Genomic DNA, 57671 nt, shown 5'->3' with positions numbered 1-57671 from the left:
TTTAATAATATCCTTAGAGGTTGTTGATTTTGTCATAATTGTTTTAGCTGTTGAATTAAATGTTTTTGTAAAAACATCTACTGTAGAAAGTGAATCATCTGTCCAGTAACGATCTACATAGTTCCAAAAAATATCAACAGCTTCACTATCCATAACTGATGTCACTTGTTTTCCATTGACATATGACATATAACCTACTTCATTAGAATTTTGTTCTCCAAAATAAATAAATAAGAAGGTATCTTCATTATCAATATTTTGATCATACCAATTTTGTGCATAATCATTTTTTTGGCTGTCACTTGTAAGTGTTTCATCATAGCTCTTTAAATAAATGTAAGGTTGGATGCCTGTCTTGTTATAAAAATTTTTAAGATTCTTTGAAAGCTTTGCTTGGTTTTCAATATATCCTAACTCATCTTTAATGCAGTTATTGTCATAAGCTACGGGATTTTCAATTTTTTCTCTATTAATAGTTGAAGTTGGCTTATCTTCACTACTCATCATAAAGAATCCAAAAATAATAACTACAAAAATAACTAAACAAGCAATTAAAGTTCCTAAACCACTTGATGAGCTTGAATAGACATTACGATGATAACCATGATATCCCCATCTAGGTGGTTCGTGATAGTATCCACCACCAAATCCGTGTGAAGAACTGTGATTTCCTGTAGGTCTGCTAGATGAACTACCTACATGATGACCGCCCCCAACACGGCTGCTTGAATGTCCACCAGATGAACGATGTCCCCCTCCGCCAGTTCCTGGTCTTGGCATATTTTCACCTCTCTTTCCTTCATTGTATTATTAAAGAATATTATATATGAATCTTATCAGAAAAGATATATGTTACTCAATTTTGTTTGTAAATAATAAGGAAATAAAAAAATATATAAATTAGTTGACACTTAAGTTAGCCTGTGCTAACATACAAGTGTAGTTAGTTAAGACTAACGAGAAAGAGTGATATGATGATGAAACAGAAATTAAAATGGAGCATCATAACATTACTTATTCAAATGAGTGTTATTATATGCTCCATCGTCTTGATTTAATATTCTTATAGAACTACAATTTAGCCAAATCCTTTTCACAACCATCTATAAGAATTTTAAATAAATAAACAACAGATCGTTAGATCATGTCATTGGTTTAAAATGACATAATGAAATCAGAAGAGTTATCCGGTAGTGATATTCTTCTGATTTTTATTTTATAGTATAAAAAAGAGGTACATGATGTACCTCTTAATCATCAAGTATGAGCTTAATGATAAATCTTTTTATTTACTCATTGTATCTTTAATTCGTTGCATTGTCTCATCACTAATAACATGCTCAATGCGACATGCATCGTTAACAGCAGTTTCGTGACTTACACCTAAACTTTCAAAGAAAGCAGATAGAGTGTCATGACGATCATAAATACGAGATGCAACTTCAAGTCCTTTTTGAGTTAAGACAATGTATCCTTTACTATCGACATCAATATATTCATCTTTTTTTAAGATGCTCATGGCTCTTGAGACACTTGGCTTAGAATAGTTAAGTTCTCTTGCTATATCTATTGAACGAACATCTTTATTTCTATTTGCTAGAACGTAAATTGTTTCTAGATACATTTCTCCAGATTCTTGTAAATGCATGTTATCACCTCTTTTTATTATTGTATCATAAATAATTAATAAAAGACAACGGAGATACATTTTTATTGTATAGATAAGTTGAAAAGGTTTTCATTTTGTGTTTGTGTTTCATGTATGAAACAAAGTTAGTTAATGTTAACTTTTTTTATTGACAAAATATATCAAGAGGCATATATTATAGGTGAAGTTAGGAAGGACTAACTAATTTTTTTTGGATATCAAGTTAGCCTTTACTAATCAAATTAGCATAGAGTAATCTTTGAGGAGGGAATAAAGATGCCTTTAACAATGTTAAACAATGGAGAAGTTGGAACAATTACGAGAATTGGCGGTAATGAAGAAACAAGAAGATTTTTAAATAATCTTGGTTTCATTGTTGGTGAACAAGTAACGGTTTTATCTACAATTGGTGGAAATGTTATTGTTAATGTCAAAGATTCTCGAATTGCGATTAATGAAGATATGGCAAAACATATCATGATTTAGCAAAGAGTGATAGAAAGGGGAATGGTTTGTGAAACTTAACGAAGTGGAAGTTGGGAGTACAGTCATTGTTACTAAAATCGAAGGTGACGGCGCTTATAAAAGACGTATCATGGATATGGGAATCACAAAGGGAGTTGAACTTTATATTAGAAAAGTAGCTCCATTAGGTGATCCAGTCGAACTTACTGTAAGAGGATATGAACTTACTGTAAGAAAAAATGATGCACAATGCGTTGAAGTGAAAGTAAAGTAATGAGGAGAGGATAGAACGATGAATATTAAATTCGCGCTAGCAGGTAATCCTAACTGCGGGAAAACAACAATGTTTAACGCTTTAACTGGTGCTAATCAATATGTTGGTAACTGGCCAGGGGTTACTGTAGAAAAGAAGGAAGGTAAAATTAAAGGGAATAAGGAAGATAACATTACTGTTGTTGACTTACCAGGTATTTATTCTCTTTCACCTTATACATTAGAAGAAGTTGTCAGTCGTGATTTTCTATTAAATGAAGATCCTGATGTTATCTTAGATATTGTTGATGCAACAAATATTGAAAGAAACTTATATTTAACTACACAATTAATTGAAACAGGAGTTCCTGTTGTTATTGCATTAAATATGGCTGATTTAATTGCTAAAAGAGGATTAAAGATTGATATTAAACGTTTATCTATGGTTCTTGGATGTCCAATTATTGAAACATCAGCATTAAAAGGTAAAGGTTTAAAAGAATTAATTAATGAAGCAGTTAAGGTTGCTAAAAAATCTGAACATGCTTTACCAGGTGCTGTTTTTGATGAAAAAATTGAAGCAGCTATTAATGAAGTAACACCTTTATTATCAAATAGAATTGCTGCTAATAAAAAAAGATGGTATGCAGTTAAAGTATTAGAAAATGACGAAAAAGTAATGAATCAAATTACTTTAGATAGTCAAGCTAATGAAAAAGTAGCAGCATTAAGAACATCATTAGAAAAAGAATTTGATGATGATATGGAAAGTGTTGTTACTGATGGACGTTATACTTACATTCAAAAGCTTATTTCAACAACAGTTGAAAAACCAAAAGAAAAATTAACTTTATCAGATAAAATTGATAAAATTGTTACAAATAGATTTTTAGGAATTCCTATTTTCTTAGTTATTATGTACGTTGTTTATCATATTTCAGTAACAACAGTTGGTACATTTGTTACTGATTGGACAAATGATGTCTTTGTTGTAGCTATTCAAGATGCAGTTGCTGGATTCTTATCATCTATTGGAGCAAGTGGTTTATTATCTGCTGTTATCGTAGATGGTATTATTGGTGGTGTTGGTGCTGTTATTGGATTTGCACCACAAATGGCAATCTTATTCTTATTCTTATCAATCTTAGAAGATTGTGGATATATGGTACGTATTGCATTCGTTATGGATAGAGTATTTAGATATTTTGGATTATCTGGAAAAAGCTTTATTCCATTATTAATTGGTTCTGGTTGTGGGGTTCCTGCTATTATGGCATCAAAAACAATCGAACAAGATAACGATCGTCGTTTAACTATTATGACAGCTACATTTATTCCTTGTGGAGCTAAATTACCTGTTATTGCTTTATTAGGTGGAGTTATGGCTGGTAAAGTTGCTGGATGGAAAGCTGGAGGATTTATTGCTCCTGCTATGTACTTCATGGGAATTGTTGCTGTATTAGTTGCTGCAATTATCTTAAAGAAAACAAAACCATTCTCAGGTAAACCTGCACCATTCGTTATGGAATTACCTCAATATCATATTCCTAGTGTTAAAACAGTATTATTACATGTATGGGAAAGATTAAAAGCATTCTTAATTAAAGCAGGTACAATTTTAGTTGTTGCTTGTATCGTTATTTGGTTCTTATCAACATTTGGATTTGAAAGTGGATCATTTGGTATTGTTAAAGATGCTGGAAACAGTTTAATCGCTGTTATTGGTGGATTTATTGCTCCAATCTTCGCTCCTCTTGGATTTGATAACTGGCAAGCAGTAGCTTCATCATTAACTGGATTCTCAGCAAAAGAAGCTATCGTTTCTACAATGGGTGTTTTAGCAAATGTTGCTGGAGATACTGAAGATGCAATTAATGTTGCTGGTGGTGTTGCTAAATGGTTCCCAACAGCTATGGCTGCATTATCATTCTTAATCTTCAACTTATTAGATTCACCATGTTTAGCAGCTATTTCAACAATGGCTAACGAATTAAATGATAGAAAATGGTTCTGGTTTGCTATCTTATTCCAAAATATATTTGCTTATGCTGTTTCATTAATGGTATATCAAATTGGATCATTAGTATTATACGGAACATTTGGATTCTGGACAGTTGTTGCCTTCGTTGTTCTTGCATTCATGTTGTATATGTTATTTAGACCTGATCCATATAAAGATCAAAAGGTTTACTCAAAGAGATCAGTAGAAGCATAATTCAATCCGGATATTAACCCGGATTTTTAACTAAAGGAGGAGAGTTTATGGTTAATGTCATTATTATATTATTAATCGGTGCCTATTGTGGATGGGTGATTTATACTCATTTCTTTAAAAAGAAAGATAGTCATAGTTGTAATGGAATATGTGCAGGATGTAGTCAATGTTCATCTCCTTTAGAAGATTATTATCGTGACCAAAAGAAGGAGAAACATCATGGGTGATTCGAGTGGATCAATGTTTTATATGTTTTTAGGTGTTATTGTTATTTATGTTATAGGTGTGATTATTTATAGTATTATTGAAAAAATAAGAAAAAAGAATAAATACAAATAACAAAAATAGAATCTGTTGTAACACTTATGTTGATAACCAATTCTATTTAGAATTGGTTTTTATCATTATTGGTTATTAAACCACTAGGAATTATTAAAAAAGTGGTATGATAATAAAAAATAGTCATGATTTTGACAAGATAAAAGGAGTGTATATTATGAAAGATTTATTAAAAAACAAAACATTATTATCATTTGTAGGAGGAGTTGTGGCTACAGTAGCAGGAACTCGCTTTGTTAAAAGTGATTGTGCTAGAAAAATGGCAGTTAAATCAATTGCTTCTGGTATGCAAGTAAAAGATAACGCTATGGCTACATATGATACAATCGTAGAAGATGCTAAAGATATCTACGAAGAAGCTAAAAATAAAAGAGCTGGTGAATAATCTATGCTAAAGTATCAGGTTGTTCATGATATTCCAGGGAGAATGAGAATTCGCTATGGAAGATACTTATTTTCACAAGATAAAGCTTTAGCTTTACGTTTTGCTTTATCTAAATGGGATGGAGTTAATAAAGTTGAAGTCAATGAACGAACTGGAAGTATATTATTTATTTATGATGTTAATCAAAAAGCAGCATTATTAGAAAATATTAAACAATTAGATATTAGAAGTTTTGATATTGAGCCTTATAAAAAAACAATATCTGATTATCATTATTTAGTTGTTCAAAGAAATGTGAATGATCAATACATTCAACAATTTGCTAAAATGCTAGCAACAAGATATGCATCTAAATTATTTTTACCTTTTCCAATTAGAAATGCTTTAACTTTATACCAAGCTATCCAATATCTTAAAGAAGGATTGAATTCTTTAAGACATAAAAGAGTAGATGTTCCTGTTTTAGATGCAACCAGTATTACAGTTTCATTGCTATCTAAACAATGGAATACAGCAAGAAACATTATGTTCTTGTTATCTATCTCTCAATTGTTGGAAGACTACACAAAAAAGAAAACAACATTACAATTAAAAGAAACTTTAGCTGTTAATGTTGATAAAGTTTGGGTCTTACAAGACGATGTAGAAAAACAAATTCCTACGGCTTCTTTACAAAAAGGAGATACTGTCATCGTCCAAATGGGTTCTATGGTTCCGGTAGATGGTGAAGTTGTTTTAGGTGAAGGAATGATCAATGAAGCAAGCTTTACAGGAGAACCATTAAGTAAAATGGTAAAGACTGGAAGTAGTGTTTTTGCTGGAACAGTGGTAGAAGAAGGAAAAATTTACGTTAAAGTTAGAAATTTACAATTTGAAAGTCGTATTAATAAAATTGTTGATTTAATTGATACGAATGAGTCATTAAAAGCAAGTATCCAATCTGATGCAGAGCATTTAGCTGATGCAATTGTGCCTTATAGCTTTATTGGGTTCTTTGGTTTATTGTTACTCACAAGAAATTTATCTCGTGCTACATCTATTTTATTGGTAGATTATTCCTGTGCGATTAAGCTATCTACTTCAATATCAGTGATCAGTGCCATGCAGGAAGCAAGCCGTCATTCTATTATGGTCAAAGGTGGAAAATACATGGAAATGATGGCACAAGCCGATACGATTGTTTTTGATAAAACAGGAACACTTACAAATGCTGAACCATTTGTTAAAAAAGTAACCCCTCTACAAAATTATAGTCGAGAAGAAATTTTAAAAATTGCAGCCTGTTTAGAAGAACATTTTCCTCATAGTGTAGCTAATGCTATTGTTAAACAAGCTGAAAGAGAAAATCTTCATCATGAAGAAGAACATGCTAAGGTAGAATATATTATTGCCCATGGTATTGCAACAATCTATCATGAACAAAGAGCAGTTATTGGTAGTGATCATTTTATTTTTGAAGATGAAGATATTGAAAAGACGCAAGAAATTGAACAATTGATTGATCAACTTCAAAGTGAGGGAGCAAGTTCTCTTATCTATCTTGCTATTGGTGGACAATTAGCGGGTATTATTAGTATTTATGATCCACTTAAAAAAGAAGCAAAACAAACAATACAAGACCTTAGAAAAAGTGGTTTTAGTCATATTGTGATGTTAACTGGTGATTGTGAAAACGCAGCCCGATTTATTGCTGATGAGCTAGATATAGATGAATATTTATCAGGAGTGCTTCCTGAAGATAAAGCTCAATTTGTTAAGAAACTAAAAGAAGAAGGGAGAACGGTAGTTATGGTCGGTGATGGTGTGAATGATACACCAGCATTATCATCAGCCGATGTTTCTATTTCGTTACAAGATAGTTCGGATATTGCAAGAGAACTTGCTGATGTGACGCTTACATCTTCTGATCTTGAACAAATTGTTGTCTTTAAACAAATATCAAAATTATTGATGAATCGTATTCATCGAAACTATACAAAAATAGTAGCGTTAAATAGTAGTTTGATTGTATTAGGGGCAATAGGTTTATTACCGGTGAGTACAACATCCTTTATTCATAATGCTTCGACATTTGTATTTTCGATTGGTTCATCTACATCTTTACTAAAAGATGAAGTATTGTCATGATAGGCAATACTTCTTTTTTTGTAATATTGACAAGAAATCATGTAGAGAGTAAAATAACATTAAGTTAGACGTCGCTAACCTATAATATTCCCTATACTATTTAAATGCTTGAAAAAGCATTTTCTTAAACACCTTCGGTTAGCGATTGATAACTATTGAGGAGGGGTAAGTATGTTTCTTAAGATACAAGACTTGAAAAAGAGTTTTGGACAAGGAGAAAATAGAACAGAAGTATTAAAAGGGATAGACTTTTCAATTGAAAAAGGTAACATTTGTGTATTATTAGGACCATCTGGTTCTGGAAAATCTACGTTACTTAATATTATTGGAGGAATAGATTCTCCTGATAGTGGTGTTGTCAGCATAGATGGTGATGCGATGAGTGATATGAAAGAAAAAGCATTAACATTATATAGAAGACAACATCTAGGATATGTATTTCAATCTTATAATTTAATTCCTAATTTAAATGTTAAAGAAAATATAGAAGTAGGGGCTTATTTAAGTAAAAGTCCTTTGGATATTGATGATTTAATGAAAACTTTGGGAATCTATGAACATCGTTATAAATTACCAAATCAATTATCTGGTGGGCAGCAACAAAGAACGGCAATTGGTAGAGCTATCGTTAAAAATCCTGATATTTTATTATGTGATGAACCAACGGGAGCGTTAGATTATCATACATCTAAAGAAATTTTAAAATTAATAGAAGATGTTAATTCAAAATATGGTAATACGATCATTATTGTTACTCATAATGACGCTATTAAATTAATGGCTGATCAAGTCATTTTATTTAAGGATGGACATATATTAAAAGAATATAAAAATGAAACTAAAGTGCCTGCTGCATCATTAGAATGGTAGGTGAAATCATGAAGAATCCTTTAAATAAAAGAATTTTGAGATTATTAAAAGAAGAATGGGGTAAATATTTAGCTATTTTTCTTTTTATGGTAGTAACCATTGGATTTGTTTCTGGCTTTTTAGTGGCTGATAACAGTATGCTAACAAGTTACAATCAAAGTTTTGAAAAATATAATATTGAAAATGGGCATTTTGAACTCTATCAACAAGCAAATCAACAGTTGCTTAATGAATTAAAAAAAGAAGATGTTAAAATATATCGTCATTATTTTGTAGAAGAAAAAACAAAAGAAGTCAAAAGCACTTTACGTATTTTTAAACAAAATAAAAAAATAAATAAAGTATGTGTTATGTCAGGAAAACTTCCGCAAAATGATCATCAAATCGCTATTGATAGAATGTATGCAACTAATAATCATCTTGAAATAGGTGATAATCTTACATTAAAAAATAAAAAATTTAAGATTACTGGATTAGTTGCTTTATCTGATTATAGTGCTTTATTTTCTAATAATGGAGATATGATGTTTGACGCTGTCAAGTTTGGGGTAGCTATTACCTCAAACAAGGCTTTTGATGATTTTGGTCAAAGTCATTTACATTATAGTTATGCTTGGCGTTATCAAAAGCAGCCTAAAAATGAAACGAAAGAAAAAAACTTATCAGATGACTTTTTAAAAGTATTAAATAGTAAAACAGTGATTAAAGAATATACACCACATTATTTAAATCAAGCCATCAAATTTACTGGTGATGATATGGGTAGTGATAAAGCGATGATTGTTGTTTTACTATACATTTTAATTGTCATTATGGCTTTTGTCTTTGCAGTAACAACAAACAATACTATTGTTAGTGAAGCATCAGTAATTGGAACACTAAGAGCTTCAGGTTATAGTCGTAAAGAATTGTTGAAATTTTATATTTGTTTGCCACTTATTGTAACCGTGATTGCTTGTATTGTTGGAAATATTTTAGGTTATACGTTGTTAAAAGATGTTTGTGCTGGTATGTACTATGGAAGTTACAGTTTACCTACCTTTAAAACTTTATTTAATAGTGAGGCATTTATCCTTACAACGATTATTCCTTTTATTTTGATGTTAGTGATTAATGTCATCATGATCAGTTATAAACTTCAACTTAGTCCATTAAAATTCTTAAGACACGATTTTAAAAGAAAACAAACCACAAAGACATTACCACTTAAAAGATTACGTTTTTTCCATCGCTTTAGATTACGTATTATTTTCCAAAATATACCAAGTTATTTAACTTTATTTGTTGGTATATTCTTTGCTAATGTGTTACTTATGTTTGGTATGATGATGACACCATTACTTAATCACTATCAAAGTGAAGTAGAAGATAATATGATTAGTCGTTATCAATATGTTTTAAAAGCACCAATGCCAACTGATACTCAAGGAGCAGAAGGTTATTATGCAACAACATTAAAGGCAATGCATAGTCAAAGTAATGATGAGATAAGTGTTTATGGTGTTAAAAAGAATAGTGATTATGTTGATATTAAATGGAAAAATAATGGAGTTATGATTAGTGATGGTTACAGTGATAAATATCAATTAAAGACAGGTGATACGATTACTTTAAAACAAAAATATGGAAGTAAAAAGTATAAATTTAAGGTTGCCGGTGTTTACCATTATCCAGCAGCATTATCAATCTGGATGAATGAAAAACAATATCAAGATACTTTTGATGTTTACGCTCCAAATGGTTATTTTTCAAATCATAAGATTAAAGATATTGATGATCGCTGTATCGCTACAACCATTACAAAAGATGATTTAACAAAATTATCAAGGCAATTAGATGTATCTATGGGACAAATGTTCTATTTAGTTGATGCTTTTGCTATTATCTTATTTGCTTTATTAATCTACTTGTTATCTAAGATTATTGTTGAAAAGAATAAAAATGCAATTTCAATGGTTAAAATTCTAGGTTATGAAAATAAAGAGATTAATCGTCTTTATTTAACAGCGACAACATGGGTTGTTGTCATTTCTACCCTTGCTTCATTATATTTGTCAAGAGTAGTGATAGATGCAATCTATCGAGCTATGTTAGCTGATTTTTCAGGCTGGTTAACATTCTATATGCCTTCTACTATTTATATTAAGATGTTTGTGATGACAATGATAACATACTTTGTGGTATCAATTACTCAAATGAGAAGAATTAAGAAGGTCCCTATGGATGAAGCCTTAAAGAATGTAAATGATTAAAAAAATCTGCTTACGTCAATTTTAAGTTTATGATATGATAAGACACGTAAAATTGAATATGAAATAAAATAACGACATTAAATATCGTATAGCTATTGTCTGGTGGCTATTTATTGATATTTGATGTCGTTTTTTTTAAGAACAAGGAGGAGACAGATGATGCCAAAAACAAAATTTCAAAGTTTCATTTTTACTATTTTTATGGTTTTTTTAATGGTGTTTTGTATGACAATTTATACGCTTTCGATTCAATTAGGAACGCTAAATAGCCAAGTCTTTTATATGGCAATAAAAGAGATGTGGCTAGAATATATCGTTGTTTTTTTATTAATCTTTTTTGTTATGACGAATAGATCAATAAAGACTGCAAGAAAGATGACAGATTTCAAAACAATATCACCTATTTTTATGACCTTATTAATACAATGTTTAACTGTATGCCAAATTGTCCCTGTGATAACTTTATTTGCGATATGATACATCATGGTATAGGGGCAGATTGTTTTTTTATATGGCTAAAACTGATGGTTGAATGCTTTCCTATGGCACTATGTTTACAATTATTTTTTGTATGACCTTTTGTAAGGACTGTTTTTAGAAAGATTTTTTAATTAAAAGAGGGGTTACTGTTAACAGTAACCCCTTTACATATGTTATTTCATTATCTTTATTTTTTTAATTGGTAAAAACCATCTAAACTACTATAAACGCTTTGTTTACCTAATTCATCTTCAATTCTAATTAATTGATTGTATTTAGCAATACGGTCTGTTCTAGAAGCAGAACCTGTTTTAATTTGTCCAGCATTTGTAGCAACGGCAATATCAGCAATCGTTGTATCTTCTGTTTCACCAGAACGATGTGAGATGACAGCAGTATAGTTTGCTTTTTGAGCCATTTGAATGGCTTCTAATGTTTCTGTTAATGTACCAATTTGATTAACTTTAATTAAGATAGAATTAGCGACACCACGTTCAATTCCTTTTTGTAGACGTTTTGTATTTGTAACAAAGAAATCATCACCAACTAATTGTACTTTTTTACCTAATTTTTCAGTTAAATAATCCCAACCTTCCCAATCATCTTGATCAAGACCATCTTCAATAGAAATAATTGGATATTTGTCACATAACTCTACATAGAAATCAACTAATTCTTTAGAAGTAAATGATTTATTGTTTTCACCAGGTAAAGTATAAACACCATCTTTATAGAATTCAGAAGAAGCAACATCCATAGCTAATTTAACATCTTCACCAGGTTTATATCCTGCTTTTTCAATCGCTTCTAAAATTGTTTTAATAGCGTCTTCGTTAGAAGCTAAATTTGGAGCAAACCCACCTTCATCACCAACAGCAGTATTTAATCCTTTTGCTTTTAATACGGCTTTTAATGAATGGAAAACTTCTGCTCCCATACGAATAGCTTCTTTAAACGATGGAGCATTAACTGGCATAATCATGAATTCTTGGAAATCAACGTTATTATCAGCATGAGCACCACCATTAATAATATTCATCATTGGTGTAGGAAGAACATGACTGTTTGTTCCACCAATATATTTATATAATGGAATATTTAAACTGTTAGCGGCACATTTAGCAACAGCTAAAGAAACACCTAAAATAGCGTTAGCTCCTAATTTTCCTTTATTTTCAGTTCCATCTAATTCAATCATGGCTTGATCAATAGCACGTTGATCAAAAACATCATATCCTACTAATGCAGGTGCAATGACATCGTTGACATTTTTAACAGCATTTAAAACACCTAAACCTAAATAACGATTTTTATCGTTATCTCTTAATTCTACGGCTTCATGAATTCCTGTTGAAGCACCACTAGGAACACTTGCACGTCCAAAAGCACCATTTTCTAATGTGACTTCAACTTCAACAGTTGGATTACCACGTGAATCTAAAATTTCACGAGCATAAATAGTTTTAATTTTACTCATTGTTTTCTCCTTTTCTTTTTAACAAATAATAAGTTGTTCAATCGTTTTACCTTGACTATATTCATCATTTATTTGTTTAATACACTGATCAAACTGACAAAATAGATGATAACTATCTTGAACATTCTTATATACTTTCCAATATCCACAGTATTGACATTTTTGATGGTGAATAAACCCTAAAACATCACATAATGGATAACCTAGAAAGAGACCAATTTCATGAGGGTACTCCTCATATTGGTTTAAACGGTACTCTAAGTGGTCTAAGGTATGATCAAGATGATCTAAAGGATAATCATACTGGCATAAAAAAGAATGAATTTGTGTGTGATTTAATAAAGAAGATAAATAGTCTTCTTGATATAGATAAATCGTTACTCTTTTTTTACCGGTATAAAATAAACGAATAGATAGATGAAAACGATGAAGTTTCTTATTATATAAATCAACTAATTCTTTGAGATTAGAAAACTTAAAGCAGGGAATATGAAACATATTCGCTACTTTTAAGTTTTGTAAGACACAAGCACAGTGTTTGACTAATAAAGTTTCAAACTCTTTTTGATGAGCTAACATTATTGAATTAATTTTTTAATTTCTTCAATATCGTCATCTGTTCCATCATTTTCTACTTTATATAAACATTCAACATGATATTCATCAGCAATCTTATCACCTGCTTGACAATATGCTTCCCCATATCCAGTATCTCCAGAAACAACAACACCTTTTAAGTGTTCACTATTTCCTTTTAAGAAATCTTCTACTTCCATAGGGACATCTCCATATCCATCAGTATAAGTAAAGATAATATAATCTTCATTGACTGTTTCACTACCATCTTGAATTTGTAAAGCGTCTACGCCTAAACGATCAACAATAGACTCAACGTTTCCAGTTCTTGATGCAAATACGACTTTCATTTTATTCCTCCTTTGGTTAGCAATGTCTAACTTCATATATAAGTTAGCACAAACTAACTTATAAAGTCAAGAATTATAACCAATCCTATTGACAATGAATACATATATGTATATATTTATATATGAAGATATGTTCATATGAGAAAGGGTGATTGAATGGCAGATAGTCAAAATGATTTTCTTGTAGCACATGAAGAACTTGTTAATCGTGTGTTAGAAAAACAACCTGATGACGAATATCTATACGATTTAGCTGAGTTATTTAAAGTATTTGGAGATTCTACACGTATTAAGATTCTTTATGCTTTATTTGAAAGTGAACTTTGTGTTGGGGATATCGCACAAATTCTAGGACTTTCTCAATCAGCAGTTAGTCATCAACTTAGAATCTTAAAAGATTCCAAATTAGTGAAGTTTAGAAGAGATGGAAAGATTATTTTCTATTCATTGGATGATGATCATGTCCGTAATATTATTTCCATGGGAATGGAACATGTTGAAGAATAAGGAGAAAATAAAAATGAAAAAAACATATAAAGTAGAAGTAGATTGTGCAAACTGTGCAGCAAAAATGGAAGAAGCAACAAAAAATACGAAAGGTGTTAAAGATGCTACTTTAAGTTTTATGACTTTAAAATTAAAAGTTGAATTTGAAGATGGTGTCGATGAAAAAGAAGTGATGAAAGAGGTTCTTAAAAACTGTAAAGTAGTTGAAGATGATTGTGAAATTTATTTATAAAGGGTGATTTTTAATGAATAAAAAACAAAAAAAGATATTACAAAGAATTATTATTTCAATTGTAATATTAATTGTAGTGACAATACTTTGCTATACAACAAAATTAAATCAATATGTAGAAATAGCATTGTATTTAGTGGCTTATTTTGTTATTGGGTATGATATTTTAAAGAAAGCCTTCAAGGGAATTTTAAATAAGCAAGTCTTTGATGAAAACTTTTTAATGGCTGTTGCAACAGTCGGAGCGATAGGCTTAGGTGATTTCAAAGAAGGCGTTGCGGTTATGCTTTTCTATCAAATTGGAGAATTATTCCAAAGTGTAGCCGTAGGTAAAAGTAGAAAGAATATTGCAGCATTAATGGATATTAGACCAGACTACGCTAATATGATGGTTGATGGTCAATTAGAAAAAGTAGATCCTGATGATGTTCAAATTGGAAGTGAAATCATTGTTCATACCGGTGAAAAAGTACCTATTGATGGAATTGTAAAAGAAGGACATGCTTCTTTAAATACCAGTGCTTTAACAGGTGAAAGTGTACCACGTGATGTTAAAGTAGGTGATGAAGTGGTAAGTGGTTGTGTTAATATGACCGGTGTACTTACTATTAAAACAACTAAAGAGTTTGGTGAATCAACAGTATCTAAAATTCTTGATTTAGTTGAAAACTCAAGCATGAAAAAATCAAGATCAGAAAACTTTATTACTAAATTTGCTAAATACTATACCCCAGCTGTATGTTATAGTGCTTTGGCTTTAGCTATCATTCCACCTCTTGTATTACTGGTAATGGGTCAACCACCAAGAGTTCAAGATTGGATTATTCGTGCTTTAACATTCTTGGTTATTAGTTGTCCTTGCGCCCTTGTTATTTCTATTCCATTAAGTTTCTTTGGGGGAATAGGTTGTGCTTCAACAAATGGTATTCTTGTTAAAGGGTCAAATTATCTAGAAGCACTCGCAAGTACAAAATGTATTGTTTTTGATAAAACAGGAACACTTACTAAAGGTGTATTTGAAGTAACTGGAATTTATCCAAGTGCAGGATATGATCAAAATAGTTTATTATATTATGGAGCCTATGTAGAAAGTGGTTCTAATCATCCAATTAGTTTAAGTTTAAAGAAAGCATATGGACAAAAGATTGATAATGATTTAGTAAAAGATATTCAAGAAATTGCTGGTCATGGAGTACAAGCTACAGTTGATGGGCATGTTGTCTTTGGCGGTAACATGAAACTGATGAAACGTGAGAATATAGTAGTTGATCAAGTTCATGATGAAGGAACTGTGGTTTATATTGCTGTAAATCAAAAATATGCCGGATGTATTGTTATTTCTGATGTCATCAAAGAAACAACAAAAGAAGCTATTACAGGATTAAAACATCAAGGTATAAAGACTGTCATGTTGACAGGTGATAGTGAAAATGCAGCTCAACGTGTAGCTAATCAAGTTGGTTTGGATGAATATCATAGTGAATTATTACCTGGAGATAAGGTAGAACAAGTAGAACGATTACTTCAACAAAAAGGTGAAAAAGATAAATTAGCTTTTGTTGGAGATGGTATTAATGATGCACCCGTTTTATCAAGAGCAGACATTGGAATTGCCATGGGAGCCCTTGGTAGTGATGCGGCAATTGAAGCAGCGGATATTGTATTAATGGATGATGATCCAGCTAAAATCTCTCAAGCAATGAAAATATCTAGAAAAACATTAAAGATTGTAAAACAAAATATTGTTTTTGCATTAACTGTCAAAGCAGTATGTTTAGTGTTAGGGGCTTTAGGTATTGCTAATATGTGGATTGCGATATTTGCTGATGTAGGTGTCATGGTACTGGCTGTATTGAATGCCACAAGAGCTTTAAGAATTAAATAATAAATAACGCTTAGAATGATTTCTAAGCGTTATTCTTTTTTAAACCAATAAACAATCCCATTTTCATCATTTTCCCCAGTAAGAGGGTTAATAGCAATTTTGATAATATGTGAATTGGCTTTATACCAGGTTGGCTTCTTTTTGGTTGCGCTATGTTTCATCATATCAATAAAGATATTTTTAACAAGTTGTTTTTCTTGATCGTTAATGATTTTTTGGTTATCGTCATAGCCAGACCATCCTGTAATTAAGATATCAGGAGTATAACCTACAATTAAGTTATCATAATCAGTGCTTCCGGTTTTACAGGCAACGGGAAAGTCAAGATGATATTGACCCATAGTGGCATTTAAATAAGTAGAAAACTGATTATTAAAAGTGCCAGTTAAAAGATGAGAGAGTAATAAACAGGTTGTTTGGTCTAGTTTTTGAATAGGTTTTTCTTTATTTTGATAGAGTATATGTCCTTGATGGTCTTTAATACATTTAATTGTATAGATAGGTTTATATTGACCACTATGAGCAATGGTATTATAAGCGTTAGATAAATCATAGATATTCGTTGATAATGTTCCTAGAGCTAAAGAAGCGTTGTTTTTAACAGGAAAATGAAAATCTTTGAGGAATTGATATAAAGTATTGGTTCCTAAAAATAAATGAGTCTTTAAGGCATAAATATTGTCGCTTACAGCAATGGCTTGGGCAAGAGTAATTTCTTTATAGGCATATTTATTATTAAAGTTAGCAGGTGCATAGGTTGTACCATCTTTTAATTTAAATGTTGTCGGTTCACACATAAATTTGGTTGTGGGATTAAACCCATTTTCTAAAGCAAGATAGTAAAGAAAGGGTTTCATGGTACTGCCAATTTGTCTTTTACATTTTAATACGCGATTATATTGGGAAAGATTGTAATCTTTACCACCAACTAATGCTTGGATTTGACTGGTTTTAGGTTGGGTAATAATAAAAGCTGTTTGAATGTTGGAAGTAATGTTTTGATCTTTAATACTTTGATTAAGGGCTTTTTGATAATCAGGATTAAGAGCGGTATAGATATTGAGTCCTTTATTTAAATACTTTTGATGATAGAAGCCAAGACTTTTAAGCTCTTGAATGACAGCATCTTTATAATAATAAGTAGACATATTTTCTTGAATCTGGTGACTTGAAGCAAGAGTAAGTTTACTTCCAGCAACTTGATGACTTTTCTTTTTAGAAATCATTTTTTGTTTAACCATGGCATTGAGTACTAATTTTTGTCTTTGTTTAGCGCTATTTGGATGTAATAAGGGTGAATAGTAACCTGGACCATTAATAACGCCAGCAAGGATGGTTGCTTCATTAAGGTTTAAATCTTTTGCTTTTTTGTTATAAAAATAATGGGCAGCATTTTCAATACCATAGATACCATGACCAAAATAGACATTATTAATATAACCCTCTAATATTTCATCTTTAGAAAGATGAGTTTCTAACTGCATAGTTAAAAAAGCTTCCTTGATCTTTCTTGTCCATGTCTTTTCATTTGTTAAATAGAGTAAACGAGCATACTGCTGAGAAATGGTACTGGCTCCTTGACTCTTTTTTTGATTCATAATGTTTGTTTTGATGGCTCTGGAGATCCCTTTGATATCAAAACCATGATGTTGATAAAATCTTTGATCTTCAATAGCGACAATACTTTTTTTAAAATAGGGGCTGACTTGATCTAATGATACGTATTGCCCACTATAATCATTAATATTTTGATAATAAAGTTTATTATTTTGATCATATAACTTTATATAACGATTCTTATTTAAATCAGGTTCCCCTTTTAAATAGGCAACACTATAAAGAATACCTAATGTCGCTACTATGCCAATACAACAATAAATAACAAATTTTCCTATTTTCCTCATTATGATCACCAATTTCATTCTTACCAATTTATGCTATAATATGCACGGTGATATAATGAAAAAACAAATAACAGTACAATACAAAAGTATTTTTAAGTATGAAGATCATCAAGAAACAATGAAATGTCAAGGAATAGGTGAAATAGAACAAACACCGCAACTGACAGTTATTTCGTTTCAAGATCAAGATCAAATTATACAAATTGAATTACATGAAGAACATGTTATTTTAAAACATGGTATGTCAAAATTAAAGTTAGTTAAAAATAAAAAAGTGATGAATCATTACGCTACAGATTATGGCATGATTGAACTGACATCTTTATTACATATGATTGATACAAAAAATGGTATTAAGATGAAGTATACAAACTATGATCATCAACATGTAATTAATGAAGCTTATGTTTTATTGACTTATAAGGAGTATCATGATGAAACAGAGTATGAAAATGAAACAGTCAAAGAAATTATTAACTAATAGACTTATTGTTTCTGCCTTTTTAATATTATTACAAGTCTGTTGGATTATTTTACTACTTGTATCAATGCGTAGAATATCGAGAATATTGACGTATTTGATGACTTTGCTTAGTTTTATTGCGGTACTTTATATTGTGAATAAAGATGATGAAAATGGCTATAAGATTGTCTGGATTATCTTGATTTTATCTTTTCCCGTATTTGGCGGTTCTTTATATTTATTATTTGGTAATAAAAAACCAGCGAAGAAAATGCGATTAGCGTTTGAAAAACAGTTATCTTATAGTAAACAATTTGTAGACAAAGAGTGTATAGGTGTCATTGAAGATCAAGATGTTAAAGGTCAAATGCGATATCTTGCAAGCCAAACTTTTCCAATGTATCAAAATAATGAAGTGACTTATTTTTCTTTAGGTGACCAAGCTTATCCCCAAATGTTAGAAGAATTAAAAAAAGCAAAACGTTTTATCTTTATGGAATACTTTATCGTTGATGAAGGAAAGATGTTTGATGGTATTTTAGAAATCTTAAAAGAAAAAGTAAAAGAAGGCGTAGAAGTAAGATTTATGTATGATGATGTGGGTTGTATTACGATGTTAGATCGTCATTATTATCAAAAATTAAGACAATATGGTATTAAAAGTGTTGCCTTTAATCCTTTTGTACCGCTTGTTTCTTTAGTAATGAATAATCGAGATCATCGTAAAATTACAGTTATTGATGGGAAAGTAGCTTTTTGTGGTGGTTATAATCTGGCTGATGAATATATTAATGTAAGAGATAAATATGGTCATTGGAAAGATAGTGGGATCATGATTAAAGGAAGTGCAGTTTGGCCATTATGTAAGATGTTTTTAGAAACATGGAATGTGGCTAATCATGGCCAAGAAGACTATACGGTATATAGAGTAGACAATCCGCTTCAATATCATCAAGATGGCTATATTATTCCTTATGGTGATTCACCATTAGATGAAGAACCGGTAGGAGAAATGGTTTATTTGAATATGATTAATCAGGCTCATGATTATCTTTATATTGATAGTCCTTATTTGATCTTAACGAATGCGTTACAAATGGCTTTAATCAATGCGGTAAAAAGAGGAGTCGATGTCCGTATTTGTACCCCAGGAATACCAGATAAAAAGATTGTCTTTAAGATGACAAGATCTTATTATCCAACATTAGTAAAAAATGGTATAAGAATTTATGAATATTCACCAGGATTTAATCACGCTAAAAACTTTGTATGTGATGATAAGGTGGCTACAGTAGGAACAATTAACTTAGATTATCGTAGTTTATATTTGCATTTTGAATGTGGTTTATATTTATATAAAAATCCTGTAATTATGAAAATGAAACAAGATTTTCTAGATTCTATTTCAAAAAGTCATGAAATTACTTTAAAAGAAGTGGAAACGGGGAGATTTAGAGGATTATTTGAAGTGATATTGAGAGTTTTTGCGCCATTAGTTTAAGTTAAAAAAGATTGACTTTATCAAGGGTTAATGGTAACGTAATAACGATTATAGCAAACTAAAGATAGGAGGGACACAATGGCAACAAATAAGATAGAAAATGCATTAAAAGAAGCATTTAAACAAGCAATTATTAAATGTGGTTTTGTTGAAGATTATGATTTATCAAAAATTGTAATTGAAATTCCAAAAGATAAAGCTCATGGTGATTATTCAACAAATATAGCAATGCAACTGACAAAGTTATTAAGAAAAAATCCAAGAGAAATTGCTTCAGCTATTATTGAAGCAGTGGATAAAGAAAGTGCAAACATTGAATCAATTGAAATTGCAGGTCCTGGATTTATTAATATGTTCATGAAAAAAGATGTCATGACAGCCATTATTAAAGAAGTATTAGATCAAAAAGATGATTATGGAAAAACGAATTATGGACAAGGAACAAAATATAATGTGGAATTTGTTTCAGCCAATCCAACTGGTGATTTACATTTAGGTCACGCTAAAGGAGCAGCCGTAGGAGATAGTATTTGTCGTATTATGGATGCAGCAGGATATGATGTAACAAGAGAATATTATATTAATGATGCTGGTAATCAAATTTATAATCTTGCTTTATCATTAAATGCACGTTATCGTGAAGCTTTTGGCTTAGAGTCTAATATGCCAAGTGATGGTTATCATGGTCAAGATATTAAAGATATTGCTTTAAAGATTAAAGAAAAATATGGTGATCAATATCTTCATACAAGTGAAGAAGAAACAATTGCTTTCTTTAGAAAAGAAGGAACTGAATTTGAATTACAAAAGATTAAAGATATTTTAAATGAATTTAGAGTATCTTTTGATGTTTGGTTTTCTGAAACAACTTTATATACTGAAAATAAAGTTGTCCCAACTATTGAAAAATTAAAAGCAGCTGGTTATACATACGAAAGTGAAGGGGCTTTATGGTTTAAATCAACTGAATTTGGTGATGATAAAGACCGTGTATTAATTAAAAGTGATGGAAGTTATACGTATTTAACACCTGATATTGCTTATCATTTAAATAAATTAGATAGAGGATATGAATATTTGGTTGATTTATTAGGAGCTGATCATCATGGATACATTAATCGTATGAAAGCAGCGATTCAAGCTTTAGGATATAATAGTGATCAACTAACAATTGATATTATTCAAATGGTAAGAATGGTTGAAAATGGTGAAGTTGTAAAGATGTCTAAACGTACAGGTAACGCTGTTACAATTAAAGACTTAATTGAAGACATTGGAGTAGATGCTACTCGTTATTTCTTTGTCGCAAAAGCAGCCAATACACCATATGATTTTGATATTGCTTTAGCTAAGTCTAAATCAAATGAAAACCCAGTTTATTATGCACAATATGCTCATGCAAGAATGTGTTCAATTTTAAGACAAGCAAAAGAAAATAACGTTCAAGTGACAGATCATTATGAATTATTAGTTAATGATAAAGAAATTGAACTTGTTAAGCATATTAATGAATTTAGAGATCAAATTATTGATAGTGCTAAATCTCGTAGTCCTCATAAGATTGCTAACTACATTCAAAAACTTGCACAATTATTCCATAGTTTCTATAATGATTGTTATGTTATTGATCAAGAAAACATGGAATTATCATCACAACGTTTATCTTTAGTACAAGCTACAAAAATAACTATGAAAAATGCACTTGAACTTATTGGTGTCAGTGCACCTGAAAAAATGTAAGGAGAAAGAAAATGGAAAAAAATATGTCTATGGTTGATGTTGCTTTTGAATTAATGTCTAAAAAGAAAAAAGCAATGAATTTCTATAAATTATGGCAAGAAGTAAGTGAAGTTAAAGGTTTTAGTGAAGAAGAAGCAGAAGAAAAAGAATCTTTATTTTATACAAATATTACTTTAGATGGTCGTTTCATTACAACTGGTGAAAATAACTGGGATTTAAGATCTCGTCATAAATTCAATGAAGTTCATATTGATATGAATGATATTTATAATGATGAAGAAGAATCTGAAGAAGTTGAAGATGATGACGATAGTACAATCGAAGATGATTACAATAACTAGGAACGATTTCGTTCCTTTTTTTTGTTATAATAAAGAAAAGAGTTGACTATAAAGTGACTCTATAGTCTATAACGGTGTTGAAGGGGGAAGTTAAAATGAAAACAAAAGAATTAGAACAAGTATTAGGCCTCAGTAAACACACTATTTTTTATTATGAAAAAGAAGGTTTTGTTCATCCTACAAGAGATGAAAATGGTTATCGTAATTATAGTGAACAGGATGTACAAACTTTACAGTTAGTTAAGTTTTTAAGAAACTTAAATATTTCTATTGATGACGTAAAAGGAATTATTGCGGGGACTGTTTCATTTGATGAATGTCTAAGAATTAATGAAATTCACTTAAATAAACAAATTGAAGGATTAAAAGAAATAGAAAAGCAGGTTAAAAAGTATAAAGATAAAAATTTACCAGTTTTACCAGCACTAGAAAACATTCATGAACAAAAGAAAACCTATCTAGGTTATCAAAAAACAACACCTACAGTATCTTTAGGAAGAAAACTTACGTCTTCATTAGCTTTAAGAGAATTACTTTATACTTTGCCAGGAATTATCATTGTTAGTTATATGACTCTTCAATGGTTTCCTATTGATAAAAAATATTTTTGGATAGTATTAGTTCTTGTTGTATTAGTATTTTTAATGCTTATTTTTGGTTTCAACTTTAAGCAAACTTCATCAATGATGCTTGATGAAGGACTAGATCAATCAGTAGAATTCTTACAAGACGGGATTACTTATTATCAAAGAAAAGGTTTTTATCAACATCTTTGTTATCACATTGCTGTTTTATTACATCATGAAGATAAATATGTTCATCACTGTGCTTATGAGAATATCAAAGAAGTTTCTATCATTGTTTCTAAAAGATATATGAAGATGGGAAGTCCATTAGCGTATGAAATCTATGTTCCCGATTTTAAGTTTATCTTTCATGATGGTAGTGAGTTCTATTTTTATTGGCCCATGATTTTAGATGATGATGAACGTTATATTGCAACAATCTTAGAAGAAAAGGTAAAAAACATTAAAGATCCTGATCATGTATTATATGCAATGAAACATGGTATTAATTTATATGATTATTTAAAAGCCCAATAAGGGCTTTTATTTATCAGTAATAATCATTGATATAATTTTTTATTATGATAAAATAACATAGAATCATTTATTATTATGATAAAAAAAGGAGGAGCCTATGTATAAATATTTGGAACCTTATGCTAAACTTGTAGATTTTTTAGGTAAAGCATTAGGAGATAACTGCGAAATTGCTTTACATGATTTAACAAGCAAGGAACAAGAAATTGTTGCTATTGCGAATAATCATATATCAGGTAGAGAAGTTGGCGCAAAACTTTCAAACTTGTCTTTGCATTATTTAGAAGAAAAACAATATTTAAATCATGAATATGTAATGAACTATAAAACAGTAGGGGCTGATGGAAAGTTAATGAGAGCAGCGACTTACTTTATTAAAGAAGGCAATAAAGAAATGCCAGTAGGAATGTTATGTATTAATGTTAATATTTCTGACTTAGAGTATTTAACATCAACAATTAAGAAAATCTTAGGAGTAAAAGAAGAAAAAGATATTGAATTTAAAATGGATAATCCAGTAGAAATCTTATCTTCTCCTTTAGATGAAATGATTGATATGTATATTAAAGAATGCTTAGAAAAGATGGGATTCCCAAGTTATTTCTTAGCAGAACGTTTAAATGTTGATGAAAAGATTAAAGTTGTTAAATATTTACAAGAAAAAGGAACATTTAAAGTTAAGGGAGCAATTGTGTTAGTTGCTGAAAAATTAGCTGTTTCTGAACCAACAGTATATCGTTATTTAAAGAAAATGGATAAATAAGGAGTAAAAAATGAGCGAATTAGTTTATGTAAGTGGACATCGTAACCCTGATACAGATAGTATCTGTTCAGCAATTGGTTATAGTTATTTATTAAATGCATTAAATCGTTATCAAGCTGTACCTGTTAGATTAGGTGATGTCAATCGTGAAACAGAATATGTATTAAAGTATTTTGGTATTGAAACACCTGCTTTATTAAAAACAGTAAAACAAAAAGTAGAAGATTTAAACTATGATAAAGTCACTGTTTTTTCAAAAGAATTAACATTAAAGACTGCTTGGTATTTATTAAAACAACAAAATTTAAAATCAGCACCAATCTTAGATGATCATGGTCAATTATTAGGTTTACTTTCAACAAGTAATATTATTGAAGGATATATGGATCGTTGGGATTCAAGTGTTTTAAAAGATGCTAAGACACCTATTGAAAATGTAATTGATACATTAGAAGCTAATGTAATCTACTTAAATGAAGATTTAAAAACAATTAATGGTAATATTCACATTGCTGCAATGCGTGGTGAAGAAGCTAAAAAACGTATTCAACAAGAAGATGTTGTTATTGTAGGTGGAGATCGTGATGAAGCAATTGAAAGTATTATTGATGCTCATCCTTCATTAATCATCCTTACAGGATCATTAACTGTAGAAAAGAAAATGTTAGAAGTCTTAAAAGAAAATAAAATTTCAGTTATTTCAACTGCTTTTAATACTTATCATACATCGCAACAAATTATTCAATCTATTCCAGTTGAATATGTTATGCAAAAAGGAGACATTAAATTATTCTCTACAGATGATACATTAGATTATGTAAAAGAAGTCATGTCAGAAACAAGATATCGTGCTTATCCTGTTGTTGACTTAAATAATCGTTGTGTAGGAAGTATTTCTCGTTTTGCTTTATTAAAAGGATTAAGAAAAAAAGTTGTTTTAGTTGATCATAACGAAAGAGGACAATCTATTCCAGGTATTGAAGAAGCAGATATTCTAGAAATCGTCGATCATCATCGTGTTGCTGATATTCAAACTGTAGGTCCTTTATTCTTTAGAGGAGAACCTTTAGGTTCAACAGCAACAATTGTTAATAAATGTTTTGAAGAAAATGATGTAGAAATGCCAAAAGAAATAGCTGGTATTTTACTTGGAGCTATTATCTCTGATACATTATTATTCAAATCACCTACATGTACTCCAGTTGATACAAAAACTGCTAAGAAACTTGCTAAAATTGCTGGTGTTGATATTGAAACATTTGCTATGGATATGTTTAAAGCAGGAACTTCTTTAGTAGGTAAGAGTGTTGAAGAAATCTTTAACTCTGATTTCAAGAAATTCAGTTTTGAAGATGCTACTGTAGGAGTAGGACAAGTGAACTCAATGGATATTGAAGGATTTATGCCTTATAAGGCTGATATGTTAGCTTATATGAATCAGTTTGCTAAGGATAATAACTTAGAATTTGCGTTATTATTATTAACAGATATTATTAATAGTAATAGTGAAATCTTTGTTGGAGGACCTCATCCAGAATTAGTAGAAAAAGCATTTAATGTGACTCTTAAAGATAGTCAAGGAACATTAAAAGGTGTCATTTCTCGTAAAAAACAAGTTGTGCCAGCAATTACTGCTGTTATGAGTGAATAAGATGAGATTAGATAAATTTTTAAAAGTCTCTAGAATTATTAAAAGACGTACTTTATCTAAAGAAATATCTCAAAGTGAACGTGTTAAAGTGAATGGTAAGATTGCTAAACCATCAACTAAATTGAAGGTGGGAGATCAAATTGAAATTGAATTTGGTCGTACACGTTTAACAGTACAAGTCAAATTACTGAAAGAACATGTTTTAAAAGATGAAAGTACGATGCTTTATGATATTATAAAAGAGGAAAGAATTGAACGAGAAACTGATTAGTTTCTCGTTTGTTGTCTTATATAAAATATAAATATTATCAAAATTAATAAGAGGATATCATGGCGAAATTACTTAAATTCATTACTTCAATTTTATTATTAGCTACCCTAAGTTTTATTTATTTATACCAAACTACACTAAATAAGATATTTCTAACATTAGCGATTACTTTTGGTACTTGTTTTTATCATTTTATCATGAGACTTATAGTAGGACTTATTTTTAGTGTGACTATGGAAAATAGAGTTGATTATCATAAACATTGGTTTCAAATACGTCAATTTGAAAAAAGAGTATATCGAAAGCTCAAAGTAAAGAAATGGAAAGATAGAATGCCTACTTATGATGTTGATCAATTTGATATGAAAAAGCATTCTTTAGATGAAATAGCACAAAGTATGACTCAAGCGGAATTGGTCCATGAAGTGATTGTTATTTTTAGTTTTGTGCCCATTATAGCGGGTTATTGGTTTGGGTCTTATCCTGTTTTTATCATCACTTCTATTATGGCAGCTTTGTTTGATTTAATATTTGTTATGATGCAAAGATATAATCGAGATCGAATAATTAAAATCATGATGCTAAGACATAAAAAGATGGTGTAGATACCATCTTTTTATATAAGCAGTTCATAAGGAGAAATATCTTTTGATTGATTGACAATATGAGCGACTTTTTCATGATAATGTCTACTTTCTTATTTTTTACATATAGTAGGATAGGAGGTAAAGTTATGGAAAATAGTATACATTTTGAACAAACACCTTTTCATCATATTTATTTAAAAGATCGAAAGACTTTAGAATTGACGGGTGTTAAGAATATTGAAAGTTTTGATTCGTTGGAGTTTTTAATTGAAACAACATTAGGATATTTAAATATTAAAGGATCTAATTTATCGTTGATTCGTTTAGATCAGGAAAAGTGTGAAGTGAGTATTAAAGGACAAATTGATTCACTTAATTATTTAGCTCAAAAAAAGGAAACAAAGAATAAAGAAAGTATGTTTGATAAGTTATTAAAATAATGGATTTGATTAGTCAAATCCAAGGATTGGGTTATTCTTTTGGATATGCTTTCGTTGCTTCTTTTATTTATCATTTTATTAATCGTGCTCTTATTAAAATTAAATTACGTGTGATAAGATGGGTATTTCAAATGATACTCGGTAGTAGTTTTGCCTTTTGTTATTACTATGGATTAGTTATGATTAATGAAGGTGTTATTAAACTGTATTTTATCGGTGTTTTAGTTTTTGGCTATCTTATTTATGAGCTTTATTTTAATCAGTATTTGATAGGTGTGATTGATAAAATGGTAAAGTTTGTTAAATATATTTTATTGCCGATACACTTTGTATTTAAGCGTTTTAATGCTATAATGAAAAATACAAAGAGGGTGATGAAATGGAAAAGAAAAGAAGAAAACCATTCTTAGGATTTATTTGTATATTTTTAAGTTTTGGCATGCTTTATGTTTTGCTTAATACCTCAATGCAAACTTTTTCCAAAAAAGAAGAAATTGCCCAATTAGAAAAAAGAAAAGCTGCAATTGAAAAAGAAAAAAAAGATTTAGAAAATGAAGTCGATTTACTTAATGATGATGGGTATGTGACACGTTATGCTAGAGAAAATTACATCTTTACTAAAGACGGAGAACAAGTAGCTATCTTACCTGATATTGACAAAAAATAAGCTCAATGCTTATTTTTTATTTTACAAATTAAGAAAAATAAACGATAGTATCATCACTTTATGATACTATACCAAATAAGGGGTGGTTTGATGTATAAAATCATGTATTCAGACTTAGATGAAACTTTACTTGTTAATCATCATGTTCCTGATTTTAATGTTGAAGCAATAAAAAAAGCACAAGAAAAAGGGTTGAAATTTGTTCCTTGTACTGGACGTGCTTATAATATGATTCCTGAGATTTTAAAAGAAATAGGAACATATGATCAAGAAAATGAATATGCTATTTGTTTTAATGGGGGATTGGTTGTTGAAAATAAGAATCAAAAGATTTTATATTTTAAAGGATTAGATTATGAAAATTGTTCAAAAATCTTTGATTATGGTAAAGAATTAGATGTGTGTGTTTTAGTTTTTACCATTGATTGTTGTTATATTTTCCATGCTGACAAACGAGAAGTAGAACGTAAGATTGAACAAAAAGCACCATTTAAAGTTATTGATACATATGATATGTCTTTTTTAAAGAATGAAAATATAGCAAAGATTTTATATGCTAAAAGAGACATGGATAGATTAAAAGACATTGTTGAAACAATGCCTGAAGTGATAAAAAAAGATGTTAATATTACTTATTCTAGCAATCGTTATATTGAGTTTAATACCAAAGGGGTTAATAAAGGTACTGGAATGAGGTTTTTAACTGATTACCTTGGCTTTAATATTAATCAAACAATTGGTATTGGTGATAATTATAATGACGTTGAAATGATTAAAACGGCAGGACTAGGATGTGTTGTAGCGTGTGCCAGTGATGATGTTAAAGCTTTAGCTCAATATGTTACAGTCCATGATTATGATCAGGGTGCTGTTAAAGAAGTAATAGAAAAATATATTTTGGAGGAAGAATAATGGGTTATAAATTAATCGCAAGTGATTTGGATGAAACTTTATTAAATGATGATCATGTTTGTCCACGAGCAAATATTGAATGGATTCAAAAGGCAAGAAAGGAATATGGGGTTAAATTTGTTCCAGCAACAGGAAGGGGTTATATGCAAATTCAACCTGAATTAAAAGCACTAGGATTATATGATCTACCAGAAGAATATACTTTATCTTTTAATGGGGGAGCTTTAACTGAAAATAAAGATAATCGCGTTATTGAATTTAATGGTTTGTCTTTTGAAAAAACAAAAGAAATTTTTGAATTCGGTTTAAAACAAGATGTATGTATTCATGTTTATACTCAAGATACTTTGTATGTTTATCGTTTATCTGAGTCTGAAAGACAAAGAATTGAACATCAAAAATTAGATGCTGTTTATCCTGAAGAAGATAGTATTGATTTTTTAAAGGATACCCCTATTTCAAAGATTCTATATCAAAATGTGGATGTTCCGTATTTAATGACTTTAGAACCACAGATGAAAGATATCACAGATGGATGTTGTGCAGTAAGTTATTCTAGTAATCGCTATATGGAATTTAATGCTTTAGGTGTTGATAAAGGGAAAGGACTTATTGATTTAGCTCATAAATTAGGTATTGATATTAAAGATACAATTGCGGTTGGTGATAACTATAATGATATGGCTATGTTAGAAGTAGCAGGTTTATCTGTAGCAGCAAATAATGCGGTTGATGATGTAAAAAAAGCATGTGATTATACAACAAAGGCTAACAACAATGAGGGTGTTGTGGCTGAATTAATTAGAAAGTTTATTTTTAATGAGGACATTTAATCAAATTGTTGAACATGAATTTCAACAAGATTATTATAAAAAGTTACATCAAGCAGTAGAACAAGCTTATCAAACCACAACCGTTTATCCACCTAAAGAAGAAATTTTTAGAGCTTTAAATCTTTGTCATTATGATGATGTTAAAGTTGTTATTTTAGGTCAAGACCCTTATCATGAACCTCATCAAGCTAATGGTTTAGCTTTTAGTGTGACTAAAGGAGTCAAAGTACCACCAAGTCTAGTAAATATTTATCAGGAGTTACACGATGATTTAGGTGTACCTATTCCTTATCATGGTGATTTAACATCTTGGGCTAAACAAGGTGTCTTACTTTTAAATAATGTATTGACAGTAGAACGTGGTAAAGCTAATTCTCATCGTCATTTAGGTTGGGAAACTTTTACTTTAAATGTTATCAAAGCTTTAAATGAAAGAGAAAAACCAATGGTTTTTATCCTATGGGGTAGAAACGCTATTGAAAAGAAAAAATGCATAGATGAAACAAAACATCTTGTATTAACGAGTCCCCATCCTTCACCATTATCAGCTTATCGTGGCTTTTTTGGTTCAAAACCATTTAGTAAAACAAATGAGTTTTTAATGAATCATGGAATGGAACCGATAGATTGGAGTATTAAAAATGTTTAATGATATAAAACAAGCGATATCCTATATAGAATCAAAACGTACGAAACGTACGTTTTTGATGTTTAAAGAAACAGTTGAAAAATATCATTTTAATATTCATCAAAAAAATATGATTCATATAGCCGGTACAAATGGTAAAGGGAGTACAACAACTTTTATTAGAGATTTATTAATGCAACATGGCTATCGAGTAGGAACTTTTACATCTCCTTATATTGTAAGTCATAATGAACGTATGTGTATTAATGGCAAAGCCATCAGTGATGAACGTTTATTAGAAATAATTAATGAATTTTATGAAATGATTGAAAAAGAACGTTTGTCTATGTTTGAAATTGATGTTTTAATCATGCTTAAATATTTTGATGAAGAAGATTTAGATTATCGTATTATTGAATGTGGTATAGGTGGTTTAAATGATAAGACAAATGTGATTGATAGTTGTGTGAGTGTTATTACGAACATTGGTTATGATCATCAATTTATGTTAGGTAATACTTTAAGTGAAATTGCTTTACAAAAAGCAGGAATTATTAAAGAGCATCAAATGTTTTATACTACTGAACAAAATCAGAATTTGCTTTCTATTTTTAAAGATCATTGTCATCAAAAAGAAACAAGTTTTCATGAAGTTAAGGTACCTGAAATCACTCATTTTCCTTACCAAATTCCTTTTTTGAATTATACTTATACTTTGAATCATGGAGGAAGTTATCAGGTAAAAAATGCTCTTTTGGCACTCTATGTGTGTCATGATTTAATTGAATTAGATACTGATAAAATTCAAACTGTTTTAAATCAATTTAACTGGCCTGGACGATTTGAAAGGTTTGGGAAATTTATTTTAGATGGTGCTCATAATCAAGATGGTATTCAAGCCTTGATTCAAACGATTCAAGATCAAAAATTAACAGATGTAGGTATTGTATTTAGTGCTTTAAATGATAAAGATATTGATCATATGTTAGCGATGTTAAAAGATTTTGATGTCATGATGGCTTCTTTTGATGATGATCGTAGTAATCATCAAGGAAGAGATTTTAAGGAGGCTCTTTCTTTGATGGCAGCTAAACATCAAACTGTAGTTGTTACAGGCTCATTGCATTTTATTAGCACAGTAAGGAAATATGTAGAAAATCGTCCCTAAAGGACGGTTTTTTTATTGTGGTGTATTATATTGATGGTCTAATTCTTCATCAAATTCAGACCATACATAATAAATAAATGAAAGTAGATAACGTTTCTCGCTTTCAGGATCTTTGATAATAAAATAATCCATTCCGGCATCTTCTAAAATTCCAGTAAAGGTACGATCTCGCCATTGGTTACTACTACTAAAGGTAAAATAGAAAGTACCTAATTTACCAATATTTAATCTTAAAATATTTCCAAGATATATTTCTGGGATATTTCCAGTATCAGAATTTGTAGCAGGTAAAGTTGTATCATCTTGTCTTACAAGGTAAGGGTTTAAATCATCAAAATATTCGATATTATCACGTCCTTTTAAAGTTCACAATTCAGGTTGCTTTGGGGGTTATAGAAACAATGGTTTTTATAACGACCAGATAAAGTACCGTAAAAAGTTGGTGGACAACTTACATTTGTACCCGGGTTTTTAAACCATAAGGCATTTTGGGCCGGTTGTTGTCTAAATGAGGTGATTGTACGTAATGCAAGTTCTTTTTCTTTATCATTGACCCCACTATTAAATAGCGGGGTACCAACACCAGCAAAGGCGTTTTTTTGATAAACGGCTTCAGTAATTGAAGTAACTTGCCTAAAAACATCACAAATGGCGACAACACGATTGATGACGACATTGCCAACCAATAACATTCCTAGATCACCCTCGCTTAAGGCTTCTGATTTAATGAGACGAGCTAATAAATCAACTTCTTTAGGGTTATAGGCAATACGTTGGGTCATTTATTCACCCCCCTATATGTATATATGTGTTTATGGTTAAAAAAATGTAAATAAAATTATTAATTACTAAATTAATTAAAATATAGATTAAATAGGTGTATGATAAATATAGAGAAAAGAAAAAATACGACATAAATTATTTGTTATATGTTTTATAATTGTCGTGAATTCTAACCCAATGTATGGTAGAATTAAAGTATAACAAAAGCGCTTACATTTTTTTATAGGAGGAGATAAAAATGGGAAAAGAGATTGTCGCAATGATATTAGCTGGAGGACGTGGAACACGTCTAAAAGAATTAACTGCTAAAGTGGCTAAGCCTGCAGTGCATTTCGGTGGGAAGTATCGTATTATTGATTTTCCACTTAGTAATTGCGCCAATTCGGGAATTGATGTTGTTGGGGTACTAACACAATATGAATCAGTTGTCTTAGGTACTTATGTTGGTGCAGGAACAAAATGGGGGTTAGATGGTGGTCAATCATTAGCTGCTATTTTACCAGCCCGTGAAAGAGATGAAGTTGGAGCAACATGGTATGAAGGTACAGCTGACGCTATATATCAAAATATTGGTTTCTTAGATCAATATGATCCTGAATATGTTTTAATTTTATCAGGAGATCATATCTATAAGATGGATTATGCTCAAATGCTAGAAGCTCATAAAGCAAGAGGAGCTGATGCTACGATTGCAGTTTTAAATGTTTCTTTAAAGGAAGCAAGTCGATTTGGTATTATGAATACAAATGAAGATGGAAGCATTTATGAATTCGAAGAAAAACCAGAAAAACCAAAATCTACTTTAGCTTCAATGGGAATTTATATTTTTACTTATAAACAATTACGTCGTTATTTAATTGCTGATGCGAAAAAGAAAGACAGTAAACATGATTTTGGTATGAATATTATTCCTGATATGTTGGCTGACAACAAAAAACTATATGCTTATGAATTTGATGGATATTGGAAAGATGTAGGAACAGTTGAAAGCTTATGGCAAGCAAATATGGATTTGATTCATGATAAAGAATTAGATTTATATAATATTAAAAAAGATTGGAAAATTTATACAGAAGATACTTTAGGTATTCCTCAAATTATCGGAGAAAAAGCTAATGTAAAGAATTCACTTATTACTCAAGGATGTCTTGTTAATGGTGAAGTAAGTGGCTCAGTATTATTCAATAATGTTAATGTTGGAGAAGGTGCAAAAGTCATTGATTCAGTATTAATGCCAGGAGTATTAGTAGAAGAAGGGGCTGAAATTTATAAAGCCATAATTGATGAAGGTGTTGTTGTCAAGGCAAAATCAATCATCAACAAAGAAGCAAAAGAAGTCGCATTAGTAAGCGATCATACTAGATAGGGAGGCAAACAAAGATGGCAAAAGTAATAGGTTTAGTTAATTTACATTCAGATGTCAATTTTACAGGTTTGACAGAAAGAAGACCGGTAGCGTCTGTAAGCTTCCTTGGTCGTTATGCAATTATTGATTTCGTATTATCAAATATGTCGAATTCATCAATTGATTCAGTTGGGGTTTTAATTCAACAAAAACCACGTTCTTTATTTAAACATTTAGGAAATGGTAATTCATGGAATTTTAACTCTAAAGCTGGGGGTGTTTCATTATTATATAATGAAAAATATGCTAATAACCCTAAATACAATCATGATATTAATAACTTAATTGAAAATATAGCATTTTTAGAAAATAATAAATCTGATTATGTAGTAATTGCACCAGCACATATTGTTACAACAATGGATTATCGTGATGTTGTTGCAGCACATGAAAAATCTGGTGCTGAAATTACCATGGTTTATCAAAAAATTAAAGATGCTGATAAAGCCTTTGTTGGAGGGGAATATTTAGATATTAAAGATGGCTATGTAGAAGGTGTAGGAGTGAATAAAGGATCACGTAAAACACGTGCTATTTCGCTTGAAACCTATGTTATTAATACTAAAGAATTATTAAGAATTATGAAGAAAGCATGTCGTGTAAGTTCATTTTTCTCTTTAAAAGATTCGCTTGCTTATTTATGTGATGAAAAACAAATTCATGCTTATGAATATAAAGGATATGCACGTTGTTTAGATTCTTTAGAAAGTTATTTTAAATATTCATTAGAGTTCTTAGATTTAGATGTTTCTTCTGCAGTATTTAAATCTAATTGGCCATTATATACGAACACAAATGATACACCACCTACAAAATATTTAGATCATGCTGATGTAAATAAATCGTTTATCGCAAATGGTGCCATTATTGATGGTACTGTTCAAAATAGTATTATTGGTCGTGAAGTGGTTATTGGTAAAGGTGCTAAGATCAAGAACTGTATTATTTTCTCAGGATCAAAGATTGCTCCAGGATCACAATTAGAAAATGTAATTATTGATAAACGAGCTCGTGTTGAAAAACAAACACATCTTGAAGGAAATGAAACAACACCTTTATATATTAAAGAAGGAGATGTTGTTTAATGAGAGTTCTTTTTGTTGCAAGTGAAGGGACACCTTTCATTAAATCAGGGGGTCTTGCAGATGTTATTGGCTCTTTGCCAAAAGAAATGGCAAAACAAGGGGTAGAAAGTATTGTTGTTTTACCTAAATATCAAGATATGAAATTTGCTGATAAGATTGAATATGTAACAAATTTTGATATCTTTATGGGATGGCGTAAATGCTATTGTGGTGTTTTTAAGTATGAATTAGATGGGGTAACTTATTATTTCATTGATAATGAACAATATTTTAAAAGACCGGGTTTATATGGCTATGATGATGATTATGAAAGATTTGCATTCTTTGATTTTGCAGTTCTTGAGCTAATTAGTCATTTAAATATTAGACCAGATGTCTTACACATGCATGATTGGCAAACAGCTATGATTGCTATGTTATATCGAGAAAGATATTGCTATTATGATTATTATCAAAATATTAAGTTAGTATTCACAATTCACAATATTGCTTTCCAAGGTAAAGCGGATCCACATTTATTAGAAGAATTCTTTGGTTTAGATAATTATTTGTACTATAACGGTAATTGTCGAAATGATGATTGTTTAAACATGATGAAAGCAGCTATTTTCTACAGTGATATTATTACTACAGTATCACCAACTTATGCCAAGGAGATATTAACTGATGAATATGGTGAAGGATTACAATCAATTTTACAAATGAGACAACATGACTTATATGGTATTTTAAATGGGGTTGATTATGATGTTATTAATCCTAATAAAGATCCTATGATTGTAAAAAAATATACACCAAGAACAGTGAAAAAAGGTAAATTAGAAAATAAACTTGCATTACAAAAAGAAGTAGGATTACCAGAAGATCCAGATGTAGCCTTAATTGGTATTGTTACAAGACTTACAAGACAAAAAGGTTTAGATTTGATTATTAATCAATTTGAGGCGCTTTGTGGACGTCGGGTACAGGTTGTTATTTTGGGTGCTGGAGATCGTGTTTATGAAGATGCTTTAAAAGGTGTAGCCTACTATCATCAAGATAAAGTGTCAATGCAATGTAAATATGACTTTGGATTATCGTGTCGTATTTATGCAGGATGTGATATGTTCTTAATGCCTTCGTTATTTGAACCATGTGGATTATCACAAATGATGTCTTTAAAATATGGAACTATTCCTATTGTTCGTGAAACAGGTGGTTTAAAAGATAGTGTTATTCCATACAATGAATTTGAACAAACAGGAACAGGATTTAGTTTTACAAACTATAACGCTCATGAAATGATGGATACAATAGATTATGCATTGCATACTTTCTATGATTATCCTGAAAATTGGGATCGTTTAGTCCAAAGAGCAATGAAAGAAAAATTAGACTGGGAAGTAAGCGCAAGCCGTTATATTGAATTATTCTCTTCCTTGTTGTAAGGTATGAAAGGTACTGAATTCAGTACCTTTCATACTATAAAGGAGATTATTATGATAAAAGCTATATTTTTTGATATCGATGGAACGTTGATATCATCCTCACGTCCTTATATAAGTGAAGCAGTCATATCAGGGTTAAATGAATTAAAAAATAAAGGGATAAAACTTTTTATTGCTTCAGGTAGACATTCTTTAGAATTAGAAGAATTAAAATTAAATAAACAATTTGAATTTGATGGTTATTTGTTATTGAATGGTGGTTATTGTACAGTTGGTGACAAAGTTATTTATGAAAATAAAATTAACCAAGATGATATTTGTTTGATGTATGAAAAGATTAAAGAAAAGGGTTATCCGACTTTATTTATTGAAAAAGATAAAATGTATATTAATCGTGTGGATCAAAGAGTGCGTGATGCTCAAGCTTCCATTTCTACTATGATTCCACCTATTAGCCAAGAGGTCAATGTTAATCAAATATATCAAGTTGACCCTTTTGTAAATCAACAAGAATTACAAGATATTGTAGATGGAACAAAGCATATTAAAGTTACAAAGTGGCATGACTATGCCTATGATATTGTTCCTATAGATGGAGGTAAAGGTGCTGCTATCGAGGCTATTATGCATTATTATGGCTTTAAAAAAGAAGAATTGATGGCTTTTGGTGATGGTCATAATGATATTGAGATGATGGAAAAAGTGGGTTACCCTGTGGTGATGGAAAATGGTGATAAAATACTCAAACAGTTAGCGACATATATCTGCAAAGATAGTGATCATGATGGTATTATTGATGGATTACGACATTTTGAATTAGTATCAAAATAGTAAGAAGTTACCTGAGGTTGTCAAATGTAATGAAGTTGTGTAAAATAGATAAGAGGTGGTTTGATGAAAACGATAGGGCACATTCTTGTTTGTGTAGTTCTTGTTTTTTCATTATTTGCGTGTGGAAAAAAAGTTGAGAAGGTTTCTGTGGATAAAGAAGGAAATGAATATAAAGTGGATGATGATGTTTCTTTTTATTATCCTAAAGAGTTTAAATTAGAGATGAATACGACAAACGATGAACAAGACCCAAGCACATTGCGTTTCATTCATCAAGAACAAGTTTTTTATTATACAGTTGAAAGAAGTAATTATGATAATGAACCTCAAGATATGAAAGAATTGTATTATGGTGAATTAGAACAAATGAATGCCTCATCTATTAAAGTAAAACAACCGGTTTTAGATAGTGGATTATCTTGTTATGAATTTAGTGGACAGTTTAAAGATACAGGAATTAAATTTACAAATTTAGTCTATTTTGAAAATCAGACAACTTATATATATGGTTATCAGGCAAAAACTGATGTATATAATAAAGAAATAAAGAAGATGCTTATCTTCTTAGAATCATTTTATAAATCTTCAGGTAAATTGAATGATTGAAAAATATCATAAATATGTTAGAATGTTACATATTATAAATTATAAATAAGAATAGTAAGTCAAGGGAATTTGATAGAGAGAACTTGGTGGTGGAAAGAGTTTAAAGGAAATTGACTGAATGCACTTATTTGAGTCTTTTGCAAAGAAAGAACGTTGATTGCGTTAAGATCATTTAAAAGCATCATCTATTTGGTGGATAAACACATTTTGTGTCCAAATAGTGCATGCTTTTTTTAATAGGAGGAGCTATGAAATTATTTAATACACTAACAAACAAAAAAGAAGAATTTAAACCAATTAAAGAAGGGAAGGTCAGTATTTATGTATGTGGACCTACTGTTTATAATTATGTCCACATTGGTAATACAAGACCTATGATTGTATTTGATTTATTAAGAAGAACGTTTGAATACATGGGTTATAAAGTTACTTTTGTTTCTAACTTTACTGATGTTGATGATAAAATCATCAAAGCAGCTAAACAAGAAGGAATTACAGAAAAAGAATTAACAGATAAATATATTAAAGCTTATGAAGATATTCGTAGAGGATTAAATTTAGAGTTTCCAACTTATGCACCAAGAGTAACAGAAACAATGAGTCAAATTATTGATTTTATTAAATGCTTAATAGATTTAGATTATGCATATGTTGTTGATGGAGATGTTTATTTTAGAGTTTCTAAGGATAAAGATTATGGGGAATTATCAGGTATTAGAATTGAAGATTTAGTTGCTGGTGCGAGTGAAAGAGTTGAAGACAAAGGGGTAAAAGAAGAATCAACAGATTTTGCTTTATGGAAGAAAACAGACGAAGGTATTCAATTTGATAGCCCTTGGTCAAAAGGAAGACCAGGATGGCATACGGAATGTGTTGTGATGATTAATGATATTTTTGAAAATGGGAAAATTGATATTCATGGTGGCGGACAAGATTTAAAATTCCCTCATCATGAAAATGAAATTGCCCAATCACGTGCATGTAATGGACATCCTATTGCGCATACTTGGATGCATAATCAAATGATTAATATTAATAATGAAAAAATGTCTAAATCATTAGGAAATGTCATTTGGGCTAAAGATTTATTGGCGCAACTTGGATGTAATGTTTATAAATGGTTTATGCTTTCTTCTCATTATCGTAATCCATTAAATATGACTGATGAAATTGTTAATAATGTAAAAAAAGAAGTAGCTAAAGTTGAAAATGTTATTAAATCTGCATCATTGTATTTACAAGTTGAAGGTGTTAATGATGATATTTATGATAAAGAAAAAGTAGATCATATGGTAGAAGCGTTACAAGATGATTTAAATACTTCATTAGCGCTTACAGCTATCTTAAGTCAAGTTAAAGTTTTAAATCAATTAATGAGAACTAAAGATAAAGATAGTCAACTTATTTCTAAAGAATATCAGACTTTATTAAAAATGACATCCGTTATGGGATTTGTATTTGAACCAAAAAAATTAGATGAAGCTGATTTGAATTTATATAAAGAATGGTTAAATGCAAAAGCAGTGAAAGATTTTGAAAAAGCAGATGCCTATCGAGGACAATTAATTGAAAAGGGGATTATTTAATGAATCCAGACTTTGTTAATCCAATGGTTCTTGCTTATTTAGGAGATAGTATTATTGAATTAATGACTAGAGAATATTTGATTAGAGAGAGTGGTTTAGCTAAGCCTCATGAACTCTATCAAGCTGCTAGAAACTATGTGAGTAGTCAAGGACATGCAGGATTTATCTTTTATTGTTTAGAAAATAATTTACTAAGTGAACAAGAAATCAAAATTTATAAACGAGGGCGTAACGCTAAAAATAATAAAAATGAGACGAATGAACATCGTCATTCTACAGGTTTAGAAGCATTGTTTGGACATCTTTATTTAAATGATCAAAAAGATAGAATGAATGAGTTATTTGATTTGATGAAAGATTACGTTCATCATGAGATAAACATGAAACAAATTCGAGATGAAAGCGAGGAGAAAATATGAAACAATATATATATGGAAAAAATACAGTGATGGAAGCATTAAAGGGTTCTAATGTATATACTGTTTATATGCAAAATAACAATAAAGATAAAAAGGTAATAGATTTTTGTCGTAAAAGAAAGATTCCTCTTGAATTTGTAGATAAGACTTATTTTGATAAACATATAGGTAAAGTTGTTCACCAAGGGATTATGGCTAGTGTAGAAAGCTATCGTTACTATACGATTGATGAAATTTTAGATGCTATTCCAGAAGGAAAGATGCCATTATTATTGATGCTTGATGGACTAGAAGATCCTCATAATTTAGGAGCTATATTAAGAACATGTGATGCTGTTGGTGTTGATGGAGTCATTATTGGAAAAAATAGAAGTGTGAGTTTAAATGGAACAGTAGCTAAGGTATCAACAGGTGCCATCGATCATGTTAAGGTAGCTCAAGTAACAAATTTAACAAGAACATTAGAAGATTTAAAAACAAAATCATTCTGGGTTGTTGGTTGTGATTTGCATAATAGTCAAGATTATCGACAAATTGATTATAATATGCCAACTGTCATTGTTATTGGTTCTGAAGGAGCAGGTATATCTCGCTTAGTGAAAAAAAGTTGTGATATGAATGTTATTCTACCAATGGTAGGACATGTAACTTCGCTTAATGCTTCAGTAGCCACAGCGGTTATTTTGTATCAAGTATATAATTCACGTAATCCTTTATAATCTTAAAGGAGGAATTATATTGGGTGAGTATAACGAGGAAGAAATGTTGTACTTAAGCCGTCTAGGAAGTCAAAGTGCAAATGACTTATTCCATGATGAGTATTATAAGAAGATTAAATATTTAATTCAATTTACTTATTATTATTCATCTAATCAGTCCGAATGGATTCAAGAAGTAATGATGTCTTTAGATAAGGCGTGTTTAAATTTTAGAGATGATCGCCAAACATTAATGAAAACTTATTTTCAAATGATTATTAAAGATTCGGTAAAATCTTTATATTACTATGATAGAAAAGAGCGTTGTGTTTTATCGAGAACGTTATCTTTAAATCAAAGTTATCATGATAGTGATTGTTGCTTTGGAGAAGTTGTGGGTGATCAAAGTGATTACTATCAGCCAGCAAGACAACTTTTATTAAAAGACCAAATGACACAATATAATCGAACTATTGATCCAAGGTTGTCGCAGTTAGAAAAAGAAGTTTACCAATATCTCATGGTTGGTTATAATCATCAAGATATTTCTCTTTTATTAGACATTAATGTAAGAGCTTCTTATAATGCATGTTATCGTTTAAGAAGAAAAATAAAGAGAATACAAAGATAAAGAGTTTATCTTTGTATTTTTCATTTTGAATTAGAATTGACTATCTCATTCTTTTGTGCTAGATTATAGTGGTATAGAAATGAGTTGATATAATGAAACAAAAAGTGATTTTGGTTTGTAGTGAATGTTTATCACGCAACTACACTGTATCAAAAAATAAACGTGTAAATGTAGAAAGATTAGAATTAAATAAGTATTGTAAAAGATGTGGAAAGCACACATTACATAAAGAAACGAAATAGGAGGATATCATGTTTAAAAAAACAGATTCTAAAGAAATGGAAATCCATGAGACATCTGATTTTAAATTAAAAGATTGGTGTCAATTAAAAGGAATTAGAGCTGAAATTAAAAATGTGAGTTGGTTAAGCAAGAAAGAACTTGCGAAAAACTCAGCAGTCGTTTTATTATTTACGTTTGTAATGGGGTTATTCTTCTTTGGTGGAGATGCCGTTATTGCATTTATTTTAAAAGCATTGGGGATGAATTAAGATGGCAGGAATGAATGATGAAGGAAGACAATGGTATGTAGTTAATACATATTCAGGTCATGAAAATAAAGTAAAAGAAAACTTAGAAAAACGTGTTGAATCAATGGGATTACAAGATTGTTTATTTAATATTGTTATTCCTGAACATGTTGAAACAATTATTAAAGATGGTAAAAAAATTAATAAAACAACAAATATGTTTCCAGGTTATGTCTTAGTTGAAATGATTATGACAGATGAAGCATGGTATGTTGTACGTAATACATCTGGGGTTACTGGATTTATTGGTTCATCTGGTGGTGGAGCAAAACCATTCCCACTTCAAAAACATGAATTAGATCCTATTTTAAAGAAAATGGGAATTAATACTCAATCTGTTGAAATTGATTATGGTGTTGGCGATGAAGTTAATGTTATTTCAGGATCATTTGCTGGTAAAAGCGGACGTGTTGAATCAATTGATATGGAAAAAGAAACAGCTAAAATACTTATTGATTTCTTAGGTAATTTAACACCTATGGAAATTGATTTAGTTCAATTAGAAAAAGCAGAATTATAATAAGACAAATGTTTTACATTTGTCTTTTATCTTTAGGAGGATATATGAGTAAATTATTGTTCTTTGATATAGATGGGACACTCATTGATTGTAATCAAGGGATTTATGGGATATCAAAAGTCAATCAACAGTCTTTAGATACTTTAAAACAAAATGGGCATGATGTTTTCTTGGCAACAGGACGTTGTAAATGTTTTATTACTGATGAAGTAATGAGTTATCCTTTTAGTGGCTATGTTACTTGTAATGGAGGATATGTAGAATATCAAAATAAGCCAGTATATAAAGCCGTTGTACCTAGTGAAGCGATTAAAGAAACGATGAAGTTATGTGATGAATATGATATGAATTTTTATTTTGAAGCTAATGATTATATTTATATTCGTGATCGTGAAAATATTCATCATCAAGAGTTTGCCCAAAGATGGGGTATGAAAGATGAAACTTTAGTTGATGAGTTTAATCCGGATGAAGTTGAAACCTATATTGGAATGATTGTAGTCAATAGTAAAGATGATATTCCTGTCATGGTTGAAAGATTATCACCTTACTTTGATGTGCAAAGACATCAAAATGATTTTTCATTTGATTTAACATTAAAAGGGGTTTCTAAAGCAGTAGGTATTCAAGAACTTGTAAAAAGAATTAATCGTGATATGCAAGATACAATTGCTTTTGGTGATGGACGTAATGATATTGAAATGTTAGAAACTGTTAATTGTGGTGTGGCTATGGGTAATGCTGTTGAAGAAGCTAAAGCAGTTGCTGATGAAATTTGTGGACGTATTGAACAAAATGGTATTACATCTTGGTTAAAAGAAAAAGAATTAATCTAGTTATATTCTAGATTAATTCTTTTTGTTATAATGATAATAAAGTAAATGATATAGGAGGGTATTATGATTTATACAATTACCTTTAATCCATCATTGGATTATATTATGAGAGTTAAAGAATTTGAAGAAGGGGAAACAAATCGTTCTTATCAAGAAGAAATGTATCCTGGAGGAAAGGGATTTAATGTATCTACAATTTTAAGTCGTTTATCTTTGCCCACAACAGCTTTAGGATTTATTGCAGGATTTACAGGTAAAGAGATAGAAAGTCAATTAAAGCAAAGAGGTTTTCAATGTGATTTATGTCAGTTAGATCAAGGTATATCAAGAATTAATGTTAAAATGAAATCACAAAAAGAAACAGAAATTAATGGTAGTGGTCCTGCAATACCACAAGATAAATTAGCAGAATTATATCAAAAATTAGCTCAATTAAAACCAGGCGATAGCCTTGTTTTAGCAGGAAGTATTCCTTCATCTTTACCAAATACTATTTACGAAGATATTATGAAAAAATTTGAAGGACAAGATATTCGTATTGTAGTAGATGCGACGAATGATTTATTAAAAAAGGTATTACCTTACCATCCATTTTTAATCAAACCTAATCATCGTGAATTAGAAGAATTATTTGATACGCAAATTGATAGTGAAGAATCATTAGTTTATTATGCTAAACAATTACAACAACAAGGTGCTATGAATGTTTTAGTTTCCTTAGGAAAAGATGGCGCTTTATTAGTGAGTGAAGATCAACATGTTTATTACTGTGCTGGGGCTAAAGGAAAACTCCTTAATAGTGTAGGTAGTGGTGATAGTATGGTAGCTGGTTTCTTGGCTGGATATTTAAAACATCATGATTATAGTGAAGCTTTAAAATTAGGAAGTGCTTGTGGAGGCGCAACAGCTTTTAGTGAAGATTTAGCACAAGCTGATTTAATTAACGAAGTTTACCAACAATTACAAGTAAAAAAACATAGCTAAGCTATGTTTTCAAGATGAACTCCTTCTAATTGAAGGAGTTTTATTTTTTTGTCAATGCCACCAGCATATCCAGTTAGGCTGCCGTTAGAACCAATAACACGATGACAAGGAATAATAATAGAAATAGGATTATGACCTACGGCTTGACCAACAGGTTGACCACCTAACTTTTTTCCTGTTTTTTGATTAATCATATCAGCAATCATTCCATATGTTAAGGTGGTACCATAAGGAATATGACAAAGAATGTGCCAAACTTCTTTTTGAAAGGGTGTTCCTATAGGGTCTAGAGGAAGTTCTTTTATAGAAGGTTTTTCTTGATTGAAATAACGATCTAACCAATTTATAGTTTGGTTTAAAATGGAATTGGGCATATCTTTGATTTCGCTATTATTTATTTTTGCTTGTTCATATTTTTGATTTTTAAACCACGCCCCTTTTAAGGATGCTTCATCACTGATCAGGATCATTGTTCCTAAAGGAGATGGATATAAAGTACGATATAACATGATTTCACCTTCTTGTATATATTCATTATAGATGGCTAAGAATATGAATGTAAAGGAGAATACAATGGACGATACAATAAAATTACTTAGGGAATGTGATGCTGGCTTAAAGATGGCTCAAGACTCTATAGATGAAGTTTTAGATGTAATTGAAGATGAAAAATTAAAGCATGAATTAATTGATGCAAAAAATGAACATTTTCAATTAAAAAGAAGAGTACAAAATTTACTCAATCAAAATCATGATGATGGTAAAGAACCACCTATGATGGCAAAAGGAATGTCTTGGTTAAAAATGAATATGAAAATAGCAATGCATGAATCAGATCAAACGATTGCGGAATTGATCAGTGATGGATGTCATATGGGAATTAAGTCTTTATATCGCTATTTAAACCAATATCAACAAGCAAGTCATGAAGTCAAAGAAATAACGAAACAAATTATTCATCTTGAAGAAAAAATGATGAAACAACTTAATCAATATTTATAGTTACTAAAAAGTGCCTACTTTTTTGTTTTTATAAATTCTTTTATAATGAATATGAGGTAAAAATAATGGAACAAGAAATGAAATTATTTTGTGAAAAATCATATCAAAAAGAATGTATAAAAATTAATGAAAGAATTTATTACTTTAAATCTTATGGACACAGTAATGCCACGGCTATTATAGGGGATACATCGGTTATCTTAATTGATACTTTAGATACGAATGAATATGCCCAAGATCTATTAAATGATTTAAAGAAAATAACAGATAAACCTGTAAAAACATTAATTTATACTCATGGTCATCCTGATCATCGAGGTGGAGCAGGTACTTTTAAAAATACAGTAACTGAGATTATTGCATTTACGCCAATAAAACAACCACTCAAGTATTATGATCGATTAAATGATATTTTAAATAAAAGAGGAAGTTATCAACATGGTTACAATCTTAATGATGAGGAGGCTATCTTTCAAGGAATAGGTATTCGTGAAGGAAAAACTACGGGTCATGGCTGTTATGAATTTATGCAACCAACAACAATATATCAAGAAAATAAAGTAGAAAGAGTTATTGATGGTGTTGCCTTAGCGATGTATCGTGCCCCAGGTGAAACAGATGATCAAATATGTATTTGGCTAAAAGATGATCAGGTCATTTGTACGGGAGATAATTATTATGGTGTTTTTCCAGCTTTATATGCAATTAGAGGAACTCAATATCGTAATCTAGCAACATGGATTGAATCTTTAGAATTAATTCTTTCTTTTCCATCAAAAGCACTTTTGCCTGGACATACCGATCCTATTATCGGTCATGATTTGATTGAAAAAAGAGTGGGCGATGAAAAAGAAGCAATTGAATATATTTTATTTCACACATTACAATGTATGAATCAGGGATTAACTTTACAAGAAACAGTAGCAGAAGTGAAGTTGCCTGATAAACTTTCTCATTCACCCTACTTACAAGAATATTATGGAATGGTAGAATGGGCTGTAAAGAGTGTTTATGTTGGTTATGTAGGGTGGTTTGATGGCAATCCTGTTCACTTATTACCAGTTAAGCAATCGGATTATGATCATGAACTTTTGACTTTGATTGGTAAAGAAAAACTAAATCAGCGGATTAAAGAATTAATGACTTTAAAAAACTATCAAATGGCTTTACAGTTATTAGAGTTGGTTGATGAACCGGAATTAAAAAAAGAATGTTTACTTCAACGTGCTCGACAAGTTAAAAGTGTTAATGCAAGACATTATCTTATTTCTTGTGCAAAAGAAATAAATAAGGATTAAGCTCATGCATGATATTTATAACCCTTGGCATGGGTGTAAAAAGATCAGTGAGGGTTGCCAAAATTGTTATATGTATTATTTAGATCAAAAGCGTAACCAAGATGGTCATTATATTTATAAAACACAAAATTTTAATTATTTAATAGCTAGAGATAAAAATGGTGATTATAAAATTAAAAGTGGTGAGGTAATAAGAGTTTGTATGACATCTGATTTCTTTTTAGAGGAAGCAGATCAATGGCGAAAAGAAGTATGGCAGATGATAAGTCAAAGAAGAGATGTTATCTTTTATATTTTAACTAAGCGTCCTGAACGCATAAAAGAGTGCTTGCCGGATGATTGGGATGAAGGATATGATCATGTCATTTTAAATGTAACATGTGAAAATCAAAGACAAGCTGATATCAGAATTCCAATTTTACTTGATATTCCTGCTAAACATAAAGGAATCATGTGTGCACCGTTAATAGGGGCTATTGATGTAACAAAATATTTAAAGCAAGGACAAATTGAACAAATTTTCGTAGGTGGTGAAAACTATGGTGGTTGTCGTCCTTGTCATCATGAATGGGTAGAATCTTTGTTTTATCAAGCAAAAAAACAAGATATTAAGTTTTGTTTTATTGAAACAGGAACTTATTATATTAAAGATAATAAAAGATATCATATTCCATCTAAAAAACAACAAGCTTCTTTGGCTTTTAAGTCTAAGATGCAACATATTGGTAAACCAACAGTCTATCATTTAATTCAAGAAAATACTTTATTTGAACAAGAAACTTATCAACCCCATTACCGTCAACATTGTTTAAATTGTGGATCAAGACTGATTTGTGATGGATGCAGTGATTGTGGACGTTGTCAAGAATCAATTATTTTAAAAGAACAAATGGATCAAGTCGATCACTTCTCTTTTCTTTATTCTATTAAATGGAAATAATGATTGCATTTTCTAGATGAAGTTGTTAGAATGAGGTTGTATTAAAGGGGAGTAGTCGCGCATCAAGCGTATTTACATTCGTCATCTCGTTACATTGTAACCGGGTGTAAATCATCACAGAGTGATAGACAAGACCTTTATTTCATTTTTTTATAATGAAATAAAGTCTTGTCTTTTTTAGTAAGGAGGAAAGTTATGATTGGTGGAATGTTAGTACAAGTCGTGTTATTAATTGTTGGTTTTATATTGTTGATGAAAGGGGCAGATGTATTTGTAGAAGGAGCCAGTAAAGTTGCTTTGAAATTTCATATTCCCCAAATAGTTATTGGTCTTACGATTGTGGCATTTGGAACAAGTGCTCCTGAAGCTGCTATTTCTATTACATCAGCCATTAAAGGAAGTAGTGATTTAGCTGTAGGTAATGTAATTGGTAGTAACATTATGAATGTTTTATTGATTTTAGGTATTACAGGATGTATTACTTCGCTTAGGGTTAAAAAGAATACATATAAGTATGAAATACCTTTTGTAATTGTAATTACAGGATTATTGATTGTATTAGGAATGAATGGTAATAGTATTGATTTTGCTGATGGACTTATTTTATGGGCATGCTTTCTATTATTCTTATTCTATTTATATCGTTTAACAAAAAAAGGTGAAGAGACATCTTTAGATGAAGTAGAAGAATTAACGGAGAAAGATACAGCATTACGTTTGATTTTAATGCTTATTTTAGGAATGGCAGCGATTGTTATTGGAAGTCAAGTTACAATTGATGCAGCAACCAATATAGCAAAAGCATTAGGTATTTCACAAAGAATTATTGGTCTTACAATTGTCGCCTTTGGAACATCTTTACCAGAATTGATTACTTCAGTTACTGCCGGATTAAAGGGAAAAGATGATTTAAGTGTGGGTAATATTGTAGGAAGTAATATTTTTAATATTTTATTTGTATTAGGAACAACGGCTTTAGTTTCACCTACTCCAATTACTTTTAAAAGTTCTTTTATCATTGATGGTTTAGTTGCGATTGCAGCGATGGTTTTATTCTTTGTTTTTATCAATAAAAACTATCGTTTAAGAAAGATAGGAGCGATTGTGATGTTGGTAGGATATATGGCTTATTTCATTAGTATTTTATAGTTTTAAAACACTTTTCTTCGTAGTAAAATAAAGAACGAAGGAAGGTGTTTTTTTAATGTTACTTTTAGCTCATCGAGGATATAGTGATCAATATCCAGAAAATACAATGAAGGCTTTTTTAGAAGCAATAAAAAAGGGATTTAATGGCATTGAAACCGATGTTCATAAAACTAAAGATGGTCAACTTGTTTTATGCCATGATGAAAAAATCAATCGTACCAGTAATGGTCAAGGATATATTAAAGACTATACTTATGAAGAATTATGTCAATTTAGATTTAATTATAAATTTAAAGATTTTGATGAAAAAATTCCTTTATTAGAAGAACTCTTAGATTTAGCTAAGGGGAAAGATGTGATTTTAAATATTGAATTGAAAACCGATAAAATTCATTATCAAGGTATAGAGGAAGAAGTCTATCAAATGGTTAAAGATAAAGGAATGTTAAAACAAGTGATGTTTTCAAGCTTTTATTTACCCTCTTTGCTTAAATTAAAAGAAATAGATGAATCATTATATTTAGGTTATTTGTTTGAAGATGATTATCAAAAGAATAAGCAACTCTGTTTTCAATATCATCTAAACGGTCATCCTCGTGAAGATTTCTTAAATGAAGATGAAATTGCTGAATTTAAAATGCACAATTTAGATCTTAATACATGGACAGTGAAGAACCGTTTTCGTTTTGAATATTTCCTAGAACATCTGCTTCACGCTGCGATTGCTAATCGCTTTTTTCAAAGTGTTGATATTTTGTAAAAATAAAGTAAAAAAAAGGACTAAATTAAAAATTTCACAAACATGAATAATGGCGCAAGGGTTAGCGCTTTCATCACCGAATTTTAAGACGGTCTTAACGAAAAAAACTTACAAATATGCTTGTTTTTTTTAATGGTTTAAGGTAATATAAATCCGGAAACAAATTAAATATTTCACAAATATATGGAGGAAACAAAATGGCAGAAAAAAAACCTGTACAACAAGCTGCGCCAACTGAAGCAGAAACAGATGCTCATGTTGACGATCTTGTAAATAAAGCCTTGGTTGCTTTATCTAAATTTGAAGAATTCACTCAAGAACAAGTTGACTACATCGTAGCAAAATGTTCAGTAGCTGGATTAGATCACCATGGTATTTTAGCTGAAGCTGCAGTTAAAGAAACTGGACGTGGTGTATTTGAAGACAAAGCTGTTAAAAACTTATTCGCTTGTGAATATGTAACTAACAACTTACGTCATTTAAAAACTGTTGGTATCATCAATGAAGATCCTTTAACAGGAATTACTGAAATTGCTGAACCAGTAGGTGTTGTTTGTGGTATCGTTCCAACAACTAACCCAACTTCAACAGTTATTTTCAAATCTTTAATCGCATTAAAGACTAGAAACCCAATTATCTTCTCATTCCATCCAAGTGCACATGAATGTTCTAAACAAGCTGCTATCGTAATTAGAGATGCTGCTGTTGCTGCTGGTGCACCTGAAAACTGTATCCAATGGTTAGATATTAAATCAATGTATGCAACAAGTGCATTAATGAAACATCCAGGTGTTGCTACTATCTTAGCTACTGGTGGTAACGCAATGGTTAACGCTGCATACTCATGTGGAAAACCTGCATTAGGTGTAGGTGCTGGTAACGTTCCAGCTTATGTTGAAAAAACTTGTGTTTTAAACAGAGCTGTTAACGATATCGTATTATCAAAATCATTCGATAATGGTATGATCTGTGCTTCAGAACAAGCTGCTATCGTTGATCATGAAATCTATAATGACTTCATGAAAGAAATCAAAAGATTCCATGTTTATTTTGTAAATAAAGAAGAAAAAGCTAAACTTGAAAAATTCATGTTTGGTGCAGAAGCATACAGTGATCAAGTAAACACTGCTAAATTAAATCCAAACGTTGTTGGTAAACCTGCAACTTGGATTGCAGAACAAGCTGGAATCAATGTTCCTGCTGAAACACAAATCATTTGTGCTGAATGTAAAGAAGTTGGACCTAATGAACCATTAACTAGAGAAAAATTATCTCCAGTATTAGCTATCTTAAAAGCTTCATCAACTGATGATGGTATTGAAAAAGCTGCTCAAATGGTAGAATTCAACGGTTTAGGTCACTCTGCTGCAATTCATACTCAAGATCATGAATTAACTAAAAGATTTGGACATAGATGTAAAGCTATCCGTATTATCGAAAATGCACCATCAACATTCGGTGGAATCGGTTCAGTTTATAACGCATTCTTACCTTCATTAACTTTAGGTTGCGGTTCTTACGGACACAACTCAGTATCAAACAACGTAAGTGCTGTAAACTTAATCAATATTAAGAGAATAGGGAGACGTAATAACAATATGCAATGGGTTAAACTTCCTCCAAAAATCTACTTTGAAAGAAATTCAATTAGATATTTAAGAGATATGAAAAAAATGGAAAAAGCCATGATTATTACAGACAGAGGTATGTATAGTCTTGGTTATGTTGAAAAGATTGAAGACGTTATCAGAAGAAGACGTAACAAAGTTGATATCGAATTATTCTTCGATGTTGAACCAGATCCATCTTTCGACACAGTTCAAGCTGGTTTAGCTTTAATGAACAAATTCCAACCAGATACAATCATCGCTTTAGGTGGTGGATCTTCAATGGATGCTGCTAAAGTAATGTGGTTATTATACGAACATCCAGAAGTATGTTTCGATGATATTAAACAAAAATTCATGGATATTAGAAAACGTGCATTCAAATTCCCTGAATTAGGTAAAAAAGCAAAAATGATCTGTATTCCAACTACTTCAGGAACAGGTTCAGAAGTTACTCCATTCGCAGTAATTACTGATACTTCATGCAATAAAAAATATCCATTAACTGACTACGCTTTAACTCCAACAGTTGCAATCGTAGACCCAGAATTCGTTATGTCATTACCTGCTTCAGTTGCTGCTGATACTGGTATCGACGTATTAACTCATGCTGTTGAAGCTTATGTTTCATTATTAGCTTCTGATTATACTGATGGATGGGCTAAACAAGCTGTTAAATTAGTATTTGATTACTTAGAAGAATCAGTTACTAAAGGAACTCCATTAGCTAGAGAAAAAATGCACAATGCTGCATGTATCGCAGGTATGGCATTCGCTAACGCATTCTTAGGAATGAACCACTCATTAGCTCATAAGATCGGTGGAGAATGGCATGTACCTCATGGTAGAACAAACGGTATCTTATTACCACACGTAATTAGATATAACGGAACTATCCCAACTAAATTAGCTATCTGGCCAAAAATCGATAACTATAAAGCAGATGTTAAATTCATGGAATTAGCTCAATTAATCGGATTAAATCCAAAAACTCCTGCTGAAGGTGTTGAAATGTTCGCTGATGCTTGTGAAGAATTATGTCATAAAGTTCATTTAGCTTCTAACATTCAATCACAAGGTATTGATAAAGCTGCTTGGGAAGAATCAATTCACAGAATTGCTATGAATGCATATGAAGATCAATGTACTCCTGCAAACCCAAGAATGCCAATGGTTAAAGATATGGAAGATATCTTACGCAAAATCTATGATTATAAAAACAAATTTGATAAATAATCATTGTTTATAATGAAAAGTCGGCAATGCCGACTTTTTCTTTTCTCTTTTAAAAGGAAATGGCATAATATAGGAAAGGAGGCATCATCATGGAAAGACGTTTATATAAAGGACTGATTGACGTGTTATTAGGACTGGCATTGATATCATTAGGATTATTAGCGATGATTAAACAAACTCTTTTTTTAAAATGGCTATTTATTTTTCTGGGGATTGTTTTAATTGAAAATGGGATTCATTTAATAAATAAAATGTTTGATAAAGGATTAAACAAGATTGAAATAATGCAATGTATTTTATTTATCCTAATTGGGATGATCTTTATTTTTATTCAAGCATTACCAATGATGATCGTTTCAATTGCTTTTTCATTCTATTTTATTATTTTGGGAATTATATATTTTATTTCTTATTTAAATTATCGTCGTAATCGTGTTAAAAGAAGGTTATTTATTTGTTTGTTGGCAATATTTTTTATTTATGGTGGGATAGTGTTAATTGATAAGCAGTATTTTGATGCCCAATTAGCGATGTTTTTAATTGGAGGATATGCATTTCTTTTAGGCGTTAATTATTTGTTAGATGGGATTTTTACAGTTATTCCGACATCAAAAAAAGACAGTTTAAAAAGACGTATTCGGATCCCTTTACCTATATTTCTTGCTGCTATTGTACCAATGCAAATGTTAAAGTTAGTCAATGATCATTTAATTGTTGATCAAGTTAAGAAATATGAAGATTCAAAAAAAATCAATATGGAAATCTTCATACATGTGACGCCTGATGGTTTTGGTACAATGGGTCATGTTGATTTATGCTTTGAAGGAACAGTTTATTCTTATGGTAATTATGATTTTCTTTCACAAAGATTATTTGAAGCGATAGGGGATGGTGTTTTATTTACAGTTAATAAAAAAGAGGATTATTTAAAGTTTTGTATGGAAGAAAGTCATAAGACAATATTCGGTTATGGACTTTGTTTAACTGAAAAGCAATTACAAAATGTTAAAAGTAAAATAAATGATTTAATGAATAATACTTATCAATGGTATCCTTTATCCTACAAAGATCCAAATAAAAAAGAAGATTACGCCAGTAGGTTGTATTTGAAAACAGGAGCGCAGTTTTACAAATTCAAATCGGGCAAGTTTAAAACTTATTTTGTGATGGGAACAAATTGTGTGTTGCTTGCTGATGAGATTATTGGTAAAACCGGGAGTGATGTGATTGATATGAATGGAATTATTGCACCTGGAACTTACCAAGATTATTTGGAAAAGGAATATCAAAAAGAAAGTGGTCTTGTTGTTAATAAAAAAATTTATAAGTTAACATAAGTTCATATATAATTCATATAAATTGAGTATTATAAACATGTCAGATAAAGACAATATAATATTGAGTATAGATACCCCTCTCCCAAAAAATTAGTCTATACTCGAAAAAAATGAAAGCTAAAAAAGCTTTCTTTTTTTTACAAATAAGGGTTGCATAGACATGCTAATTATGATAATATACTAGAGGTTCATAAAGAGTTCACAAATGTACTTTATTATGAACAATGTCGTTTAAGACAAGATAATATAATAATAAAAGCATAGATCACCCCCTCTTCCCCAAGAAATGATCTATGCATGAAAGAGAGTATTCCCCGTACTCTCTTTTGTTTTAAAAAAATTCTCAAAATAATATATTCTTATTGCAATTATAAAATAAAATTGATAGAATAAGAAAGGGCAAATAGATGTCTTCCGTAGGAAGGCGTTTTTTATTTTATAGATATAAAGGAGAGAGAACATGGCAAAGTATATTTTTGTTACTGGTGGTGTTGTTTCGGGCCTTGGTAAAGGATTAACAGCAGCATCTTTAGGTCGTATTTTAAAACAACGTGGATTAAAAGTATTTATGCAAAAGTTAGATCCTTATATTAATGTTGATCCGGGAACAATGTCTCCTTATCAACATGGTGAAGTTTTTGTTACCAGTGATGGTGCAGAAACTGATTTGGATTTAGGACACTATGAACGTTTTATTGATGAACAATTAAACAGAAATTCTTCCATTACTACAGGAAGAATTTACAGTAATGTTATTTCTAAAGAAAGACATGGTGATTATTTAGGAGCTACTGTACAGGTTGTACCTCATATCACTAATGAAATTAAAGCTAAAATTTATGCAGCAGCTTCAAGTAGTAATGCTGATATTATTATTACTGAAATTGGCGGAACAACTGGGGATATTGAAAGTTTACCTTTTATTGAAGCTATTAGACAAGTACGCTTAGATTTAGGATATGAAAATACATTATATATTCATACAACATTACTTCCTTATATTGGAGCAAGTCATGAAGTTAAAACAAAACCTACACAACATAGTGTTAAAGAATTAAGAGGTTTAGGTATCCAACCGGATTTTATTGTTTGTCGTAGTCAAAAACATATTGGTAAAGATTTAAAAGATAAAATTTCATTATTCTGTAATGTACCAACACAACATGTTATTTCTAACTATGATGTAGAAAACTTATATGAATTACCTACAATGTTATTAGAACAACATATGGATGATTTAGTTTTAAAACATTTACAAATTGAAGCACCACAAGCTGATATGAAAGAATGGAATGAACTTATTCATCGTGTTAAGAACTTAAATCAAGAAATTACAATTGCTTTAGTTGGTAAATATGTCCAATTACCAGATGCTTATTTATCAGTAAATGAAGCTTTAAGACATGCAGGATATTATGAAAATAGTGTCGTTAATATTGATTTTATTAATTCAGAAGAATTAAATAAAGATAATGTAGCAGAAAGATTAAAAGATGCTGATGGTATTATTGTTCCTGGTGGATTTGGAACACGTGGTATCCCAGGTATGATTGACGCTATAGAATATGCAAGAGTGAATAAAGTACCATTATTAGGAATTTGTTTAGGAATGCAGCTTATTTCTTTAGAATATGCAAGAAATGTATGTGGTATTAAAGATGCAGATTCATTAGAATTTAATGAAATTGCTGAAAATCCAGTTATTAATTTAATGTCTGATCAATCATTAGAAGATATGGGTGGTACACAAAGATTAGGTGATTATGATTGTAAGTTAATTGCAGGTACAAAAGCTTATCAATTATATGGTAAAGAAATGATTAAAGAAAGACATCGTCATCGTTATGAATTTAATAACGAATATCGTGATGTTTTAGAAAATCATGGTTTAAAAGTAGCTGGTGTTAATCCAGAAAGAAACCTAGTTGAAATCGTTGAAATTGAAGATCATCCTTTCTATGTTGGATGTCAATTCCATCCTGAATTCACATCAAGACCAAATCGTAGTCAACCATTATTCCAAGGATTAATTAGTGCAGCACATAAACGTAAATATCAAGGATAGATAGATTTCTATCCTTTTTTTTGTATAAAAAAAGGAATCAAAATTGATTCCTTGTTACCCTTATTTTTTAGGTAATTTAAATGAACTTTTTAATGATACGATACGATTGAATACAAGATGATCTTCAGTTGTATCTTTTGTATCAATACAGAAGTAACCGTTTCTTACAAATTGGAATGAATCACCAGGTTTGTATTTTTCAATAGCTGGTTCAACATAACAGTCTTCAATAACAGTTAATGAATTAGGATTTAAATTAAGAGATCCATCTTCATTATAAACACCTTTTTCCTCGTCAACTAAGTTTTCATATAAACGAGCTGTGACTTTCTTGCAATGATGAACAGGAACCCAATGAATTGTTCCTTTTACTTTTCTACCTGTAAATCCAGTACCATTTTTAGTTTCTGGATCATAAGTACAATGAACAACAGTGACTTTACCATTTTCATCTTTTTCATAACTTACACATTTAACAAAATAAGCATTCATTAAACGTACTTCATTACCTGGGAATAATCTAAAGTATTTCTTTGGTGGTTCTTCCATGAAATCTTCTCTTTCAATCCAAAGTTCTCTTTCAAAAGGAACTTTTTCATATCCTAAGTCAGGGTTTTCCATGTTAACCATTGCATCTAAATATTCAACTTCTCCTTCAGGATAATTATCAATCACTAATTTAATAGGATCTAAAACAGCCATCACACGAGGTGCTTTAGGTTTTAAGTCATTACGAATACAATATTCTAACATAGCATAATCATTTGAAGAATTACTTTTAGTTACACCAATTAATTCCATAAAATCTTTGATTGATTCTGGTGTAAATCCTCTTCTTCTAAGAGCGGCAATAGTGACTAATCTTGGATCATCCCAACCATCAACAATACCTTCATCAACTAAACGCTTAATATAACGTTTACCAGTAATGACATTTGTTAAATATAATTTAGCAAACTCAATTTGTTTAGGTGGATGTTCATAACCCACTTCTTGAACAACCCAATCATATAAAGGACGATGATCTTCAAATTCAAGTGTACAAATAGAATGGGTAATGCCTTCAATTGCATCTTCGATAGGATGAGCAAAATCATACATTGGATAAATACACCATTTATCACCAGTATTATGATGTGTCATTCTCGCAACACGATAAATAATTGGATCACGCATATTAATATTTGAAGAAGCCATATCGATTTTAGCTCTTAATACTTTAGAACCATCTTCAAATTCACCGTTTTTCATTCTTTCAAATAAATCTAAGTTTTCTTCAACTGAACGATTACGATATGGTGAATCTTTACCAGGCTCAGTTAATGTTCCACGATATTCCTTAATTTGTTCAGGACTTAAATCACAAACATAAGCTTTTCCTTTTTTAATCAAAAGGACTGCTGCTTCATACATTTGATCAAAATAATTAGAAGCAAATTTGATATCACCATCATATTGAGCTCCTAACCATTCTACGTCTGATACAATACTTTCTACAAATTCCGTTTTTTCTTTCATTGGGTTTGTATCATCAAAACGTAAATTAAAAGTACCATTATATTTTTTGGCTAGACCATAATTTAATAAGATTGATTTAGCATGCCCTATATGTAAATAACCATTAGGTTCAGGTGGAAAACGAGTGGCAATTTTTGTATATTTCCCTTGGGCTAAATCTTCATCTATAATTTTTTCAATAAAATTTTTACTTACTACATTTTCTTTATCCATAGGTTATACCTCTTTCAATTATATATGAATTAGTTTACCATATTTTCTATTATTATAAAACAACCAACTCTTCAATAATTTAATTATTTATGCTAGAATGTTTGCGGAAGGTGATAACATGTTTAGAATAGGTCAATCTATAGATATTCATCAATTAGTAGAGGGTCGAGATTTAATTATTGGCGGTGTTAAAATTGACCATGATAAAGGTTTATTAGGTCATAGTGATGCTGATGTATTATTGCATGCGATTATTGAAAGTATTATCGGTGCATTAGGTTTAGGAGATATTGGAAAACATTTTCCTGACACTGATCCTCAATATAAAGGAATATCATCTATGGTTTTATTAGAGCATTGTTATCAGTTAATGGATCAAGAGGGATATGAAATTAATAATCTTGATAGCATTATTATGTGTGAACAACCTAAAATGGCACCACATATTAAACAAATGAGAGAAAATGTTGCAAGTCAGTTACATTGCGATATATCACAAATTAACATTAAAGCAACGCGTGGAGAAAAGTTAGGATTTGTTGGTAGACAAGAAGGAATGGTTGCCCAGGCAGTTGTTTTATTAAAGAAAAAAGGAGTATAGAAATGGCAAAAGTAAGAACAAGATTTGCACCTAGTCCAACAGGATATATGCATATCGGTAACTTAAGAACAGCGTTATATGAATATTTAATCGCTAAACATGATGATGGAGATTTTATTTTAAGAATTGAAGATACGGATCAAGAAAGAGAAGTTGAAGGTGCTGTTGATATGATCTATAAAGTGATGGATCAAACAGGATTAGGTTATGATGAAGGACCTAATAAGCCAGGAGACGTAGGACCTTATGTTCAATCAGAAAGATTAGCGATTTATAAAGAATATGCTGATAAATTAGTTGAACTTGGTGGGGCTCATTATTGTTTTTGTGATGAAGAAACAATTAATGCAGCTAAAGAAGAATCTCATAATGAAGAACAAGGATACATTGACCCTTGTAAAAATATTTCTTTAGAAGAAGCTAAAAAAAGAATTGCTAGTGGTGAAAAATATGTTGTCAGACAAACAATTCCAAGCACTGGTGTAACTTCTTTTGAAGATGAAGTATATGGACATATTGAAGTAGAAAATGCCGGACTTGCTGAAGGTGTTTTATTAAAAAGTGATGGTTAT

Annotated in this window: 62 protein-coding genes (1 of these 62 cut by a window edge); 52 read left to right on the top strand and 10 right to left on the bottom strand. The window is 30.4% G+C overall.

The features are described from left to right. Both DWZ53_RS05040 and DWZ53_RS05035 read right to left on the bottom strand, forming a co-directional pair. Nucleotides 1-780, bottom strand: the 5' portion of a protein-coding gene (locus DWZ53_RS05040) for a hypothetical protein (protein ID WP_118432606.1). 177 nt of this gene lie to the left of the window's left edge; 780 of the gene's 957 nt are visible here — the first part of the coding sequence; the start codon lies at nucleotides 778-780; its stop codon lies beyond the left edge, outside the window. Nucleotides 781-1285: 505 nt separating this feature from the next. After that, the gene (locus tag DWZ53_RS05035) at nucleotides 1286-1648 is read right to left on the bottom strand and encodes a metal-dependent transcriptional regulator (RefSeq protein WP_118432605.1); all 363 of its coding nucleotides are present in this window, start codon (nucleotides 1646-1648) and stop codon (nucleotides 1286-1288) included. 276 nt (nucleotides 1649-1924) lie between these two features. Here DWZ53_RS05035 and DWZ53_RS05030 point away from each other — a divergent pair, with 276 nt between their 5' ends. From DWZ53_RS05030 to DWZ53_RS04990, 9 genes are all read left to right on the top strand, one after another. Beyond that, nucleotides 1925-2134, top strand: a complete 210-nt coding sequence (locus tag DWZ53_RS05030) for a FeoA family protein (RefSeq protein ID WP_118432604.1) — start codon at nucleotides 1925-1927, stop codon at nucleotides 2132-2134. Nucleotides 2135-2162: 28 nt separating this feature from the next. Further along, nucleotides 2163-2387 (top strand): ferrous iron transport protein A, encoded by a 225-nt coding sequence (locus tag DWZ53_RS05025; protein ID WP_118432603.1) that lies wholly within the window; start codon nucleotides 2163-2165, stop codon nucleotides 2385-2387. 18 nt (nucleotides 2388-2405) lie between these two features. After that, the gene (feoB, locus tag DWZ53_RS05020) at nucleotides 2406-4580 is read left to right on the top strand and encodes a ferrous iron transport protein B (RefSeq protein ID WP_118432602.1); all 2175 of its coding nucleotides are present in this window, start codon (nucleotides 2406-2408) and stop codon (nucleotides 4578-4580) included. 47 nt (nucleotides 4581-4627) lie between these two features. Then, the gene (locus DWZ53_RS05015; protein WP_118432601.1) at nucleotides 4628-4807 is read left to right on the top strand and encodes a FeoB-associated Cys-rich membrane protein; all 180 of its coding nucleotides are present in this window, start codon (nucleotides 4628-4630) and stop codon (nucleotides 4805-4807) included. A gap of 269 nt (nucleotides 4808-5076) precedes the next feature. After that, nucleotides 5077-5304, top strand: a complete 228-nt coding sequence (locus DWZ53_RS05010; protein ID WP_118432600.1) for a DUF6110 family protein — start codon at nucleotides 5077-5079, stop codon at nucleotides 5302-5304. Nucleotides 5305-5307: 3 nt separating this feature from the next. Next, nucleotides 5308-7431 (top strand): heavy metal translocating P-type ATPase, encoded by a 2124-nt coding sequence (locus tag DWZ53_RS05005; protein ID WP_118432599.1) that lies wholly within the window; start codon nucleotides 5308-5310, stop codon nucleotides 7429-7431. 171 nt (nucleotides 7432-7602) lie between these two features. After that, on the top strand, nucleotides 7603-8301 hold the full coding sequence (locus DWZ53_RS05000) for an ABC transporter ATP-binding protein (RefSeq protein ID WP_118432598.1): 699 nt from the start codon (nucleotides 7603-7605) through the stop codon (nucleotides 8299-8301). A gap of 8 nt (nucleotides 8302-8309) precedes the next feature. Further along, complete coding sequence (locus tag DWZ53_RS04995) at nucleotides 8310-10553, top strand: ABC transporter permease (protein ID WP_118432597.1); 2244 nt, start codon at nucleotides 8310-8312, stop codon at nucleotides 10551-10553. A gap of 156 nt (nucleotides 10554-10709) precedes the next feature. After that, nucleotides 10710-11030, top strand: a complete 321-nt coding sequence (locus tag DWZ53_RS04990; RefSeq protein WP_118432596.1) for a hypothetical protein — start codon at nucleotides 10710-10712, stop codon at nucleotides 11028-11030. Between the two features lie 190 nt (nucleotides 11031-11220). Here DWZ53_RS04990 and eno read toward each other — a convergent pair whose 3' ends face one another. The 3 genes from eno to nrdI are packed head-to-tail and all read right to left on the bottom strand — an operon-like array spanning nucleotide 11221 to nucleotide 13436. After that, a complete protein-coding gene (gene eno, locus DWZ53_RS04985) occupies nucleotides 11221-12510 on the bottom strand; it encodes a phosphopyruvate hydratase (protein ID WP_118432595.1) in 1290 nt (429 codons plus the stop codon). An 18-nt stretch (nucleotides 12511-12528) separates the two neighbouring features. Continuing rightward, on the bottom strand, nucleotides 12529-13089 hold the full coding sequence (locus DWZ53_RS04980; protein ID WP_118432593.1) for a DUF3793 family protein: 561 nt from the start codon (nucleotides 13087-13089) through the stop codon (nucleotides 12529-12531). Then, the gene (gene nrdI / locus DWZ53_RS04975; protein WP_118432591.1) at nucleotides 13089-13436 is read right to left on the bottom strand and encodes a class Ib ribonucleoside-diphosphate reductase assembly flavoprotein NrdI; all 348 of its coding nucleotides are present in this window, start codon (nucleotides 13434-13436) and stop codon (nucleotides 13089-13091) included. The genes DWZ53_RS04980 and nrdI overlap by 1 nt, the downstream gene beginning before the upstream one ends. A gap of 156 nt (nucleotides 13437-13592) precedes the next feature. Between nrdI and DWZ53_RS04970 the strand changes: the two genes are divergently transcribed. From DWZ53_RS04970 to DWZ53_RS04960, 3 genes are read left to right on the top strand one after another with little or no spacing between them, the layout of a single operon-like run. Then, on the top strand, nucleotides 13593-13943 hold the full coding sequence (locus DWZ53_RS04970; protein WP_118432589.1) for a metalloregulator ArsR/SmtB family transcription factor: 351 nt from the start codon (nucleotides 13593-13595) through the stop codon (nucleotides 13941-13943). 13 nt (nucleotides 13944-13956) lie between these two features. Then, complete coding sequence (locus DWZ53_RS04965) at nucleotides 13957-14175, top strand: cation transporter (RefSeq protein ID WP_118432587.1); 219 nt, start codon at nucleotides 13957-13959, stop codon at nucleotides 14173-14175. Between the two features lie 13 nt (nucleotides 14176-14188). Further along, nucleotides 14189-16060 (top strand): heavy metal translocating P-type ATPase, encoded by a 1872-nt coding sequence (locus DWZ53_RS04960; RefSeq protein WP_118432585.1) that lies wholly within the window; start codon nucleotides 14189-14191, stop codon nucleotides 16058-16060. Nucleotides 16061-16089: 29 nt separating this feature from the next. Here DWZ53_RS04960 and DWZ53_RS04955 read toward each other — a convergent pair whose 3' ends face one another. Continuing rightward, nucleotides 16090-17964, bottom strand: a complete 1875-nt coding sequence (locus tag DWZ53_RS04955; RefSeq protein WP_118432583.1) for a transglycosylase domain-containing protein — start codon at nucleotides 17962-17964, stop codon at nucleotides 16090-16092. 55 nt (nucleotides 17965-18019) lie between these two features. Here DWZ53_RS04955 and DWZ53_RS04950 point away from each other — a divergent pair, with 55 nt between their 5' ends. The 16 genes from DWZ53_RS04950 (at nucleotide 18020) to DWZ53_RS04875 (ending at nucleotide 31032) form a co-directional block, all read left to right on the top strand. Further along, complete coding sequence (locus DWZ53_RS04950; RefSeq protein ID WP_118432582.1) at nucleotides 18020-18445, top strand: DUF1934 domain-containing protein; 426 nt, start codon at nucleotides 18020-18022, stop codon at nucleotides 18443-18445. Next, nucleotides 18399-19928 carry a cardiolipin synthase gene (gene cls, locus DWZ53_RS04945; protein WP_233541843.1) on the top strand — a complete coding sequence of 510 codons (1530 nt, stop codon included), beginning with the start codon at nucleotides 18399-18401 and terminating at the stop codon, nucleotides 19926-19928. Before DWZ53_RS04950 ends, cls begins: the two co-directional genes overlap by 47 nt. A gap of 78 nt (nucleotides 19929-20006) precedes the next feature. Then, entirely contained in the window at nucleotides 20007-21668 is a 1662-nt protein-coding gene (gene argS / locus DWZ53_RS04940) for an arginine--tRNA ligase (protein WP_118432580.1), read from the top strand. An 11-nt stretch (nucleotides 21669-21679) separates the two neighbouring features. Then, complete coding sequence (rpoE, locus tag DWZ53_RS04935; RefSeq protein WP_118432578.1) at nucleotides 21680-22009, top strand: DNA-directed RNA polymerase subunit delta; 330 nt, start codon at nucleotides 21680-21682, stop codon at nucleotides 22007-22009. Nucleotides 22010-22104: 95 nt separating this feature from the next. Then, nucleotides 22105-23112, top strand: a complete 1008-nt coding sequence (locus DWZ53_RS04930) for a MerR family transcriptional regulator (RefSeq protein WP_118432577.1) — start codon at nucleotides 22105-22107, stop codon at nucleotides 23110-23112. Between the two features lie 97 nt (nucleotides 23113-23209). Next, nucleotides 23210-23875: a transcriptional regulator gene (locus DWZ53_RS04925; RefSeq protein WP_118432575.1), complete on the top strand. Its 666-nt coding sequence runs from the start codon at nucleotides 23210-23212 to the stop codon at nucleotides 23873-23875. Between the two features lie 10 nt (nucleotides 23876-23885). Next, nucleotides 23886-25526: a putative manganese-dependent inorganic diphosphatase gene (locus tag DWZ53_RS04920; RefSeq protein WP_118432573.1), complete on the top strand. Its 1641-nt coding sequence runs from the start codon at nucleotides 23886-23888 to the stop codon at nucleotides 25524-25526. Between the two features lies 1 nt (nucleotide 25527). Continuing rightward, nucleotides 25528-25797 (top strand): RNA-binding S4 domain-containing protein, encoded by a 270-nt coding sequence (locus DWZ53_RS04915; protein ID WP_118432571.1) that lies wholly within the window; start codon nucleotides 25528-25530, stop codon nucleotides 25795-25797. 59 nt (nucleotides 25798-25856) lie between these two features. Then, the gene (locus DWZ53_RS04910; protein ID WP_118432569.1) at nucleotides 25857-26402 is read left to right on the top strand and encodes a hypothetical protein; all 546 of its coding nucleotides are present in this window, start codon (nucleotides 25857-25859) and stop codon (nucleotides 26400-26402) included. Between the two features lie 128 nt (nucleotides 26403-26530). Continuing rightward, nucleotides 26531-26824, top strand: a complete 294-nt coding sequence (gene yabP, locus DWZ53_RS04905) for a sporulation protein YabP (RefSeq protein ID WP_118432567.1) — start codon at nucleotides 26531-26533, stop codon at nucleotides 26822-26824. Further along, nucleotides 26824-27234 carry a spore cortex biosynthesis protein YabQ gene (yabQ, locus tag DWZ53_RS04900; protein WP_118432565.1) on the top strand — a complete coding sequence of 137 codons (411 nt, stop codon included), beginning with the start codon at nucleotides 26824-26826 and terminating at the stop codon, nucleotides 27232-27234. The genes yabP and yabQ overlap by 1 nt, the downstream gene beginning before the upstream one ends. After that, nucleotides 27204-27491, top strand: a complete 288-nt coding sequence (locus tag DWZ53_RS04895) for a septum formation initiator family protein (protein WP_118432563.1) — start codon at nucleotides 27204-27206, stop codon at nucleotides 27489-27491. The genes yabQ and DWZ53_RS04895 overlap by 31 nt, the downstream gene beginning before the upstream one ends. A gap of 90 nt (nucleotides 27492-27581) precedes the next feature. Beyond that, on the top strand, nucleotides 27582-28403 hold the full coding sequence (locus DWZ53_RS04890; protein WP_118432561.1) for a Cof-type HAD-IIB family hydrolase: 822 nt from the start codon (nucleotides 27582-27584) through the stop codon (nucleotides 28401-28403). Continuing rightward, on the top strand, nucleotides 28403-29236 hold the full coding sequence (locus DWZ53_RS04885) for a Cof-type HAD-IIB family hydrolase (protein ID WP_118432559.1): 834 nt from the start codon (nucleotides 28403-28405) through the stop codon (nucleotides 29234-29236). Before DWZ53_RS04890 ends, DWZ53_RS04885 begins: the two co-directional genes overlap by 1 nt. Beyond that, a complete protein-coding gene (locus DWZ53_RS04880) occupies nucleotides 29223-29885 on the top strand; it encodes a uracil-DNA glycosylase (RefSeq protein WP_118432557.1) in 663 nt (220 codons plus the stop codon). The genes DWZ53_RS04885 and DWZ53_RS04880 overlap by 14 nt, the downstream gene beginning before the upstream one ends. Further along, a complete protein-coding gene (locus DWZ53_RS04875; RefSeq protein ID WP_118432556.1) occupies nucleotides 29878-31032 on the top strand; it encodes a folylpolyglutamate synthase/dihydrofolate synthase family protein in 1155 nt (384 codons plus the stop codon). The genes DWZ53_RS04880 and DWZ53_RS04875 overlap by 8 nt, the downstream gene beginning before the upstream one ends. Nucleotides 31033-31044: 12 nt before the next feature. Here DWZ53_RS04875 and DWZ53_RS11305 read toward each other — a convergent pair whose 3' ends face one another. After that, complete coding sequence (locus DWZ53_RS11305; RefSeq protein WP_255415310.1) at nucleotides 31045-31284, bottom strand: spore coat protein GerQ; 240 nt, start codon at nucleotides 31282-31284, stop codon at nucleotides 31045-31047. Nucleotides 31285-31391: 107 nt separating this feature from the next. Further along, nucleotides 31392-31814 (bottom strand): cell wall hydrolase, encoded by a 423-nt coding sequence (locus DWZ53_RS04865; protein WP_118432552.1) that lies wholly within the window; start codon nucleotides 31812-31814, stop codon nucleotides 31392-31394. Nucleotides 31815-32053: 239 nt separating this feature from the next. On the opposite strand from DWZ53_RS04865, the gene DWZ53_RS04860 reads away from it, so the two are divergent. The 14 genes from DWZ53_RS04860 (at nucleotide 32054) to pfkB (ending at nucleotide 43373) form a co-directional block, all read left to right on the top strand. Then, on the top strand, nucleotides 32054-33181 hold the full coding sequence (locus DWZ53_RS04860; RefSeq protein WP_118432550.1) for a glucose-1-phosphate adenylyltransferase: 1128 nt from the start codon (nucleotides 32054-32056) through the stop codon (nucleotides 33179-33181). A gap of 14 nt (nucleotides 33182-33195) precedes the next feature. Next, complete coding sequence (glgD, locus tag DWZ53_RS04855; RefSeq protein WP_118432548.1) at nucleotides 33196-34305, top strand: glucose-1-phosphate adenylyltransferase subunit GlgD; 1110 nt, start codon at nucleotides 33196-33198, stop codon at nucleotides 34303-34305. Next, nucleotides 34305-35732 (top strand): glycogen synthase GlgA, encoded by a 1428-nt coding sequence (glgA, locus tag DWZ53_RS04850; RefSeq protein ID WP_118432546.1) that lies wholly within the window; start codon nucleotides 34305-34307, stop codon nucleotides 35730-35732. The genes glgD and glgA overlap by 1 nt, the downstream gene beginning before the upstream one ends. Nucleotides 35733-35783: 51 nt before the next feature. Continuing rightward, nucleotides 35784-36563 (top strand): Cof-type HAD-IIB family hydrolase, encoded by a 780-nt coding sequence (locus DWZ53_RS04845; RefSeq protein ID WP_118432544.1) that lies wholly within the window; start codon nucleotides 35784-35786, stop codon nucleotides 36561-36563. A gap of 63 nt (nucleotides 36564-36626) precedes the next feature. Continuing rightward, the gene (locus DWZ53_RS04840; RefSeq protein WP_118432542.1) at nucleotides 36627-37169 is read left to right on the top strand and encodes a hypothetical protein; all 543 of its coding nucleotides are present in this window, start codon (nucleotides 36627-36629) and stop codon (nucleotides 37167-37169) included. 248 nt (nucleotides 37170-37417) lie between these two features. Beyond that, on the top strand, nucleotides 37418-38755 hold the full coding sequence (gene cysS / locus DWZ53_RS04835) for a cysteine--tRNA ligase (protein WP_118432540.1): 1338 nt from the start codon (nucleotides 37418-37420) through the stop codon (nucleotides 38753-38755). Beyond that, nucleotides 38755-39174 (top strand): ribonuclease III domain-containing protein, encoded by a 420-nt coding sequence (locus tag DWZ53_RS04830; protein WP_118432538.1) that lies wholly within the window; start codon nucleotides 38755-38757, stop codon nucleotides 39172-39174. The genes cysS and DWZ53_RS04830 overlap by 1 nt, the downstream gene beginning before the upstream one ends. Then, nucleotides 39171-39893, top strand: coding sequence for a 23S rRNA (guanosine(2251)-2'-O)-methyltransferase RlmB (rlmB, locus tag DWZ53_RS04825; protein ID WP_118432536.1), 723 nt, complete (start codon nucleotides 39171-39173; stop codon nucleotides 39891-39893). Before DWZ53_RS04830 ends, rlmB begins: the two co-directional genes overlap by 4 nt. A 19-nt stretch (nucleotides 39894-39912) precedes the next feature. Next, nucleotides 39913-40503, top strand: coding sequence for a hypothetical protein (locus tag DWZ53_RS04820; RefSeq protein WP_118432534.1), 591 nt, complete (start codon nucleotides 39913-39915; stop codon nucleotides 40501-40503). Nucleotides 40504-40595: 92 nt separating this feature from the next. Further along, nucleotides 40596-40745, top strand: coding sequence for a 50S ribosomal protein L33 (gene rpmG / locus DWZ53_RS04815; RefSeq protein ID WP_118432532.1), 150 nt, complete (start codon nucleotides 40596-40598; stop codon nucleotides 40743-40745). Between the two features lie 9 nt (nucleotides 40746-40754). Further along, nucleotides 40755-40994, top strand: coding sequence for a preprotein translocase subunit SecE (secE, locus tag DWZ53_RS04810; RefSeq protein ID WP_233541842.1), 240 nt, complete (start codon nucleotides 40755-40757; stop codon nucleotides 40992-40994). Between the two features lies 1 nt (nucleotide 40995). After that, on the top strand, nucleotides 40996-41553 hold the full coding sequence (nusG, locus tag DWZ53_RS04805) for a transcription termination/antitermination protein NusG (protein WP_118432530.1): 558 nt from the start codon (nucleotides 40996-40998) through the stop codon (nucleotides 41551-41553). A 44-nt stretch (nucleotides 41554-41597) separates the two neighbouring features. Continuing rightward, a complete protein-coding gene (locus tag DWZ53_RS04800) occupies nucleotides 41598-42389 on the top strand; it encodes a Cof-type HAD-IIB family hydrolase (protein ID WP_118432528.1) in 792 nt (263 codons plus the stop codon). A gap of 63 nt (nucleotides 42390-42452) precedes the next feature. Continuing rightward, nucleotides 42453-43373, top strand: a complete 921-nt coding sequence (pfkB, locus tag DWZ53_RS04795; protein WP_118432526.1) for a 1-phosphofructokinase — start codon at nucleotides 42453-42455, stop codon at nucleotides 43371-43373. Here pfkB and DWZ53_RS04790 read toward each other — a convergent pair. Further along, nucleotides 43370-43882, bottom strand: a complete 513-nt coding sequence (locus tag DWZ53_RS04790) for a methylated-DNA--[protein]-cysteine S-methyltransferase (RefSeq protein ID WP_118432524.1) — start codon at nucleotides 43880-43882, stop codon at nucleotides 43370-43372. The two genes, pfkB and DWZ53_RS04790, sit on opposite strands and share 4 nt — an antisense overlap. Nucleotides 43883-43946: 64 nt before the next feature. Here DWZ53_RS04790 and DWZ53_RS04785 point away from each other — a divergent pair, with 64 nt between their 5' ends. The 8 genes from DWZ53_RS04785 (at nucleotide 43947) to DWZ53_RS04750 (ending at nucleotide 54767) form a co-directional block, all read left to right on the top strand. Then, nucleotides 43947-44375, top strand: a complete 429-nt coding sequence (locus DWZ53_RS04785) for a hypothetical protein (RefSeq protein WP_118432522.1) — start codon at nucleotides 43947-43949, stop codon at nucleotides 44373-44375. 65 nt (nucleotides 44376-44440) lie between these two features. After that, a complete protein-coding gene (locus tag DWZ53_RS04780) occupies nucleotides 44441-45673 on the top strand; it encodes an alkyl sulfatase dimerization domain-containing protein (RefSeq protein ID WP_118432520.1) in 1233 nt (410 codons plus the stop codon). A 4-nt stretch (nucleotides 45674-45677) separates the two neighbouring features. Continuing rightward, nucleotides 45678-46613 (top strand): DUF5131 family protein, encoded by a 936-nt coding sequence (locus DWZ53_RS04775; RefSeq protein WP_118432518.1) that lies wholly within the window; start codon nucleotides 45678-45680, stop codon nucleotides 46611-46613. Between the two features lie 195 nt (nucleotides 46614-46808). Then, nucleotides 46809-47762 carry a calcium/sodium antiporter gene (locus DWZ53_RS04770; RefSeq protein WP_233541841.1) on the top strand — a complete coding sequence of 318 codons (954 nt, stop codon included), beginning with the start codon at nucleotides 46809-46811 and terminating at the stop codon, nucleotides 47760-47762. A 55-nt stretch (nucleotides 47763-47817) separates the two neighbouring features. Next, nucleotides 47818-48522, top strand: a complete 705-nt coding sequence (locus DWZ53_RS04765) for a glycerophosphodiester phosphodiesterase (protein WP_118432516.1) — start codon at nucleotides 47818-47820, stop codon at nucleotides 48520-48522. Between the two features lie 197 nt (nucleotides 48523-48719). Then, on the top strand, nucleotides 48720-51365 hold the full coding sequence (gene adhE, locus DWZ53_RS04760) for a bifunctional acetaldehyde-CoA/alcohol dehydrogenase (protein WP_118432514.1): 2646 nt from the start codon (nucleotides 48720-48722) through the stop codon (nucleotides 51363-51365). A gap of 89 nt (nucleotides 51366-51454) precedes the next feature. Continuing rightward, a complete protein-coding gene (locus DWZ53_RS04755) occupies nucleotides 51455-52702 on the top strand; it encodes an HdeD family acid-resistance protein (RefSeq protein WP_118432512.1) in 1248 nt (415 codons plus the stop codon). A gap of 460 nt (nucleotides 52703-53162) precedes the next feature. Continuing rightward, entirely contained in the window at nucleotides 53163-54767 is a 1605-nt protein-coding gene (locus DWZ53_RS04750; protein WP_118432510.1) for a CTP synthase, read from the top strand. A 60-nt stretch (nucleotides 54768-54827) separates the two neighbouring features. Here DWZ53_RS04750 and DWZ53_RS04745 read toward each other — a convergent pair whose 3' ends face one another. Continuing rightward, nucleotides 54828-56498 (bottom strand): glutamine--tRNA ligase/YqeY domain fusion protein, encoded by a 1671-nt coding sequence (locus tag DWZ53_RS04745; RefSeq protein WP_118432508.1) that lies wholly within the window; start codon nucleotides 56496-56498, stop codon nucleotides 54828-54830. 118 nt (nucleotides 56499-56616) lie between these two features. Between DWZ53_RS04745 and ispF the strand changes: the two genes are divergently transcribed. Both ispF and DWZ53_RS11300 read left to right on the top strand, forming a co-directional pair. Then, nucleotides 56617-57099, top strand: a complete 483-nt coding sequence (gene ispF / locus DWZ53_RS04740) for a 2-C-methyl-D-erythritol 2,4-cyclodiphosphate synthase (protein WP_118432506.1) — start codon at nucleotides 56617-56619, stop codon at nucleotides 57097-57099. A 2-nt stretch (nucleotides 57100-57101) separates the two neighbouring features. After that, nucleotides 57102-57671: glutamate--tRNA ligase (locus tag DWZ53_RS11300; protein ID WP_233541840.1), on the top strand; the 570-nt coding region annotated here is incomplete at its 3' end.

It is taken from the genome of Coprobacillus sp. AF33-1AC (assembly GCF_003475785.1).
GTDB lineage: Bacteria > Bacillota_I > Bacilli_A > Erysipelotrichales > Coprobacillaceae > Faecalibacillus.
Note: the sequence above shows the minus strand (reverse complement) of the source record. Positions and strands in the feature narration are given on the sequence as shown.

What these genes read in the sequence shown, in the direction of transcription:
- pfkB (WP_118432526.1), top strand. Translation starts at nt 42,453, where the DNA reads ATGATTTATACAATTACCTTTAATCCATCATTGGATTATATTATGAGA.
- DWZ53_RS05035 (WP_118432605.1), bottom strand. Translation starts at nt 1,648, where the DNA reads ATGCATTTACAAGAATCTGGAGAAATGTATCTAGAAACAATTTACGTT.
- DWZ53_RS04885 (WP_118432559.1), top strand. Translation starts at nt 28,403, where the DNA reads ATGGGTTATAAATTAATCGCAAGTGATTTGGATGAAACTTTATTAAAT.
- secE (WP_233541842.1), top strand. Translation starts at nt 40,755, where the DNA reads ATGTTTAAAAAAACAGATTCTAAAGAAATGGAAATCCATGAGACATCT.
- DWZ53_RS05010 (WP_118432600.1), top strand. Translation starts at nt 5,077, where the DNA reads ATGAAAGATTTATTAAAAAACAAAACATTATTATCATTTGTAGGAGGA.
- DWZ53_RS04750 (WP_118432510.1), top strand. Translation starts at nt 53,163, where the DNA reads ATGGCAAAGTATATTTTTGTTACTGGTGGTGTTGTTTCGGGCCTTGGT.
- DWZ53_RS04990 (WP_118432596.1), top strand. Translation starts at nt 10,710, where the DNA reads ATGATGCCAAAAACAAAATTTCAAAGTTTCATTTTTACTATTTTTATG.
- DWZ53_RS04800 (WP_118432528.1), top strand. Translation starts at nt 41,598, where the DNA reads ATGAGTAAATTATTGTTCTTTGATATAGATGGGACACTCATTGATTGT.
- rlmB (WP_118432536.1), top strand. Translation starts at nt 39,171, where the DNA reads ATGAAACAATATATATATGGAAAAAATACAGTGATGGAAGCATTAAAG.
- cysS (WP_118432540.1), top strand. Translation starts at nt 37,418, where the DNA reads ATGAAATTATTTAATACACTAACAAACAAAAAAGAAGAATTTAAACCA.
- DWZ53_RS04830 (WP_118432538.1), top strand. Translation starts at nt 38,755, where the DNA reads ATGAATCCAGACTTTGTTAATCCAATGGTTCTTGCTTATTTAGGAGAT.
- DWZ53_RS04890 (WP_118432561.1), top strand. Translation starts at nt 27,582, where the DNA reads ATGTATAAAATCATGTATTCAGACTTAGATGAAACTTTACTTGTTAAT.
- glgD (WP_118432548.1), top strand. Translation starts at nt 33,196, where the DNA reads ATGGCAAAAGTAATAGGTTTAGTTAATTTACATTCAGATGTCAATTTT.
- DWZ53_RS04785 (WP_118432522.1), top strand. Translation starts at nt 43,947, where the DNA reads ATGGACGATACAATAAAATTACTTAGGGAATGTGATGCTGGCTTAAAG.
- DWZ53_RS04970 (WP_118432589.1), top strand. Translation starts at nt 13,593, where the DNA reads ATGGCAGATAGTCAAAATGATTTTCTTGTAGCACATGAAGAACTTGTT.
- DWZ53_RS04755 (WP_118432512.1), top strand. Translation starts at nt 51,455, where the DNA reads ATGGAAAGACGTTTATATAAAGGACTGATTGACGTGTTATTAGGACTG.
- yabP (WP_118432567.1), top strand. Translation starts at nt 26,531, where the DNA reads ATGGAAAATAGTATACATTTTGAACAAACACCTTTTCATCATATTTAT.
- yabQ (WP_118432565.1), top strand. Translation starts at nt 26,824, where the DNA reads ATGGATTTGATTAGTCAAATCCAAGGATTGGGTTATTCTTTTGGATAT.
- DWZ53_RS05000 (WP_118432598.1), top strand. Translation starts at nt 7,603, where the DNA reads ATGTTTCTTAAGATACAAGACTTGAAAAAGAGTTTTGGACAAGGAGAA.
- DWZ53_RS04920 (WP_118432573.1), top strand. Translation starts at nt 23,886, where the DNA reads ATGAGCGAATTAGTTTATGTAAGTGGACATCGTAACCCTGATACAGAT.
- DWZ53_RS04895 (WP_118432563.1), top strand. Translation starts at nt 27,204, where the DNA reads ATGGAAAAGAAAAGAAGAAAACCATTCTTAGGATTTATTTGTATATTT.
- DWZ53_RS04930 (WP_118432577.1), top strand. Translation starts at nt 22,105, where the DNA reads ATGAAAACAAAAGAATTAGAACAAGTATTAGGCCTCAGTAAACACACT.
- DWZ53_RS04765 (WP_118432516.1), top strand. Translation starts at nt 47,818, where the DNA reads ATGTTACTTTTAGCTCATCGAGGATATAGTGATCAATATCCAGAAAAT.
- DWZ53_RS04880 (WP_118432557.1), top strand. Translation starts at nt 29,223, where the DNA reads ATGAGGACATTTAATCAAATTGTTGAACATGAATTTCAACAAGATTAT.
- DWZ53_RS04980 (WP_118432593.1), bottom strand. Translation starts at nt 13,089, where the DNA reads ATGTTAGCTCATCAAAAAGAGTTTGAAACTTTATTAGTCAAACACTGT.
- nrdI (WP_118432591.1), bottom strand. Translation starts at nt 13,436, where the DNA reads ATGAAAGTCGTATTTGCATCAAGAACTGGAAACGTTGAGTCTATTGTT.
- rpmG (WP_118432532.1), top strand. Translation starts at nt 40,596, where the DNA reads ATGAAACAAAAAGTGATTTTGGTTTGTAGTGAATGTTTATCACGCAAC.
- DWZ53_RS04995 (WP_118432597.1), top strand. Translation starts at nt 8,310, where the DNA reads ATGAAGAATCCTTTAAATAAAAGAATTTTGAGATTATTAAAAGAAGAA.
- DWZ53_RS05015 (WP_118432601.1), top strand. Translation starts at nt 4,628, where the DNA reads ATGGTTAATGTCATTATTATATTATTAATCGGTGCCTATTGTGGATGG.
- ispF (WP_118432506.1), top strand. Translation starts at nt 56,617, where the DNA reads ATGTTTAGAATAGGTCAATCTATAGATATTCATCAATTAGTAGAGGGT.
- DWZ53_RS04775 (WP_118432518.1), top strand. Translation starts at nt 45,678, where the DNA reads ATGCATGATATTTATAACCCTTGGCATGGGTGTAAAAAGATCAGTGAG.
- DWZ53_RS05005 (WP_118432599.1), top strand. Translation starts at nt 5,308, where the DNA reads ATGCTAAAGTATCAGGTTGTTCATGATATTCCAGGGAGAATGAGAATT.
- DWZ53_RS04915 (WP_118432571.1), top strand. Translation starts at nt 25,528, where the DNA reads ATGAGATTAGATAAATTTTTAAAAGTCTCTAGAATTATTAAAAGACGT.
- rpoE (WP_118432578.1), top strand. Translation starts at nt 21,680, where the DNA reads ATGGAAAAAAATATGTCTATGGTTGATGTTGCTTTTGAATTAATGTCT.
- adhE (WP_118432514.1), top strand. Translation starts at nt 48,720, where the DNA reads ATGGCAGAAAAAAAACCTGTACAACAAGCTGCGCCAACTGAAGCAGAA.
- DWZ53_RS04845 (WP_118432544.1), top strand. Translation starts at nt 35,784, where the DNA reads ATGATAAAAGCTATATTTTTTGATATCGATGGAACGTTGATATCATCC.
- DWZ53_RS04865 (WP_118432552.1), bottom strand. Translation starts at nt 31,814, where the DNA reads ATGACCCAACGTATTGCCTATAACCCTAAAGAAGTTGATTTATTAGCT.
- feoB (WP_118432602.1), top strand. Translation starts at nt 2,406, where the DNA reads ATGAATATTAAATTCGCGCTAGCAGGTAATCCTAACTGCGGGAAAACA.
- cls (WP_233541843.1), top strand. Translation starts at nt 18,399, where the DNA reads ATGAAACAGAGTATGAAAATGAAACAGTCAAAGAAATTATTAACTAAT.
- nusG (WP_118432530.1), top strand. Translation starts at nt 40,996, where the DNA reads ATGGCAGGAATGAATGATGAAGGAAGACAATGGTATGTAGTTAATACA.
- DWZ53_RS04925 (WP_118432575.1), top strand. Translation starts at nt 23,210, where the DNA reads ATGTATAAATATTTGGAACCTTATGCTAAACTTGTAGATTTTTTAGGT.
- DWZ53_RS05030 (WP_118432604.1), top strand. Translation starts at nt 1,925, where the DNA reads ATGCCTTTAACAATGTTAAACAATGGAGAAGTTGGAACAATTACGAGA.
- DWZ53_RS04965 (WP_118432587.1), top strand. Translation starts at nt 13,957, where the DNA reads ATGAAAAAAACATATAAAGTAGAAGTAGATTGTGCAAACTGTGCAGCA.
- DWZ53_RS04780 (WP_118432520.1), top strand. Translation starts at nt 44,441, where the DNA reads ATGGAACAAGAAATGAAATTATTTTGTGAAAAATCATATCAAAAAGAA.
- DWZ53_RS04875 (WP_118432556.1), top strand. Translation starts at nt 29,878, where the DNA reads ATGTTTAATGATATAAAACAAGCGATATCCTATATAGAATCAAAACGT.
- DWZ53_RS04860 (WP_118432550.1), top strand. Translation starts at nt 32,054, where the DNA reads ATGGGAAAAGAGATTGTCGCAATGATATTAGCTGGAGGACGTGGAACA.
- glgA (WP_118432546.1), top strand. Translation starts at nt 34,305, where the DNA reads ATGAGAGTTCTTTTTGTTGCAAGTGAAGGGACACCTTTCATTAAATCA.
- DWZ53_RS04790 (WP_118432524.1), bottom strand. Translation starts at nt 43,882, where the DNA reads ATGTTATATCGTACTTTATATCCATCTCCTTTAGGAACAATGATCCTG.
- DWZ53_RS04745 (WP_118432508.1), bottom strand. Translation starts at nt 56,498, where the DNA reads ATGGATAAAGAAAATGTAGTAAGTAAAAATTTTATTGAAAAAATTATA.
- argS (WP_118432580.1), top strand. Translation starts at nt 20,007, where the DNA reads ATGGCAACAAATAAGATAGAAAATGCATTAAAAGAAGCATTTAAACAA.
- DWZ53_RS04910 (WP_118432569.1), top strand. Translation starts at nt 25,857, where the DNA reads ATGGCGAAATTACTTAAATTCATTACTTCAATTTTATTATTAGCTACC.
- DWZ53_RS04960 (WP_118432585.1), top strand. Translation starts at nt 14,189, where the DNA reads ATGAATAAAAAACAAAAAAAGATATTACAAAGAATTATTATTTCAATT.
- DWZ53_RS04955 (WP_118432583.1), bottom strand. Translation starts at nt 17,964, where the DNA reads ATGAGGAAAATAGGAAAATTTGTTATTTATTGTTGTATTGGCATAGTA.
- DWZ53_RS04840 (WP_118432542.1), top strand. Translation starts at nt 36,627, where the DNA reads ATGAAAACGATAGGGCACATTCTTGTTTGTGTAGTTCTTGTTTTTTCA.
- DWZ53_RS04770 (WP_233541841.1), top strand. Translation starts at nt 46,809, where the DNA reads ATGATTGGTGGAATGTTAGTACAAGTCGTGTTATTAATTGTTGGTTTT.
- eno (WP_118432595.1), bottom strand. Translation starts at nt 12,510, where the DNA reads ATGAGTAAAATTAAAACTATTTATGCTCGTGAAATTTTAGATTCACGT.
- DWZ53_RS04950 (WP_118432582.1), top strand. Translation starts at nt 18,020, where the DNA reads ATGAAAAAACAAATAACAGTACAATACAAAAGTATTTTTAAGTATGAA.